This is a genomic window from Rhizobium sp. SRDI943, assembly GCF_057653695.1.
Genome location: NZ_CM172787.1, coordinates 1,340,271 through 1,396,916 on the forward strand (window position 1 = coordinate 1,340,271; position 56,646 = coordinate 1,396,916).

Annotated in this window: 51 protein-coding genes, 3 tRNA genes and 1 riboswitch (2 of these 55 running past the window's edge); of the genes, 36 read left to right on the top strand and 18 right to left on the bottom strand. The window is 61.1% G+C overall.

What is annotated here, in order from left to right:
* The 4 genes from lon to AC245Y_RS06800 all read left to right on the top strand — a co-directional run.
* On the top strand, window positions 1-1,599 hold the 3' portion of the coding sequence (lon, locus tag AC245Y_RS06785; RefSeq protein WP_012756950.1) for an endopeptidase La. The gene continues 819 nt to the left of window position 1, outside the view; 1,599 of the gene's 2,418 nt are visible here — the last part of the coding sequence; its start codon lies beyond the left edge, outside the window; the stop codon is at window positions 1,597-1,599.
* Window positions 1,600-1,805: 206 nt separating this feature from the next.
* Complete coding sequence (gene hupB, locus AC245Y_RS06790) at window positions 1,806-2,081, top strand: DNA-binding protein HupB (protein ID WP_003547346.1); 276 nt, start codon at window positions 1,806-1,808, stop codon at window positions 2,079-2,081.
* A gap of 122 nt (window positions 2,082-2,203) precedes the next feature.
* Window positions 2,204-2,358: riboswitch (FMN riboswitch) on the top strand.
* An 82-nt stretch (window positions 2,359-2,440) separates the two neighbouring features.
* Window positions 2,441-3,361 (top strand): riboflavin transporter RibN, encoded by a 921-nt coding sequence (gene ribN, locus AC245Y_RS06795; protein WP_032996302.1) that lies wholly within the window; start codon window positions 2,441-2,443, stop codon window positions 3,359-3,361.
* Window positions 3,362-3,434: 73 nt separating this feature from the next.
* Window positions 3,435-5,645 carry an esterase-like activity of phytase family protein gene (locus AC245Y_RS06800; RefSeq protein WP_017993616.1) on the top strand — a complete coding sequence of 737 codons (2,211 nt, stop codon included), beginning with the start codon at window positions 3,435-3,437 and terminating at the stop codon, window positions 5,643-5,645.
* A 74-nt stretch (window positions 5,646-5,719) separates the two neighbouring features.
* Here the strand turns inward: AC245Y_RS06800 and AC245Y_RS06805 are convergent, their stop codons facing one another.
* Window positions 5,720-6,706, bottom strand: coding sequence for an aldo/keto reductase (locus tag AC245Y_RS06805; protein ID WP_017993617.1), 987 nt, complete (start codon window positions 6,704-6,706; stop codon window positions 5,720-5,722).
* 237 nt (window positions 6,707-6,943) lie between these two features.
* Here AC245Y_RS06805 and AC245Y_RS06810 point away from each other — a divergent pair, with 237 nt between their 5' ends.
* The gene (locus AC245Y_RS06810; RefSeq protein ID WP_012756954.1) at window positions 6,944-7,345 is read left to right on the top strand and encodes a (R)-mandelonitrile lyase; all 402 of its coding nucleotides are present in this window, start codon (window positions 6,944-6,946) and stop codon (window positions 7,343-7,345) included.
* Window positions 7,346-7,350: 5 nt separating this feature from the next.
* Here AC245Y_RS06810 and AC245Y_RS06815 read toward each other — a convergent pair whose 3' ends face one another.
* Window positions 7,351-7,956 carry a class I SAM-dependent methyltransferase gene (locus AC245Y_RS06815; protein WP_017993618.1) on the bottom strand — a complete coding sequence of 202 codons (606 nt, stop codon included), beginning with the start codon at window positions 7,954-7,956 and terminating at the stop codon, window positions 7,351-7,353.
* Between the two features lie 168 nt (window positions 7,957-8,124).
* Here AC245Y_RS06815 and AC245Y_RS06820 point away from each other — a divergent pair, with 168 nt between their 5' ends.
* Complete coding sequence (locus AC245Y_RS06820; RefSeq protein ID WP_017993619.1) at window positions 8,125-8,478, top strand: hypothetical protein; 354 nt, start codon at window positions 8,125-8,127, stop codon at window positions 8,476-8,478.
* Between the two features lie 130 nt (window positions 8,479-8,608).
* Entirely contained in the window at window positions 8,609-9,157 is a 549-nt protein-coding gene (locus tag AC245Y_RS06825) for a glutathione peroxidase (RefSeq protein WP_012756956.1), read from the top strand.
* A gap of 111 nt (window positions 9,158-9,268) precedes the next feature.
* Here AC245Y_RS06825 and AC245Y_RS06830 read toward each other — a convergent pair whose 3' ends face one another.
* From AC245Y_RS06830 to AC245Y_RS06840, 3 genes are all read right to left on the bottom strand, one after another.
* Window positions 9,269-9,481: a hypothetical protein gene (locus tag AC245Y_RS06830; RefSeq protein WP_012756957.1), complete on the bottom strand. Its 213-nt coding sequence runs from the start codon at window positions 9,479-9,481 to the stop codon at window positions 9,269-9,271.
* Window positions 9,482-9,798: 317 nt separating this feature from the next.
* Window positions 9,799-10,197, bottom strand: a complete 399-nt coding sequence (locus AC245Y_RS06835; RefSeq protein WP_012756958.1) for a hypothetical protein — start codon at window positions 10,195-10,197, stop codon at window positions 9,799-9,801.
* Window positions 10,198-10,298: 101 nt separating this feature from the next.
* A tRNA-Val gene (locus AC245Y_RS06840) sits at window positions 10,299-10,374 on the bottom strand.
* A 402-nt stretch (window positions 10,375-10,776) separates the two neighbouring features.
* Between AC245Y_RS06840 and AC245Y_RS06845 the strand changes: the two genes are divergently transcribed.
* From AC245Y_RS06845 to AC245Y_RS06965, 25 genes are all read left to right on the top strand, one after another.
* Window positions 10,777-10,853 (top strand) — tRNA-Asp (locus AC245Y_RS06845).
* Window positions 10,854-10,937: 84 nt separating this feature from the next.
* Window positions 10,938-11,014, top strand: a tRNA-Asp gene (locus AC245Y_RS06850).
* 246 nt (window positions 11,015-11,260) lie between these two features.
* Complete coding sequence (locus AC245Y_RS06855; protein ID WP_010055493.1) at window positions 11,261-11,626, top strand: NADH-quinone oxidoreductase subunit A; 366 nt, start codon at window positions 11,261-11,263, stop codon at window positions 11,624-11,626.
* Window positions 11,617-12,201, top strand: coding sequence for a NuoB/complex I 20 kDa subunit family protein (locus tag AC245Y_RS06860; protein WP_012756959.1), 585 nt, complete (start codon window positions 11,617-11,619; stop codon window positions 12,199-12,201). Before AC245Y_RS06855 ends, AC245Y_RS06860 begins: the two co-directional genes overlap by 10 nt.
* A gap of 18 nt (window positions 12,202-12,219) precedes the next feature.
* Window positions 12,220-12,822: an NADH-quinone oxidoreductase subunit C gene (locus tag AC245Y_RS06865; RefSeq protein WP_003558447.1), complete on the top strand. Its 603-nt coding sequence runs from the start codon at window positions 12,220-12,222 to the stop codon at window positions 12,820-12,822.
* Between the two features lie 64 nt (window positions 12,823-12,886).
* On the top strand, window positions 12,887-14,077 hold the full coding sequence (locus tag AC245Y_RS06870) for an NADH-quinone oxidoreductase subunit D (protein WP_003547372.1): 1,191 nt from the start codon (window positions 12,887-12,889) through the stop codon (window positions 14,075-14,077).
* On the top strand, window positions 14,077-14,349 hold the full coding sequence (locus tag AC245Y_RS06875; RefSeq protein WP_012756961.1) for a hypothetical protein: 273 nt from the start codon (window positions 14,077-14,079) through the stop codon (window positions 14,347-14,349). The genes AC245Y_RS06870 and AC245Y_RS06875 overlap by 1 nt, the downstream gene beginning before the upstream one ends.
* Before the next feature lie 16 nt (window positions 14,350-14,365).
* Window positions 14,366-15,532, top strand: a complete 1,167-nt coding sequence (locus AC245Y_RS06880; RefSeq protein ID WP_017993620.1) for an NADH-quinone oxidoreductase subunit E — start codon at window positions 14,366-14,368, stop codon at window positions 15,530-15,532.
* Window positions 15,533-15,542: 10 nt separating this feature from the next.
* The gene (nuoF, locus tag AC245Y_RS06885; protein ID WP_003547378.1) at window positions 15,543-16,847 is read left to right on the top strand and encodes an NADH-quinone oxidoreductase subunit NuoF; all 1,305 of its coding nucleotides are present in this window, start codon (window positions 15,543-15,545) and stop codon (window positions 16,845-16,847) included.
* A 2-nt stretch (window positions 16,848-16,849) separates the two neighbouring features.
* The gene (locus tag AC245Y_RS06890) at window positions 16,850-17,530 is read left to right on the top strand and encodes a 5' DNA nuclease (RefSeq protein WP_017993621.1); all 681 of its coding nucleotides are present in this window, start codon (window positions 16,850-16,852) and stop codon (window positions 17,528-17,530) included.
* 218 nt (window positions 17,531-17,748) lie between these two features.
* Window positions 17,749-19,830 (top strand): NADH-quinone oxidoreductase subunit NuoG, encoded by a 2,082-nt coding sequence (gene nuoG / locus AC245Y_RS06895; RefSeq protein ID WP_017993622.1) that lies wholly within the window; start codon window positions 17,749-17,751, stop codon window positions 19,828-19,830.
* Between the two features lie 12 nt (window positions 19,831-19,842).
* Complete coding sequence (gene nuoH, locus AC245Y_RS06900) at window positions 19,843-20,886, top strand: NADH-quinone oxidoreductase subunit NuoH (protein ID WP_012756965.1); 1,044 nt, start codon at window positions 19,843-19,845, stop codon at window positions 20,884-20,886.
* A 40-nt stretch (window positions 20,887-20,926) separates the two neighbouring features.
* Entirely contained in the window at window positions 20,927-21,418 is a 492-nt protein-coding gene (gene nuoI / locus AC245Y_RS06905; RefSeq protein WP_003547385.1) for an NADH-quinone oxidoreductase subunit NuoI, read from the top strand.
* A 144-nt stretch (window positions 21,419-21,562) separates the two neighbouring features.
* On the top strand, window positions 21,563-22,177 hold the full coding sequence (locus AC245Y_RS06910) for an NADH-quinone oxidoreductase subunit J (protein WP_003547387.1): 615 nt from the start codon (window positions 21,563-21,565) through the stop codon (window positions 22,175-22,177).
* Window positions 22,178-22,200: 23 nt separating this feature from the next.
* Window positions 22,201-22,509 carry an NADH-quinone oxidoreductase subunit NuoK gene (nuoK, locus tag AC245Y_RS06915; protein ID WP_003547388.1) on the top strand — a complete coding sequence of 103 codons (309 nt, stop codon included), beginning with the start codon at window positions 22,201-22,203 and terminating at the stop codon, window positions 22,507-22,509.
* Window positions 22,510-22,516: 7 nt separating this feature from the next.
* The gene (gene nuoL, locus AC245Y_RS06920; RefSeq protein ID WP_012756967.1) at window positions 22,517-24,517 is read left to right on the top strand and encodes an NADH-quinone oxidoreductase subunit L; all 2,001 of its coding nucleotides are present in this window, start codon (window positions 22,517-22,519) and stop codon (window positions 24,515-24,517) included.
* Complete coding sequence (locus AC245Y_RS06925) at window positions 24,517-26,028, top strand: NADH-quinone oxidoreductase subunit M (RefSeq protein ID WP_017993623.1); 1,512 nt, start codon at window positions 24,517-24,519, stop codon at window positions 26,026-26,028. The genes nuoL and AC245Y_RS06925 overlap by 1 nt, the downstream gene beginning before the upstream one ends.
* 18 nt (window positions 26,029-26,046) lie before the next feature.
* A complete protein-coding gene (gene nuoN, locus AC245Y_RS06930; RefSeq protein ID WP_012756969.1) occupies window positions 26,047-27,492 on the top strand; it encodes an NADH-quinone oxidoreductase subunit NuoN in 1,446 nt (481 codons plus the stop codon).
* Window positions 27,492-28,256 (top strand): biotin--[acetyl-CoA-carboxylase] ligase, encoded by a 765-nt coding sequence (locus AC245Y_RS06935; RefSeq protein ID WP_012756970.1) that lies wholly within the window; start codon window positions 27,492-27,494, stop codon window positions 28,254-28,256. Before nuoN ends, AC245Y_RS06935 begins: the two co-directional genes overlap by 1 nt.
* Before the next feature lie 17 nt (window positions 28,257-28,273).
* Entirely contained in the window at window positions 28,274-29,944 is a 1,671-nt protein-coding gene (locus tag AC245Y_RS06940) for a ribonuclease J (protein WP_012756971.1), read from the top strand.
* Between the two features lie 2 nt (window positions 29,945-29,946).
* A complete protein-coding gene (gene mce / locus AC245Y_RS06945) occupies window positions 29,947-30,351 on the top strand; it encodes a methylmalonyl-CoA epimerase (RefSeq protein WP_012756972.1) in 405 nt (134 codons plus the stop codon).
* 113 nt (window positions 30,352-30,464) lie between these two features.
* Complete coding sequence (locus AC245Y_RS06950; protein ID WP_012756973.1) at window positions 30,465-30,740, top strand: DUF1467 family protein; 276 nt, start codon at window positions 30,465-30,467, stop codon at window positions 30,738-30,740.
* Between the two features lie 590 nt (window positions 30,741-31,330).
* Window positions 31,331-32,653, top strand: coding sequence for a proline--tRNA ligase (gene proS, locus AC245Y_RS06955; protein ID WP_017993624.1), 1,323 nt, complete (start codon window positions 31,331-31,333; stop codon window positions 32,651-32,653).
* Window positions 32,654-32,668: 15 nt separating this feature from the next.
* On the top strand, window positions 32,669-33,973 hold the full coding sequence (locus AC245Y_RS06960) for a lipoprotein-releasing ABC transporter permease subunit (protein WP_012756975.1): 1,305 nt from the start codon (window positions 32,669-32,671) through the stop codon (window positions 33,971-33,973).
* Window positions 33,974-33,987: 14 nt separating this feature from the next.
* Window positions 33,988-34,671, top strand: coding sequence for an ABC transporter ATP-binding protein (locus AC245Y_RS06965; protein WP_012756976.1), 684 nt, complete (start codon window positions 33,988-33,990; stop codon window positions 34,669-34,671).
* A 273-nt stretch (window positions 34,672-34,944) separates the two neighbouring features.
* Here AC245Y_RS06965 and AC245Y_RS06970 read toward each other — a convergent pair whose 3' ends face one another.
* A complete protein-coding gene (locus tag AC245Y_RS06970) occupies window positions 34,945-35,409 on the bottom strand; it encodes a DUF5680 domain-containing protein (protein ID WP_012756977.1) in 465 nt (154 codons plus the stop codon).
* A gap of 504 nt (window positions 35,410-35,913) precedes the next feature.
* Between AC245Y_RS06970 and dnaE the strand changes: the two genes are divergently transcribed.
* Window positions 35,914-39,411, top strand: a complete 3,498-nt coding sequence (gene dnaE / locus AC245Y_RS06975) for a DNA polymerase III subunit alpha (RefSeq protein WP_017993625.1) — start codon at window positions 35,914-35,916, stop codon at window positions 39,409-39,411.
* Window positions 39,412-39,422: 11 nt separating this feature from the next.
* On the opposite strand, the gene AC245Y_RS06980 is transcribed toward dnaE, so the two are convergent.
* Window positions 39,423-40,682: a L,D-transpeptidase family protein gene (locus tag AC245Y_RS06980; protein WP_017993626.1), complete on the bottom strand. Its 1,260-nt coding sequence runs from the start codon at window positions 40,680-40,682 to the stop codon at window positions 39,423-39,425.
* A 92-nt stretch (window positions 40,683-40,774) separates the two neighbouring features.
* On the bottom strand, window positions 40,775-42,067 hold the full coding sequence (locus AC245Y_RS06985) for a DNA polymerase IV (protein ID WP_026157318.1): 1,293 nt from the start codon (window positions 42,065-42,067) through the stop codon (window positions 40,775-40,777).
* A gap of 76 nt (window positions 42,068-42,143) precedes the next feature.
* On the opposite strand from AC245Y_RS06985, the gene AC245Y_RS06990 reads away from it, so the two are divergent.
* Complete coding sequence (locus AC245Y_RS06990) at window positions 42,144-42,731, top strand: GNAT family N-acetyltransferase (RefSeq protein WP_032996306.1); 588 nt, start codon at window positions 42,144-42,146, stop codon at window positions 42,729-42,731.
* Here AC245Y_RS06990 and AC245Y_RS06995 read toward each other — a convergent pair.
* Both AC245Y_RS06995 and AC245Y_RS07000 read right to left on the bottom strand, forming a co-directional pair.
* Window positions 42,706-43,380: a hypothetical protein gene (locus AC245Y_RS06995; protein ID WP_017993629.1), complete on the bottom strand. Its 675-nt coding sequence runs from the start codon at window positions 43,378-43,380 to the stop codon at window positions 42,706-42,708. The two genes, AC245Y_RS06990 and AC245Y_RS06995, sit on opposite strands and share 26 nt — an antisense overlap.
* Window positions 43,381-43,382: 2 nt before the next feature.
* Window positions 43,383-43,691, bottom strand: coding sequence for a DUF3572 domain-containing protein (locus tag AC245Y_RS07000; protein WP_012756983.1), 309 nt, complete (start codon window positions 43,689-43,691; stop codon window positions 43,383-43,385).
* A 132-nt stretch (window positions 43,692-43,823) separates the two neighbouring features.
* Between AC245Y_RS07000 and AC245Y_RS07005 the strand changes: the two genes are divergently transcribed.
* Both AC245Y_RS07005 and AC245Y_RS07010 read left to right on the top strand, forming a co-directional pair.
* Window positions 43,824-44,195, top strand: coding sequence for a response regulator (locus tag AC245Y_RS07005; protein ID WP_003547430.1), 372 nt, complete (start codon window positions 43,824-43,826; stop codon window positions 44,193-44,195).
* An 18-nt stretch (window positions 44,196-44,213) separates the two neighbouring features.
* A complete protein-coding gene (locus AC245Y_RS07010) occupies window positions 44,214-45,587 on the top strand; it encodes a PleD family two-component system response regulator (protein ID WP_012756984.1) in 1,374 nt (457 codons plus the stop codon).
* A gap of 747 nt (window positions 45,588-46,334) precedes the next feature.
* On the opposite strand, the gene rpmG is transcribed toward AC245Y_RS07010, so the two are convergent.
* The 8 genes from rpmG to AC245Y_RS07050 all read right to left on the bottom strand — a co-directional run.
* Entirely contained in the window at window positions 46,335-46,502 is a 168-nt protein-coding gene (gene rpmG, locus AC245Y_RS07015; RefSeq protein ID WP_003547442.1) for a 50S ribosomal protein L33, read from the bottom strand.
* Window positions 46,503-46,594: 92 nt separating this feature from the next.
* Complete coding sequence (locus AC245Y_RS07020) at window positions 46,595-47,779, bottom strand: MFS transporter (protein WP_017993630.1); 1,185 nt, start codon at window positions 47,777-47,779, stop codon at window positions 46,595-46,597.
* 254 nt (window positions 47,780-48,033) lie between these two features.
* Window positions 48,034-48,486, bottom strand: a complete 453-nt coding sequence (locus AC245Y_RS07025; protein ID WP_017993631.1) for a DUF983 domain-containing protein — start codon at window positions 48,484-48,486, stop codon at window positions 48,034-48,036.
* 123 nt (window positions 48,487-48,609) lie between these two features.
* Window positions 48,610-50,982 (bottom strand): ribonuclease R, encoded by a 2,373-nt coding sequence (rnr, locus tag AC245Y_RS07030; RefSeq protein WP_017993632.1) that lies wholly within the window; start codon window positions 50,980-50,982, stop codon window positions 48,610-48,612.
* 1 nt (window position 50,983) lies between these two features.
* Entirely contained in the window at window positions 50,984-53,638 is a 2,655-nt protein-coding gene (gene topA, locus AC245Y_RS07035) for a type I DNA topoisomerase (protein WP_012756988.1), read from the bottom strand.
* A 248-nt stretch (window positions 53,639-53,886) separates the two neighbouring features.
* Entirely contained in the window at window positions 53,887-55,029 is a 1,143-nt protein-coding gene (gene dprA, locus AC245Y_RS07040) for a DNA-processing protein DprA (RefSeq protein WP_017993633.1), read from the bottom strand.
* Window positions 55,029-55,649 carry a glycerol-3-phosphate 1-O-acyltransferase PlsY gene (gene plsY, locus AC245Y_RS07045; protein ID WP_012756990.1) on the bottom strand — a complete coding sequence of 207 codons (621 nt, stop codon included), beginning with the start codon at window positions 55,647-55,649 and terminating at the stop codon, window positions 55,029-55,031. The genes dprA and plsY overlap by 1 nt, the downstream gene beginning before the upstream one ends.
* 78 nt (window positions 55,650-55,727) lie before the next feature.
* On the bottom strand, window positions 55,728-56,646 hold the 3' portion of the coding sequence (locus AC245Y_RS07050; protein WP_012756991.1) for a dihydroorotase. It continues 371 nt past the right edge of the window; the window shows 919 of its 1,290 coding nt (coding positions 372-1,290); its start codon lies beyond the right edge, outside the window; the stop codon is at window positions 55,728-55,730.

The window sequence follows — 56,646 nt, forward strand, 5'->3', positions numbered from 1 at the left end:
GATGCGGAGCTGAAGAAGCTGCGCCAGATGAGCCCGATGTCGGCGGAAGCCACCGTGGTGCGCAATTATCTGGACTGGCTGCTCGGCATTCCCTGGGGCAAGAAGTCGAAGATCAAGGCCGATCTCAACAATGCCGAGAAGATCCTCGAAGCCGATCACTTCGGTCTCGACAAGGTCAAGGAGCGCATCGTCGAATATCTGGCCGTGCAGGCCCGCGCCACCAAAATCAAGGGCCCGATCCTCTGCCTCGTCGGCCCTCCGGGCGTCGGCAAGACCTCGCTCGCCCAGTCGATCGCCAAGGCGACCGGCCGTGAGTATGTGCGTATGGCGCTTGGCGGCGTTCGTGACGAAGCCGAAATCCGCGGTCACCGCCGCACCTATATCGGCTCTATGCCCGGCAAGGTCATCCAGTCGATGAAGAAGGCTAAGAAGTCCAACCCGCTATTCTTGCTCGACGAAATCGACAAGCTCGGCCAGGACTATCGCGGCGATCCGTCTTCGGCTCTGCTCGAAGTGCTCGATCCGGCGCAGAACATGACCTTCATGGATCACTATCTGGAAGTCGAATACGACCTGTCGGATGTGATGTTCATCACGACGGCGAATACGCTGAACATTCCAGCGCCTCTGATGGACCGCATGGAGATCATCCGTATCGCCGGCTACACAGAGGATGAAAAGCGCGAAATCGCCAAGCGGCACCTGTTGCCGAAGGCCATCAAGGAACATGCGTTGCAGCCGGAAGAATTCTCGGTCAGTGACGACGCCCTGATGTCGATCAGCCAGCATTACACCCGCGAAGCCGGCGTCCGCAACTTCGAGCGCGAGCTGATGAAACTCGCCCGCAAGGCGGTCACCGAGATCATCAAGGGCAAGACGAAGGCCGTTCACGTGACGGCTGCCAACATCTCCGACTATCTGGGCGTCCCGCGCTTCCGCCATGGCGAAGCAGAGGGCGAGGATCAGGTTGGCGTCGTGACCGGTCTTGCCTGGACGGAAGTCGGCGGCGAGCTGCTGACCATCGAAGGTGTGATGATGCCGGGCAAGGGCCGCATGACGGTCACCGGCAATCTGAAGGAAGTCATGAAGGAATCGATCTCGGCAGCGGCCTCCTATGTCCGCTCGCGCGCTGTCGATTTCGGCATCGAGCCGCCGCGCTTCGACAAGAGCGACATCCACGTGCACGTGCCGGAAGGCGCAACCCCGAAGGATGGTCCCTCGGCTGGTGTCGCCATGGCAACCGCGATCGTCTCGATCATGACCGGCATCCCCGTGGACAGGCATGTGGCCATGACCGGTGAAATCACGCTTCGTGGCCGTGTGCTGCCGATCGGCGGTCTCAAGGAAAAGCTGCTCGCAGCGCTTCGCGGCGGCATCAAGAAGGTGCTGATTCCGGAGGAAAACGCCAAGGACCTGGCGGAGATTCCTGACAACGTGAAGAACAACATGGAGATCATCCCGGTATCCCGCATGGGCGAGGTGATCAAGCACGCGCTGATCCGGCGGCCGGAGCCAATCGAATGGGATGGCACGGTGGAAACGCCGGTCATCACATCGGTCGAAGGCCTCGATGAGACAGGCGCAACCATAGCGCATTGAGTGGCCTTTGCCACATTTATGCCCAATTGGCCCAAAACACGGAAAAAGGCTGGCGGAAACGCCAGCCTTTTTTGTGAAAACGTCATGTAGACGCTTGCTTTTCCTTGATTTGCAGGGCTTTTGGGTTTTCGGCGGGCCTGATGAAACCTATTCTGCGCCTAGCTTACTTTTGAGTCGTTTCATACCATTTAGAAAGGGGTGGAAACATGAACAAGAATGAACTCGTGTCCGCAGTAGCCGAAAAGGCAGGACTGACGAAGTCTGACGCGGCTTCCGCTGTTGACGCGGTTTTCGACGTTGTCCAGGCTGAACTCAAGAACAAGGGCGACATTCGCCTCGCGGGTTTCGGCAGCTTCACCGTTTCTCATCGTGCCGCATCGAAGGGCCGTAACCCGTCGACGGGCGCTGAAGTCGACATTCCGGCTCGCAACGTGCCGAAATTCACGCCCGGCAAGGGCCTGAAGGACGCCGTCAACGGCTGATCTGAGATTATCCGCCAGCCGGAAACGAGACCGGTTGTGTAGGATTTGAGAGGGGTTCGGCTTTGCCGGACCCCTTTTGTTTGGGCGGATCTTGCCGTCGCGGGGGCTTTGATCTACGACAGTTCTGTTCTCAGGGCGGGGTGAAACTCCCCACCGGCGGTAAGGGTTTCGGCCTGAGCCCGCGAGCGCCTTCTTTCGCGCCCATGCGGAGGAGGGGTCAGCAGATCCGGTGTGATTCCGGAGCCGACGGTTAAAGTCCGGATGGAAGAGAATGAGTGTCGGCCACGCGGAGGGCAGGGTTGCCCTGTGTCGCTTGGTCGGGGCTCATGCGTCCTGATTTATGTTGTTCCCTGTTTTGGATGAAAGACATGAATCAGACTTCTGTTGCCGTCGAGCCGTCCCGCGCCGTTGTCGGTGCCATCTGGATGGTCCTTGCCGGCATTGCCTTTTCGCTTCTCAACGTCGTCACCCAATGGCTGACGATGAAGCTTGCCTTTCCCTCGGCGTCCGCAGCCTTCTGGCAATATGGCTTCGCCTTCCTGTTTTCGCTGCCGTTCCTGAAGAGGCTCGGCCTTGCGGCGATGCGCACGCACTATCCTTGGCGTCACCTCGCGCGCGTCGCGCTTGCCGCGCTCGGCGTCGAGGCCTGGGTCGCCGGCCTTGCCACGGTGCCGATCTGGCAGGCGATCGCACTGGTGATGACCTCGCCCTTCTTCATCATTCTGGGCGCCCGGCTTTTCCTCGGGGAGCGCGTCGGCCCGGCCCGCTGGGCCGCGACGGCAGCGGGTTTCACCGGAGCGATGATCATTCTGCAGCCATGGTCTGATGGTTTTGGCTGGGCGGCTCTCTTGCCTGTGCTTTCGGCGCTGCTGTGCGGCGCCTCGTCGCTGATCACCAAGAGCCTGACAGGCATCGAACGGCCAGAGACGATCACCGTCTGGCTGCTCGTTCTGCTGACGCCGATAAATGGCGGGCTGGCGCTTGCGGCAGGCTTTGCAGTGCCGACGGGCGCAACCCTTGCCCTGTTCCTGCTGGCGGGGCTGCTGACCGCGGTAGCGCAGTATTTCCTGACGCTCGCCTATGCCGCAGCGGATGCCGCCTATGTCCAGCCGTTCGACGATCTGAAGCTGCCGTTGAACGTGCTGGCCGGTTGGCTGTTCTTCGGTTATGCGCCGGCGGGTTATCTCTGGCTGGGAGCGGCTCTCATCTTGTCTGCTTCGCTGTTCATCATGCGAAACGAGATGCGCCGGGAGCGCAAACCAGAGCCTGACATGATCTGACGCAAAATGCCGCATCTGTCATGCCTCTGTCATGCCGCTCGCGCAGAAAACTCATGTTTCGAATGTTCGACACATGGGGGATTTCATGACAATTTCATCGCGCAAGGCAGCGCTCGCTGCCGTGCTTCTCGCATCCGTCGCCTTTCCGGCCGCGGCCGAGCCGGTTTTCAACCGCATCGCTTCCTTCCCGGTCGCAGAGAACCTGCCTGTTGATAAGGACAAGCTTTCGGTGAGCTCCGCCGAGATCATCACCGCGACCGAAGACGGCAACACGCTGATCTATAGCGACAGCCCGCTCGGCGCGATCGGCTTTATCGACATTACCGATGCCAAGGCCCCGAAGGCCGGCGGCGCGCTGATGATGGACGGCGAGCCGACATCGGTCACCTGGAGCGCCGGCAAGGCACTGGTTGCCGTCAACACCTCCGAAAGCAAGACCAAGCCCTCGGGCCGTCTCGCGATCGTCGACGTGGCGACCAAGAAGATCGAAAACACCTGCGATCTCGGTGGTCAGCCGGATTCGATCGCCCTCAACAAGGACAAGACGCTAGGCACCATCGCAATCGAAAATGAACGCGACGAAGACATCAATGACGGCAAGATCCCGCAGATGCCGGCCGGCGATCTCGTCGTCTTCCAGGTCAAGAACGGCACCGTCGATTGCGGCACTATCAAGCACGTGACGCTGGCCGGGCTTACCGGCGTCGCCCCTGAAGATCCGGAGCCGGAATTCGTCGCCTTCAACAGCCTGAACGAGATTGCCCTGACGCTGCAGGAAAACAACGAGATCGTCATCATCGACGCCAACACGGCTGAGGTGAAGACGCATTTCTCCGCCGGCAGCGTCGATCTCACCGGCATCGACACCAAGCGTGACGGCGCCCTGAAATTCTCGGGCGAAGCCAAGGGCGTGCCGCGCGAGCCCGATGCCGTGAAGTGGCTTGACGACAACCGCCTCGTCGTCGCCAATGAAGGCGACTACCAGGGCGGCTCGCGCGGCTTCACCATTTTCGACAGGACGGGCAAGCTTCTCTACGAATCGGGCGCATCCTTCGAACGCGCCGTCGCCCATATCGGCCACTATCCGGAAAGCCGTTCGGGATCGAAGGGCGTCGAGCCGGAAGGCCTCGAAGCCGCCAAGTTCGGCGACGACAAGTATTTCTTCCTGCTCGCCGAACGTGCCTCGGTCGTCGGCGTCTATAAGGATACCGGCGCCGATCCCGAACTCGTCCAGCTGCTGCCATCAGGCATTTCGCCGGAAGGCGCGATCGCCATTCCCGCCCGCAATCTTCTTGCGACCGCCAACGAGCTCGATCTCGGCAGGGACGGCGGCACGCGCTCGCATGTGATGATCTACGAGCGTTCGGAAGGCGAGAAGGCCTATCCGCAGATCGTCTCCGCCGAGAAGGATGGCAATCCGATCGGCTTTGCTGCCCTTTCGGGTCTCGCCGCCGTTCCGGGCAAGCCAGGCATGCTCTACGCCGTCAGCGACAGCGTTCTGGGCTCGCAGCCGACGATCTACACGATCGACGCCAGCAAGAAGCCGGCCGTCATCACCGACGCCCTCGTCGTCAAGCGTGACGGTGCCCCGGCTCAGAAGCTCGACATCGAAGGCATCGCGGCTGCCGCCGATGGCTCCTTCTGGCTCGCCTCGGAAGGCTACAGCGAGCGTCTCGTCCCGCACGCCCTCTACAACGTCAATGCCAAGGGCGACATCAAGGCCGAGATCGCGCTGCCGAAGGAGCTCGTCGCCAACGAAATCCGCTACGGCTTCGAAGGCGTGGCCATTGTCGGCACCGGCGACGACACCACGCTTTGGATGGCGGTCCAGCGCGAGTGGAGCGACGACGAGAAGGGCTTCGTCAAGCTCGTCTCCTACAATCCGAAGAAGAAGGAATGGGGTGCCGTTCGCTATCCGCTCGACAAGACGGAAAGCGGCTGGGTCGGTCTGTCGGAAATTTCGGCCGAGGGCGACAGCGTCTACATCATCGAGCGCGACAACCTCGTCGGCGATGCCGCCAGGCTGAAGAAGCTCTACAAGGTCGCGATATCAGAGCTGAAGCCCGCCAAGCTCGGCGGTGAGCTGCCGGTCGTCAAGAAGACCGAAGCCCACGACTTCCTCGGCGAGCTGAAGTCTGCCACCAACGGCTATGTGTTGGACAAGCTCGAAGGCTTCACCTTCGACGCATCGGGCAAGCCCTACGCGGTCACCGACAATGACGGCGTCAGCGACTCCTCCGGCGAGACCCTGTTCTTCCCGGTCGACCTGGTCGGCACGAACTGAGCTTCTGACGGTTCCACCACATGAAAATGGCCGGGTAAAACCCGGCCATTTTTTCGTTTCGGAGTATTGGATTCCTACCAGCGCTGATGCACATGCGGCGCGATCAGCCGCTCGTAGATCTCGCGCGTTGCGGCCATGACATCGGCCGAAAGCGGCGCAAGGTCGGCGGCGGCCGCGTTGGCCTTGGCCTGCTCGGCATTGCGGGCGCCGGGGATGACGACGGTGACGGCGTCGCTCATCAGGATCCAGCGGAGCGCGAAGGCAGCCATGGTCGCGCCCTCGGGCACCAGCTTGCGCACCTCTTCCACCGCCTGCAGGCCGACCTCGAAGGGAACGCCGGCAAAGGTCTCGCCGACATCGAAGGCTTCGCCGTTGCGGTTGAAATTGCGGTGGTCGTCGCTGGCAAAATGTGTGTCCCGGGTGATCTTGCCGGAGAGAAGACCGCTTGCGAGCGGCACACGGGCGATGATCGCCACATTCCTGCGGCGTGCTTCCTGGAAGAACAGATGGTCGGGGCGCTGGCGGAAGATGTTGTAGATGATCTGGATGCTGACGACGCCGGGATATTCGATTGCCTTCAGCCCGTCTTCGACTTTTTCGACGCTGACGCCGTAACCCTTGATCTTGCCGGCCTTCTGCAGCGCGTTCAGGCCCTCGAAGATCTCCGGCCGGTAAAGCGCGTCGCGCGGCGGGCAGTGGAGCTGCACGAGGTCGAGGCTGTCGACGGCAAGATTCGTCAGGCTGCGGTCGATAAAGCCTTCGAGATTAGCCTTTGTGTAGCCTTCGGCGACATGCGGGTTGAGGCGGCGGCCGGCCTTGGTGGCGACCATCGGCCGTTCACCGCCACGCGTCTTCAGCACGTCGGCGATGATCTTTTCCGAGCGGCCGTCGCCATAGACATCGGCCGTATCGATGAATGTCATGCCGGCATCGAGCGCGGCATTCAACGCCGCGCGTCCGTCCGCCTCGCTGATATCGCCCCAGGAGCCGCCGATCTGCCAGGCCCCGAAGCCGACATTGGTGACGGTGAAAGGCATGCGGCCAAAAGCATGGTGTTTCATGAAAAATCCTCCCTACAGCATGTCGCCCGGAAGTGTGTGGGGACAACGACATGCATAAAAACAAAGAGCCAAAGCGCGTCGGATGATTCAAGCAAGATGCGACGCACTGATGAAAGACAATGGCACTATCAGCCGGGTGACTTTGCGGCAATTGTCGATCCGGCTTTGATTGGTCGCCTCGATGAAATAACGTCGCGATATAAGGCTTCAACCGCAATGGATGGAAAAGGACAGATCATGGAGATCAAACCCGCCGGCTCTCGCCCCTCGACGAAGCCACCGGCCGATTATTTCACCGGCGCCGTTCGCCAGGATCCGCTGATGGAAACGCCGGCGCCGGCACGGGCGAGGGCGGTCTCCGTCACCTTCGAACCCGGCGCCCGCACGGCCTGGCATACGCACCCGCTCGGCCAGACGCTGATCGTGACATCAGGCAAGGGCCTCGCCCAGAGTTGGGGTGGGGACATCCGCGAGATCCGCGCCGGCGATACCGTCTGGTTCGCGCCGGGCGAAAAACACTGGCACGGTGCTGCCCCGGATACGGCGATGACGCATATCGCCATCCATGAAGCGCTGGACGGCAGCCACGTCGACTGGATGGAAAAGGTCAGCGACGAGCAATATTCCGGTAAAATTTGAGCTGATCAGAGTCGCTTCAGGCAATAGGAAAAATGCGCGTGCGATTCGACCGTCAGGAACTCGAATTGCCAGCCGTAATCCTTGCAGAACTTGGTGACCGCCTCGACGACGCCGTAGACGATCGGCTTGACCGTATTGCCGGTGCAGAAATCATGCCCGGCAATGCGCCCCGTCCGCTTCACTTTCTTTTCGCAGAGCAGCAGTTCCTGCCAGGTGAGCTCGAAGGAATGATCGGTATCGATATAGGCCCAGTCGAGGAAATCGTCCTCGAATTCGGCAAGCTTTTCGAGTGAGGTCCCTTGCATCAGGTGCAGCCGGCCGGCCTCGATCTCGGCCGCGAAATTCGTGTGGATCGAGTCGAGCCCGGAGCTGTAGCGATCCATCGACCAGGGATCGATGAGGTAGACTTGCGCCGGGCGGTTCTTTTCCAGGATCTCCGCCGTATATTCGCCGAAGGCTGCTCCCACCTCGACGCCGATGCCGCCGTTCGGAATCCGATAGAGCAGCTCGCCGCGATCCGGCAGCAGACGGGCATTTTCCATGTGGTGGGCGCTGAGCGGGGTGCGCGGCATGCTCGCCCGGAGCGCCTGCCTTTCTTCACGTGTCTTCATCTCTGATCTCGGGATTGCGGGCGACTGACGGCGGCCCTGATGCGGTTTGACGGGAAGGTAGGAGCAGCCGGCACCGATGACAACCGCATGACAGGAATTTGCTTCTTTCGAACAAACCGCTAAGTTCCATCTGTGAACTGACGAAAAAGCCTCGGGAGGAGCGATTTCATGAAACGCATGTGGCCTGAAGAATTCAACGCCATCATCAGCGGAGCTGAGGAGGTGATGTTGGAAACACCAGCCGAGGCCGGCGAAGCGCCGCTGCAGCGCAAGGCGCTGAAGGCGCGAATCACCATGCAGGATTACGAGCGGATCTGGCCGCTCGCCGAAATGCGCTTCCGGCTTGGCGAAAGAGATGGCAAGGCCATCACGCTGATCACCACCAATCCCCATTACCACGCCTGGCACCCGAAGGACGGCGGCAGCGTCGATTCCGTGTCGGACAGCGGCCGCCATTACAAGACGGATTATCTCGTCGTGCACTTCCTGCTCGATGACGTGAAGGAAACATCCCCCGCTTGATGTTGCTCAGATCCGGTGCCGGCCACGGCACCGGTCTTCTGTTGACGCCGAGTTGATCCCGCCGCTGATGACAACGGCGGCGATATCGCTAAGTTTGGCGAACCATATCCTTACGAAATTGGAGGTTCCCGTGACGGGCAATGTGCTGGATATCCCGGTCAAGACTGTGGATGGTCGTGAGACCGCGCTCAACGAATACAAGGGCAGAGTGCTCTTGGTCGTCAATGTCGCCTCGAAATGTGGGCTGACCGTCCAATATGAGGGGTTGGAAAAACTCTATGGGGAAAAGCGCGAGCGCGGCTTTGTCATCGCTGCCTTTCCCGCCAATGACTTCAAGGGCCAGGAGCCCGGCACCGACGCCGAGATCCTCGATTTCTGCACCAGCACCTACGACGTCACCTTCCCGATCTTCTCGAAGATCTCGGTCAAGGGCGAGGCCCAGCACCCGCTTTACCGGCAACTGACCAAGTCGGGCGTGAAGACGACGGGTGACGGACCAATGCGCGAACGCTTGAAATCCCATGGGCTGACCGGCGGAGATGAGGAAGACATCCTCTGGAACTTCGAAAAATTCCTGATCGGCCGCGACGGCAAAGTCGCCGCCCGATTCGCGCCGGATGTGACGGCGGATGATTCGCGGCTGGTTTCCGCTGTGGATAAAGAACTCGCGAAGGCATGAATGGAGGGCGATGAGCACCCACCGGACAGCGGGATGCTCATCGCCCCGATCACGCTCTCACATCTCAGTCGGAGAAAACGAGAAAGCGCATCCGGCGCCGTTCCAAGATCCTCAGATCCCAAGCACGGTCACAAGCGGGGGCGTAAAGTCCTTGAAGCCCACTCTCGGCCAGTCACACCTCTTGTCGAATTTCGTCTTTGGTTCGTGGCGCTGACATTGCGGATTCGTCTTGAATGCATATCCGGGCAGGGTGACGTATGTGGCGCTTGGCGCGCCAAGGGCAATCGCGATGCACAGCATCAATGCGGAGCGCAGGGTCCTCATGGCACACCTCCAGGCGTGATGAACCTTCAAGCGCGGAGACTTTCCGGGCCGCGAATATTCCCACTTTTGCCGGCCCCTATCCATTCGCCCAATAGGAGGTGGCGCGGCGGCCGGGAGTAGTCCGTTTTGGTAGAGCGCTGGCTTTTCAGGCGGCGGGCCGCATCTGAACTTGCCGGCGTGACGCCTTGCTGCGCTGGAACGTGTTGCCGAACGCTGCCTCGCATTCGTGGTCGACAGTCTCTGCAGATGTAGGTGAACGTGTGGGAGCCAACCCTGTCGCGAGGCCTCGTAGGAGGCGACGCATAGCGATCACGATGTCACATCTGCGTCAGAGAAAATGAGAAGGCGCATCGGGCGCCGCTCATAAATGAAACGCGGTTTTGGAAAAACGAAAACGTATATTCATCGCCGCTTTGACCGCTGTCTTTGAAAGACGCGGGGAATCGGCTGATTGTGCTTAAGACGCCGCGCTGGCTGGTTTTCTTGATTTCCAGGCTGCAGGCTGAATTGTCGGCATCGACCGAAAAATTAATCGGCAGATCTGACGGCATTCTCAGGAGATAGGTCCTGGCTTCACGCGCCGGGGTTTCTCCCGAGGTCGTGATCGTCTGGTTTGCGGCAGACAGGAAAACCTCTAGCGCCGGCTCTCTGGCAATGCACGGTGGCGCAGCCACGCTGGCGAGAAGCAGCGCAGAGATGATCGCAACGGTTTTCATGAGGTGTCTCCTGACGAAACACCTTGCGCAGATCGTGACCGGATTAGCGAGCTAATTCGGGAGCCTAAGTCTGATGAACAAGCAGCAGGAAGGTTTGGAAATGGTGGGCGATGACGGACTCGAACCGCCGACATCCTCGGTGTAAACGAGGCGCTCTACCAACTGAGCTAATCGCCCATCGCAAACGAAGCCGGATCGGCCTGCCGCGTTGGTGGCCGTGATCTATGCGGATCGCGGCAAAACCGCAAGAGTGTTTGTGAAGATTTTTTGATTTTTTTGGTGGTGTCCCGCGTCTTGCAATGCCGCTCAGGTTCGGCTCGGCTGTGGAAAAGTGAGGGGAGGGTGGCGAGCATCTTCGTTTCGAAGGCGCTGCGTCTGCGCCTGAGCATCGCTGCAGAAGACGGAAGTGCCGGCTTTTGTTCGTCTGGCACCCAACCCGCCGAAACAATTCGCGAACTGTCATGGTTTTGTCTCCAAACCTGCTTGACACTAAAAGGCGAACCCCGTAGTTAGCCGCTCATCGAAACGGGCAGCCGTTTTGGAGGGGTGCGAAGGCATCCGGACTGCTTGAAATGAATTGCGGGTGTAGCTCAGTTGGTTAGAGTGCCGGCCTGTCACGCCGGAGGTCGCGGGTTCGAGCCCCGTCACTCGCGCCATTTCAAGTCTTGTAAAACGCAAATGCGATTTGTCGTTTGTCCGGTTGTCTTTATCCTCGCGGCCGCAAAATGGCCGATCAATGCGCGGGTGTAGCTCAGTCGGTTAGAGTGCCGGCCTGTCACGCCGGAGGTCGCGGGTTCGAGCCCCGTCACTCGCGCCATTTCTTCCGAAAGCCATGCAGTTTCCAATGGTCAGGCATGCAGGTTCAAACGGCTTGCACGGATTTGTCGCGACATCGTTGCATCTGCTTGATAATGTCCGCGCGACACGCGTCGAATTGCCTCTGTAAAAGTCTTGCGCCGGGGCCTCGGCTGCGCTAACCACGGCTTGTTGCAACGCACGTTCGCTTGCCGGGCATTTGCCCAAATGCGCCGCCTGGCGTCACCGGCAAGCAGGGATGAACATGATGACTGAACTGCTCAGTTCTTATATTCCGATCGCTATCTTCATTGCTATTGCGCTCGTCATCGGCCTGGCGCTGCTCATCGCGCCGTTCGCCGTGGCTTTCAAAGCGCCTGATTCGGAAAAGCTCTCGGCTTACGAATGCGGCTTCAACGCTTTCGATGACGCCCGCATGAAGTTCGACATCCGCTTTTACCTCGTGTCGATTCTCTTCATCATCTTCGATCTCGAAGTCGCCTTCCTCTTTCCCTGGGCCGTGTCTTTCGGTGCCATCGGCTGGTTCGGCTTCTGGTCCATGATGGTCTTCCTTCTCGTGCTGACCATCGGCTTTATCTATGAATGGAAGAAGGGAGCCCTGGAATGGGAGTAGCCCCTGTGAGCAATCAGCCGCTCGTCGCCCAGCAGCCGAAGGGGATCATCGATCCCTCGACCGGCAAGCCGGTCGGCAGCAACGACCCATTTTTCGGTGAGATCAACAACGAGCTCGCCGACAAGGGTTTTCTCGTCACCTCGACCGACGAACTGATCAACTGGGCCCGCACCGGCTCGCTGATGTGGATGACCTTCGGGCTTGCCTGCTGCGCCGTCGAAATGATGCAGCTGTCCATGCCGCGTTATGACGTCGAGCGCTTCGGTTTTGCGCCGCGCGCCTCGCCGCGCCAGTCCGACGTGATGATCGTCGCCGGCACGCTGACCAACAAGATGGCGCCGGCGCTGCGCAAGGTCTACGACCAGATGCCCGAGCCGCGTTATGTCATCTCGATGGGCTCCTGCGCCAATGGCGGCGGCTATTATCACTATTCCTATTCGGTGGTGCGCGGCTGTGACCGCATCGTGCCGATCGACATCTACGTGCCGGGCTGTCCCCCCACGGCAGAGGCGCTGCTTTACGGCGTGCTTCTGCTGCAGAAGAAGATCCGTCGTACCGGCACGATCGAACGCTAAGGGTTAAGGACAAGGCATATGAGTGAAGCCCTGACTGAGCTTGCGTCCTACCTTGGCGAAGCGCGCGGCAACCTGATCGCCGCATCGCAGATGAAGTATGGCGAACTGACGCTGACGACGACGGGTGAAAACCTGGTCGCACTTCTGACCTTCCTGCGCGACGACGCCAAATGCGGTTTCGTCAACCTGATCGATATTTGCGGCGTCGACTGGCCGCAGCGCGAGCTGCGTTTCGATGTCGTCTACCACCTGCTGTCGCCGAAGAAGAACCTGCGTATCCGCGTCAAGGTCGCAACGGATGAAGATACGCCGGTCCCGTCGGCCTGCCCCGTCTATCCGGGCGCCGACTGGTTCGAGCGCGAGACCTGGGACATGTACGGCGTGCTCTTCACCGGCCATCCGGACCTGCGTCGCATCCTGACCGACTACGGCTTCGAAGGTCATCCGCTGCGCAAGGATTTCCCGACCACCGGCTTCGTTGAAGTGCGCTACGACGACGCGGCAAAGCGCGTCGTCTACGAGCCGGTCGAGCTGAAGCAGGAATTCCGCAACTTCGACTTTATGTCGCCATGGGAAGGCACGGAGTATGTGCTGCCGGGCGACGAAAAAGCGAAGCAATAATTCAAGGTGGTTGGTGGGCTTAGCCCGCCATTCACTAGTTATCTGAGAACGCGAGCCCATCGCCATGACAGAACATAACGTCCGCAACTTCAATATCAATTTCGGACCGCAGCATCCGGCGGCGCACGGCGTTCTTCGTCTTGTCCTGGAGCTTGACGGCGAAATTGTGGAGCGTGTCGATCCGCATATCGGCCTTTTGCATCGCGGCACCGAGAAGCTGATCGAGACCAAGACCTATCTTCAGGCCGTGCCCTATTTCGATCGCCTCGACTACGTCGCACCGATGAACCAGGAACATGCCTATGCGATGGCCGTCGAAAAGCTGCTCGGCATCGAGATCCCGATTCGCGGCCAGCTGATCCGCGTTCTCTATTCGGAAATCGGCCGCATCCTGTCGCACCTTCTGAACGTCACGACGCAGGCCATGGACGTCGGCGCGCTGACGCCGCCGCTCTGGGGCTTCGAAGAGCGTGAAAAGCTGATGGTGTTCTACGAGCGCGCCAGCGGCTCGCGCATGCATGCCGCTTATATCCGTCCGGGCGGCGTCCACCAGGATCTGCCCGAACAGCTCGTGCAGGATATCGGCGCCTGGTGCGATCCGTTCCTGAAGGCGCTCGATGACATCGACAACCTGTTGACCGGCAACCGCATCTTCAAGCAGCGCAACGTCGATATCGGCGTCGTCTCGCTGGAGGAATGCTGGGCTTGGGGCTTCTCCGGCGTCATGGTGCGCGGTTCGGGTGCGGCCTGGGATCTGCGTCGCGCCCAGCCCTATGAATGTTATTCCGATCTCGAATTCGATATCCCGATCGGCAAGAATGGCGACAACTACGACCGTTATCTGATCCGCATGATCGAGATGCGCGAATCGGTCCGCATCATGAAGCAATGCGTCAACCGCCTGCTCTCGGATGCCAAGACCGGTCCTTTCTCGTCGATCGACGGCAAGGTCGTGCCGCCGAAGCGCGGCGAGATGAAGCGCTCGATGGAAGCGCTGATCCACCACTTCAAGCTCTATACCGAAGGCTACCATGTGCCGGCCGGCGAGGTTTACGCCGCCGTCGAGGCGCCGAAGGGCGAATTCGGTGTCTATCTCGTCTCCGACGGCACCAACAAGCCCTATCGCTGCAAGATCCGCGCGCCCGGTTATGCCCATCTGCAGGCGATGGACTTCATGTGCCGCGGCCACCAGCTTGCCGACGTCGCGGCCGTCCTCGGCTCGCTCGACATCGTCTTCGGCGAGGTGGATCGCTGATGCAGCTTCTGCCGCTGGCCGTCGTTATCCTTCTTTCGGCATCCGGGGTTTCGGCTCAGGAATCCGATAGCCTCGGCACGCCGCTCGGCCATAAGGAAGAGACGCCGCCGGCGCAGCAATCGTCCATGGGTGAGCTTTTGTCCAAGGGCTATCAGATCAAGGCTGCCATTCCGAACGGCAGCAAATTCGTAGTGTTTATGCAAAAAGACCAGTCGGCCTATGCCTGCGAAATGCAGTCTTTGACCGCTTCGCGGTGTGGAACCTTAAACTGACAAGGCGTGAGAAAGAATGTCCGTTCGTCGATTAGCCGAAGATCAATTTCAGCCTGCCGCATTCGCCTTCAGCGATGAGAATGCGGTCTGGGCGGACAAGACGATCCAGAAATACCCCGCCGGCCGCCAGCAATCGGCGGTCATTCCGCTGTTGATGCGGGCGCAGGAGCAGGACGGCTGGGTCACGCGCGCGGCGATCGAAAAGATCGCCGACATGCTTGATATGGCCTATATCCGCGTGCTCGAGGTCGCGACCTTCTATACGCAGTTCCAGCTGCATCCGGTTGGTACCCGCGCCCATGTCCAGGTCTGCGGTACGACGCCCTGCATGCTGCGCGGCTCGGAAGCGCTGATGTCGGTCTGCAAGAGCAAGATCCATGCCCATGCCTTCGAGCGCAATGCCGAAGGCACGCTATCCTGGGAAGAGGTCGAATGTCTCGGGGCCTGCGTCAACGCCCCGATGGTGATGATCGGCAAGGACACCTATGAAGACCTGACGCCCGCGCGTCTCGAAGAGATCATCGACGTCTTTGCCGCCGGCAATGGCGCCAGCATCAAGCCCGGCACCCAGATCGACCGGGTGTTTTCGGCGCCCGAAGGCGGCCTGACCTCGCTGACGACGGAAGAGCCGAAGGCAAGGACGCGTGCCAAGAAGGCCGATGCCGAAACCGTATCGGCTCCAGTCGACGCCGCGCCGGTTCCTCCCTCCGAGGCCGCCCGCCCGAAGAGCACCGATGCCGAGACCAATGCTGCCCTGAAGACTCCGGCGACGGCGCCGAAGGCGGCTGCGAAAAACGCAAAGGCAGCCGAGCAGCAGCCGATATCAGGCACGGCGGCTGCCGAACCGGCGCCGAAAGCTGCCGTCAAGGCTGAAGCCGCCTCGGCGGAAAAGCCTGCTCTGACCGACAAGAATCGGCCGGCCGGCATCGAAAAGCCCGCCGCACCTGATGATCTGAAGATGATCTCGGGTGTCGGCCCGAAAATCGAGGCGACGTTGAACGAAATCGGCATCTTCACCTTCGCGCAGGTCGCAGGCTGGAAGAAGGCCGAACGCGAATGGGTCGATGGCTATTTGAATTTCCGCGGCCGCATCGAACGCGATGACTGGGTCAAGCAGGCCAAGGCGCTCGCCAAGGGCGGGGAAGCGGAATATATCAAGGTCTTCGGCAAGAAGCCGCGGTAAGAGGTGAAGCATGTTACAAGATAAAGACCGCATCTTTACCAACATCTACGGCCTCAAGGACAAATCCCTGAAGGGCGCGATGAGTCGCGGCCACTGGGACGGCACCAAGCAGATCCTCGAAAAGGGCCGCGACTGGATCATCAATGAGATGAAGGCGTCAGGCCTTCGCGGTCGTGGTGGCGCCGGTTTCCCGACCGGCCTCAAATGGTCCTTCATGCCGAAGGAAAGCGACGGCCGGCCGCATTACCTCGTCGTCAACGCCGACGAATCCGAGCCCGGCACCTGCAAAGACCGCGACATCATGCGCCACGATCCACATACGCTGATCGAAGGCTGTGTCATTGCGAGCTTCGCGATGGGCGCCAATGCGGCCTACATCTATGTGCGCGGCGAATATATCCGCGAGCGCGAAGCGCTGCAGGCGGCGATCGACGAATGCTATGATTATGGCCTGCTCGGCAAAAACAACAAGCTCGGCTGGGACATGGACATCTTCGTCCATCACGGCGCCGGCGCCTATATCTGCGGCGAAGAAACCGCGCTGCTCGAAAGCCTCGAAGGCAAGAAGGGCCAGCCGCGCCTGAAGCCGCCGTTCCCGGCCAATATGGGCCTCTACGGCTGCCCGACGACGGTCAACAACGTCGAATCGATCGCTGTTGCGCCGACGATCCTGCGCCGCGGCGCCGGCTGGTTCTCGGCCATCGGCCGTCCGAACAATGTCGGCACCAAGCTGTTCATGCTCTCCGGCCACGTCAACAAGCCGTGCACGGTCGAAGAGGAAATGGGCATCACCTTCCGCGAACTGGTCGACCGCCATGCCGGCGGCATCCGCGGCGGCTGGGACAACCTGCTTGCCGTCATTCCGGGCGGGGCATCCTGCCCGATCGTTCCGGCCAAGGACATCATTGATTGCCCGATGGATTTCGACGGCCTGCGCGGCGTCGGCTCTTCCTTCGGTACGGCCGCCGCCATCGTCATGGACAAGTCCACCGACGTCATCAAGGCGATCGCCCGTATCTCCGCCTTCTTCAAGCATGAGAGCTGCGGCCAGTGCACGCCCTGCCGCGAAGGCACGGGCTGGATGTGGCGCGTGATGGAGCGCATGGCCAAGGGCAATGCCCAGAAGCGCGAAATCGACATGCTGTTCCAGGTGACGAAGCAGATCGAAGGCCACACCATCTGTGCGCTCGGCGATGCCGCGGCATGGCCGGTGCAGGGTCTGATCCGTAACTTCCGTCCCGAGATCGAAAAGCGCATCGACCAGTATACGGCGAGCGCGCTTGATCACGGTGCGGTTCTGGAGGCGGCTGAATAATCATGGCGGACAACGCATCCAAGAGTGGGAAGAAGGAAGAAGTCGCCGATTTCGCGGCCGGTTTCGGCCGTCTAGCCGCCGAGATGCTGGAAAATGCACGGGCGATGCCGGTGCATCCGCTGATGGCGCAGCCCGCGGCAGCCTTTGCCGCCGCAACGGCGATCGGCTTTGGTTTCTCGACCCAGATGGCCGGCGCTTTCTTCGGTGCCTGGCAGAGCGCCCTGGAAACGACCGGCAAGGTCGCCGCCGCCCTCGATGACACGCCGCCGGACGAACTGAAGCCCGATGTCGATATCCGGCCGGAGAATATTCGCTCGGAGGTCAAGGCTTTCACCAAGCCGCCGGCCGACAAGAAGGCAAGGCCGACATTGACTGTCGTCAAGCCGGTCAGCGAGTCGATCCCACCCAGCCAAACGAAGGCCAGCCAGCCAAAGCCGGCGGTGAAGGCAAAACCGGTTGCGCGGGGGAAGGCCGACGATCTCAAGCTGATTGCCGGCATCGGCCCGAAGCTGGAGCAGGTGCTGAACGCCAAGGGCGTTCGCAGCTTTGCCGAGATCGCTGCCTGGACCGACGAGGAAATCGCCGGGTTCGACGCTGAACTCGGCTTCAACGGCCGCATCGACCGTGACGACTGGACCGGCCAGGCGAAAGTTCTGGCGGGGCGGAGCCGCAGAAAGAAATGAACTATCCGGCCGTGTCGATCGGCCGGAAAGATGGGCAGGTCGGCGGACGGGCGGGGGCCTGAAGATGCCGGTGCGGGTTCCGGATCTGGAATGCGCGACAGAGAATTTGGGCGACATCAGATGTCGGCAGGACGAAAGATCCGGCTTGGCAATGAGAGTGTTGCAAAAATAGGTTTGTTTGCCGTCATCAGGCAAACGGGAAACAGGACTGAGCGACGATGGCAAAACTGAGGATTGACGGCAACGAGATCGAAGTTCCGGATCATTTCACGCTATTGCAGGCGTGCGAGGATGCCGGTGCCGAGGTTCCGCGCTTCTGCTTCCATGAGCGCCTGTCGGTTGCCGGCAATTGCCGCATGTGCCTTGTCGAGGTGAAGGGCGGCCCGCCGAAGCCGCAGGCTTCCTGCGCCATGAGCGTGCGCGACATCCGCGGCGGCCCGAACGGCGAACTGCCTGAGGTTTTCACCAACACCCCGATGGTCAAGAAGGCCCGCGAAGGTGTGATGGAATTCCTGCTGATCAACCATCCGCTCGATTGCCCGATCTGCGACCAGGGCGGCGAATGCGACCTGCAGGACCAGGCGATGGCCTTCGGCATAGACACCTCGCGCTATCAGGAAGACAAGCGCGCCGTCGAGGACAAGTATATCGGCCCGCTCGTCAAGACGGTGATGAACCGCTGCATCCACTGCACGCGCTGCGTCCGCTTCACCACCGAGGTCGCCGGCATTTCCGAACTCGGCCTGATCGGCCGCGGCGAGGATGCCGAGATCACCACCTATCTCGAACAGGCGATGACCTCCGAGCTGCAGGGCAACGTCGTCGACCTTTGCCCGGTTGGCGCACTCACCTCGAAGCCCTTCGCCTTCACCGCGCGCCCGTGGGAATTGAACAAGACCGAATCGATCGACGTCATGGACGCCGTCGGTTCGGCAATCCGCGTCGACACTCGCGGCCGTGAGGTCATGCGCATCCTGCCGCGCGTCAATGAAGCGATCAACGAGGAGTGGATCTCCGATAAGAGCCGCTTCATCTGGGACGGCCTTAAGACCCAGCGCCTCGACCGGCCCTATGTTCGCCGCGACGGCCGCCTGCAGCCCGCCACCTGGGCCGAAGCCTTCGGCGCAATCAAGGCCGCCGTCGGCGCCACCTCGGGCGACAAGATCGGCGCGATATCAGGCGACCTCGCTTCCGTCGAGGAAATGTATGCGCTCTCCGAACTGGTGAAGTCGCTGGGGTCGGTCAATCTCGACTGTCGCCAGGATGGGGCGGCACTCGATCCGTCGCTCGGCCGTTCTAGCTACCTGTTCAACCCGACGATCTCGGGCATCGACCAGGCCGACGCGCTGTTGATCATCGGCGCCAATCCGCGCTTCGAGGCAGCCATCCTCAACGCCCGCATCCGCAAGCGCTGGCGCCGCGGCAAGTTCCCGATCGGCGTCATCGGCGAGCGTGCTGAACTGCGCTACAGCTATGATTACCTCGGCGGCGGTCCCGACACGCTGAAGGATCTGGTCGACGGTACCCACGCCTTCGCGGACGTGCTGAAGAATGCCGCCAAGCCGATGATCATCATCGGCCAGGGTGCGCTGGCGCGCACCGACGGCGCCGGCGTTCTCGCCAGTGCTGCCAAGCTCGCCGGCTCGGTCGGCGTGGTCGCCGAAGGCTGGAACGGCTTTGCCGTCCTCCATACCGCTGCCTCGCGCGTCGGCGGTCTCGACCTCGGCTTCGTGCCGGGCGCCAAGGGCGTCAATGCCGCCGAGATGCTGACGGCGATGGACGTGCTCTTCCTGCTCGGTGCCGACGAACTCGACTTCACCGCCAAGAAGGCCAAGCTCACCGTCTATATCGGCTCGCATGGCGATAACGGCGCGCACCATGCCGACGTCATCCTGCCGGCGGCAGCCTATACCGAAAAGTCCGGCACCTGGGTCAACACCGAAGGCCGCGTCCAGATGGGCAACCGCGCAGGTTTTGCGCCGGGTGATGCCCGCGAGGACTGGGCGATCATCCGCGCCCTTTCCGACGTGCTCGGCAAGAAGCTTCCCTTCGATTCGCTCAGCGAATTGCGTGTCCGGCTCTATGCCGCTTTCCCGCATTTCGCTGCCATCGACGAGATCGCCGAAACCGATAGCGCCCAAATTGCCGCAGTTGCGAAAAAAGCCGGCAAGATGAACAAATCCGGGTTTGCGTCGCCGGTGAAAGACTTCTATTTGACGAACCCGATAGCGCGTGCCTCGGCTGTCATGGCGGAGTGCTCGGCATTGGCCCGCAACAACTTCAAAGTCGCGGCAGAGTAAGGGCAGGGGACTATGGATTCTTTCTTTTCGACCTATGTCTGGCCGGCGATCATCATGATCGGTCAGTCGCTGCTGCTTCTCGTCTGCCTGCTCGTCTTCATCGCCTATGTACTGCTCGCCGACCGCAAGATCTGGGCGGCCGTGCAACTGCGCCGCGGCCCGAACGTCGTCGGTCCCTTCGGCCTGTTCCAGTCCTTCGCCGACCTTTTGAAGTTCGTCTTCAAGGAACCGGTCATTCCGGCCGGCGCCAACAAGGCGGTGTTCCTGCTTGCCCCGCTGGTGACGGTGCTTCTGGCGCTGTCCACCTGGGCGGTGGTGCCGCTGGCCGACGGATGGGTGATCGCCAACATCAATGTCGGCATCCTCTATATTTTCGCGATCTCCTCGCTCGAGGTTTACGGCATCATCATGGGCGGCTGGGCTTCGAACTCGAAGTATCCGTTCCTCGGCGCGCTGCGCTCGGCGGCGCAAATGGTGTCCTATGAAGTCTCGATCGGCTTCGTCATCGTCACCGTGCTTCTCTGCGTCGGCTCGCTGAACCTGACCGATATCGTCAATGCGCAGCATACCGGCCTCGGCACCATGCTCGGCCTGCCGGCGTCGTTCCTCGACTGGCACTGGCTGTCGCTCTTCCCGATGTTCATCATCTTCTTCATTTCGGCGCTCGCCGAAACGAACCGCCCGCCCTTCGACCTCCCGGAAGCCGAATCGGAACTCGTCGCCGGCTTCATGGTCGAATACGGCTCCTCGCCATACATGATGTTCATGCTCGGCGAATATGCGGCCGTCTGCCTGATGTGCGCGCTGACGACGATCCTCTTCCTCGGCGGCTGGCTGCCCCCGGTCGATATCTGGATCCTCAACTGGGTCCCAGGCATCATCTGGTTCACGCTGAAGGCCTGCCTGGTGTTCTTCATGTTCGCGATGGTCAAGGCCTTCGTTCCGCGCTACCGCTACGACCAGCTCATGCGCCTCGGCTGGAAGGTCTTCCTGCCGCTGTCGCTCGCCATGGTCGTTATCGTTGCATTCGTGCTGAAACTGATGGGTTGGGCATGATCATGCCCACTCTCGTTTCCGGCAAAATTGGAGGTTGAAGATGGCAAGCTTGTCCGGCTCCATCAGCTCGCTGTTTCTCAAGGAATTCGTCGGCGCGTTCTTTCTGTCGATGCGCTATTTCTTCCGCCAGAAGGCGACGATCAACTATCCCTTCGAAAAGGGTCCGGTTTCCCCGCGTTTCCGCGGCGAGCATGCGTTGCGCCGTTATCCGAACGGCGAGGAACGCTGCATCGCCTGCAAGCTCTGCGAGGCGATCTGTCCTGCCCAGGCGATCACCATCGAGGCCGGTCCGCGCCGCAATGATGGCACGCGCCGCACGGTGCGCTACGACATCGACATGGTGAAGTGCATCTATTGCGGCTTCTGCCAGGAAGCCTGCCCGGTCGACGCGATCGTCGAAGGCCCGAATTTCGAATTTGCGACGGAAACCCGCGAAGAGCTCTACTTCGACAAGGCGCGGCTTCTGGACAACGGAGACCGGTGGGAGCGTGAAATCGCTCGCAACATCGCGATCGACTCGCCGTACCGCTGATTGAGATTTTGAAATGCCGCGGTGGGGCGCAGTTGCTCCTGTCGCGGTCAATATGCACAGGAGCTTTGCCGGTTAGCGCCAGCGAAAGCTCCATCGGGCAGGGAAACTCCCGGCTGCCCGGGGGAAGATGAAAAAGGCACCAACATGGGTCTGCAGGCTCTATTTTTCTATCTTTTCGCCTTTGTCGCGGTGGCGTCGGCGTTCATGGTTATCTGGGCGAAGAACCCGGTTCACTCGGTTCTGTTCCTGATCCTGGTGTTCTTCAATGCGGCTGGCCTCTTCCTGCTGCTCGGTGCCGAATTCCTGGCGATGATCCTGCTTGTCGTCTATGTCGGCGCCGTCGCCGTCCTCTTCCTCTTCGTGGTGATGATGCTCGATATCGACTTCACCGAACTGAGGGCCGGCGTTCTCGAATATGCGCCGATCGGCGGGCTGATCGGGGTGATCCTCGCAGCCGAGCTGATCGTCGTCATCGGCGGCAGCGTCATCTCGCCTGAGATCGCCAAATCAGTCGCCATGCCGATCCCGGCGCTAAGCGAGCGCACCAATACGGCCGCCCTCGGCGACGTGCTCTACACTAACTACGTCTATTTCTTCCAGATCGCCGGTCTGGTGCTTCTGGTCGCCATGATCGGTGCGATCGTGCTGACGTTGAGACACCGCACCAACATCAAGCGGCAAAATATTCCGAGGCAGGTTGCCCGCACGCCCGCCACCGCCGTCGAGGTGGTTTCGGTCAAGCCCGGGCAGGGCGTCTAAAGGCAGGTCAAGGAACAAAGAACATGGTCATCGGACTTTCCCACTACCTGACGGTCAGCGCCATCCTCTTCACGCTCGGCGTCTTCGGCATCTTCCTGAACCGGAAGAACGTCATCGTCATCCTGATGTCGATCGAACTGATCCTGCTCGCCGTCAACATCAACATGGTCGCCTTCTCCTCCTTCCTGAACGACATCGTCGGCCAGGTCTTCGCGCTGTTCATCCTGACGGTCGCGGCTGCCGAAGCGGCGATCGGTCTTGCAATTCTCGTTGTCTTCTACCGCAACCGCGGCTCGATCGCGGTCGAAGACGTCAATATGATGAAGGGCTGAGTGGCTCATGTTCCTCTATAAGGCTATCGTCTTTCTTCCCTTGATCGGTGCGATCGTCGCCGGCCTTTTCGGCCGCGCCATCGGCGCCAAGGCTTCGGAATATGTCACCAGCGGCCTGATGATCATCGCCGCCATCCTGTCTTGGGTCGTCTTCTTCACCGTCGGCATGGGTCATGCCGAAGGCGGCCCGATCAAGGTCGAGGTGCTGCGCTGGATCCAGTCCGGCGGCATCGACGTGTCCTGGTCGCTGCGTGTGGATACGCTGACCTCCGTCATGCTGATCGTCGTCAACACGGTCTCGACGCTGGTGCACGTCTATTCGATCGGCTACATGCATACCGATCCGCATCGCCCGCGCTTCTTCGCCTATCTCTCGCTCTTCACCTTCGCCATGCTGATGCTGGTGACCGCTGACAACCTTGCCCAGATGTTCTTCGGCTGGGAAGGCGTCGGTCTCGCCTCCTATCTGCTGATCGGCTTCTGGTTCAAGAAGCCGTCGGCGACGGCCGCGGCGATGAAGGCCTTCATCGTCAACCGCGTCGGCGACTTCGGCTTCGTGCTCGGCATTGCCGGCGTCTTCGTGCTGTTCGGCTCGATCAACCTCGACACGATCTTCGCCAATGCCTCGAACTTCGCCCCGCATGAAGGCGGCGGCGAAGCGGGCGAGGTGATCCTCAATCTCTTCGGCATGCAGCTCGACAAGGCGCATGCGCTGACCGGCATCTGCCTGCTGCTCTTCATGGGCGCGATGGGCAAGTCGGCGCAGTTCCTGCTGCACACCTGGCTGCCTGACGCCATGGAAGGCCCGACCCCGGTCTCGGCCCTCATCCATGCCGCCACCATGGTCACCGCCGGCGTCTTCCTCGTCGCCCGCATGTCGCCGCTCTTCGAATTGTCGCCGGATGCGCTGGTTGTCGTCACCGTGATCGGCGCGATCACCGCCTTCTTCGCGGCAACCGTCGGCCTGGTGCAGAACGACATCAAGCGCGTCATCGCCTATTCCACCTGCTCGCAGCTCGGCTACATGTTCGTAGCGCTCGGGGTAGGGGCCTATGGCGCGGCGATCTTCCATCTTTTCACGCACGCCTTCTTCAAGGCGCTGCTCTTCCTCTGCGCCGGCTCGGTCATCCATGCCGTCGATGGTGAGCAGGACATGCGCTACATGGGCGGCCTGCGGCCGCACATCAAGGTGACGTTCTGGATGATGATCATCGGCACGCTGGCGATCACCGGCGTCGGCATTCCCTTCACGCCGATCGGCTTCGCTGGCTTCTTCTCCAAGGACGTGATCATCGAGGCGACTTATGCATCGCATTCGCCGGTCTCGGGCTTTGCCTTCTCACTGCTGGTCATCGCGGCTCTGTTCACCAGCTTCTATTCCTGGCGCCTGATCTTCATGACCTTCTTCGGCAAGCCACGCGCCTCGCACGAGGTGATGCACCACGTGCATGAGTCGCCGCAGGTCATGCTTGTGCCGCTCTATCTGCTGGCGATCGGCGCAGTGCTTGCTGGCGTGATCTTTGAAGGCCGGTTCTACGGCGAGGAATATGCCGAGTTCTGGAAGGGGGCGCTCTTTACCGGCGCCGAGAACGAACTGGTCGAAGAGTTCCACCATGTTCCGGCGCTCGTGGCTTTGAGCCCGTTCATCGCCATGGTGCTCGGTTTCGTCACCGCCTGGTACATGTATATCCGCTCGCCGCAGACGCCGCGCATCCTGGCGCAGCAGCACCGCGTGCTCTACCAGTTCCTGTTGAACAAGTGGTATTTCGACGAACTCTACGACTTCCTCTTCGTCCGCTCCGCCAAGGCGCTCGGCCGCTTCCTGTGGAAGAAAGGTGATGTCGGAGTCATCGATACCTATGGCCCGAACGGCGTCGCCGCTCGCGTCGTCGCCGTCACTGATCGCGTGGTCCGCCTGCAGACCGGTTACCTCTATCACTACGCCTTCGCCATGCTGATCGGCATTGCGGCGCTCGTTACCTGGATGATGCTCGGGAGTTCCTTCTGATGACCGATTGGCCTATTCTTTCAACGGTCACCTTCCTGCCGCTCGTCGGCGTGGTGCTCCTGCTATTGATGAACGGCGAGAGCGAAACCGGCCGGAAGAACGTGCTGTGGATCTCGCTGATCACTACCGTCTTCACCTTCGTCGTCTCGCTCTTCATCTGGATCGGCTTCGACAATGCTAATCCGGGCTTCCAGATGCTCGAGAAGCATGACTGGCTCGGCACCGGCATTGGCTACCACCTCGGCGTCGACGGCATCTCGATGCTGTTCGTCATCCTGTCGACCTTCCTCATGCCCTTCTGTGTGCTGGCGAGCTGGCTCTCGATCGAGAAGCGCCTGAAGGAATACATGATCGCCTTCCTCATCCTCGAAACGATGATGATCGGCGTCTTCGTTTCGCTCGATATCGTGCTCTTCTACGTCTTCTTCGAGGCGGGCCTCATTCCGATGTTCCTGATCATCGGCGTCTGGGGCGGCAAGGACCGCGTCTATGCGAGCTACAAGTTCTTCCTCTATACGCTGCTCGGCTCGGTGCTGATGCTGCTCGCCATCATGGCGATGTACTGGCAGGCCGGCACGACCGATATCACCGCGCTGCTCGCCTACAAGTTCCCGCCGGCGCTGCAGACCTGGTTATGGCTTGCCTTCTTCGCCTCCTTCGCGGTGAAGATGCCGATGTGGCCGGTCCATACCTGGCTTCCCGATGCCCACGTTCAGGCGCCGACGGCTGGCTCGGTAATCCTGGCCGGTGTGCTGCTGAAGCTCGGCGGCTACGGTCTCATCCGCTTCTCGCTCGGAATGTTCCCGGTGGCGTCCGATTATTTCGCGCCACTGGTTTTCGCACTGTCTGTGATCGCCATCATCTACACCTCTCTGGTGGCGATGATGCAGGACGATATCAAAAAGCTGATCGCCTATTCCTCGGTGGCGCACATGGGCTATGTGACCATGGGCATCTTTGCCGCCAACATGCAGGGTGTTCAGGGGTCGATCTTCCAGATGCTCTCGCACGGCATCGTCTCCGGCGCGCTCTTCCTCTGCGTCGGCGTCGTCTACGATCGCACCCATACCCGCGAGATCAACGCCTATGGCGGCCTCGTCAACAACATGCCGAAATATGCCGTGGCGATGATGGTCTTCACCATGGCCAATGTCGGGCTTCCCGGCACGTCGGGCTTCGTCGGCGAATTCCTGACGCTGATCGGTGTCTTCCGCGTCAACACCTGGGTAGCGCTCTTTGCCGCCACCGGCGTCATCCTCTCGGCTGCCTACGCGCTCTGGCTTTATCGCCGGGTGATCTTCGGCGCGCTGGAGAAGGAAAAGCTGAAGGCGCTGCTCGATCTTTCTCCACGCGAGCAGCTGATCCTTTACCCTCTGGTCGCGCTGACCATCTTCTTCGGCGTTTATCCGGCTCCGGTCTTCGATGCGACGGCCGCCTCGGTGGATCTGCTGGTCAACAACTACACGGCCGCCGTGCACGCAGCGCAGAATGTTGCGCTGTCTATGAAATGATGACGGGACTTATTGGACATGACCGCTGAAACAATTCTCCTCAGTCTGCATCTTTCCGTGCCGGAGCTCATCCTCGCGGTCGGCGCCCTTGTCCTGTTGATGGTCGGCGTCTTCTCAGGCGAGCGGTCGGGCCTTGTCGTCACCGGCTTGGCGATCGTCCTGCTCCTGGCCTCCGGCCTGTGGCTGCTCTTCGTGCCCGCAGAAGGCCTTGCCTATGGCGGCGTCTACATGGCCGACGGCTTCTCGCGCTTCATGAAGCTGGTGGCGCTGATCGGTTCGCTGGTCGCCATATTCATGTCGATCGGCCACGCCCGTGAAAATCAGCTCGACAAGTTCGAGTTCCCGGTTCTCCTGGTGCTCGCGACCCTTGGCATCCTGCTGATGATCTCGGCCAACGACCTGATCTCGCTCTATCTCGCGCTGGAACTGCAATCGCTGGCGCTCTATGTCGTCGCAGCGATCAACCGTGACAGCCTGAAGTCGACCGAAGCCGGTCTGAAATATTTCGTCCTCGGCGCGCTTTCCTCCGGCATGCTGCTCTATGGCATGTCGCTGGTCTACGGCTTCACCGGCCACACCCACTTCTCCGAAATCGCCCAGGCGCTGTCCGTCGAGGGCGCGCGTTCGCTCGGCCTGATCTTCGGCTTGGTCTTCATCCTCGCCGGCATCGCCTTCAAGATCTCGGCCGTTCCCTTCCATATGTGGACGCCGGATGTTTACGAAGGCGCGCCGACACCGGTCACCGCATTCCTTGCCGCAGCACCCAAGGTTGCTGCCATGGCGATGATGACCCGTATCGTCATCACCGCCTTCCAGCCGGTTCTGGCGGACTGGCAGCAGGTCGTCGTCTTCATCTCGATCGCCTCGATGCTGCTCGGCTCGTTTGCTGCGATCGGCCAGAAGAATATCAAGCGACTGATGGCCTATTCCTCGATCGGCCACATGGGTTATGCGCTGGTCGGTCTTGCCGCCGGCAACCAGACCGGCGTCACCGGCGTCATGCTTTACATGGTCATCTACATGGTCATGACGCTCGGCACCTTCGCGATCATCATGTCGATGCGCCGCAAGGACGGCACCGTTGTCGAAAATGTCGACGATCTCGCCGGCCTCTCCACAACCAACCCGTTCATGGCCGTGGTGCTGACGGCGTTGATGTTCTCGCTCGCCGGCATCCCGCCGCTCGCCGGATTCTTCGCGAAGTACTTCGTCTTCGTTGCCGCTATCGAAGCCAAGCTCTATGCGCTCGCCATCATCGGCGTTCTCGCCTCGGTCGTCGGCGCCTACTACTATCTGCGCGTCATCAAACTGATGTGGTTCGATGAGGCGACCGGCGAATTCGCCCGTGTCTCCGGAGCGCTGCGTCTGGTCTTCGGTCTCTCCGGTTTCTTCGTCACCGCCTATGTCCTCATCGGCGGCCCGATCGGCGGCGCGGCAGAGCTTGCCGCTGCGACGCTCTTTTGATGGCTTCCGACGGACGGCGCCGGATATCGCTCGGCGATTTCAGGCACGAGGCTCTGTCGGAAACATCGTCTACCAACAGCGAATGCCTCGCCCGGGCTCGGGCGGGCGATGGCGGTAATCTCTGGGTGACCGCCGAGAGGCAGACGGGCGGTCGCGGCCGCCGCGGCAGGCTCTGGGTTTCCGAGCGCGGCAATCTCTACGCTTCTCTTCTCCTGATCGACCCGGCGCCTATGGAGCGACTGGGCTCGCTGCCGCTGGCGATCGCCGTTGCCGTGCACCAGGCGATCCGCAGGGTGTTGCCACTGGGCGCCGAACCGCTCGAGGTCAAATGGCCGAACGATATCCTCATCGGCCGAAAGAAGACCTGCGGCATTCTCGTTGAAGGCGAGGGGCTCCCGGATGGCCGTTACGCGCTGATCGTCGGCATCGGCATCAATATCTCGGTAATGCCCGACAATCCGCTCTACCCCGTTACCTGTCTGCGTCAGCAGGGAAGTGCGGCTTCGCCGGAAGAACTCTTCGCGCATCTCTTCGCCGCCGCGGCGGAAGTGCTTGAAATATGGGATCAGGGCCGTGGCGTCGGCGAGATCACGACGCTCTGGCGCGCCATCGCCTGCGGCATCGGCGAAAAGATTACGGTCAATTTGCCGGACCGATCGATTTCCGGACAATTCGCCGGAATTGATGATAATGGCTTGTTGATGCTCGATACCGGCGCTGGCAGGATAATGCCCATTGCTGCCGGTGATGTGTTTTTTGGTTAGCGGAAAAAACGAAAATTATGGCGAAACAGGACGAACTGGTATTCCTGCCTCTGGGCGGTGTCGGTGAGATTGGCATGAATCTCGCTCTCTACGGCTACGGCCCGCCCGAGCATCGCCAGTGGATCATGGTCGATTGTGGCGTCACTTTTCCGGGGCCTGACCTGCCGGGCGTCGACCTCGTATTGCCCGATATCCGCTTCCTCGCCAGCGAACGAAAGAACCTCAAGGCGATCATTATCACCCATGCGCATGAAGACCACTATGGTGCGCTCGCCGACCTCTGGCCCGGCCTCAACGTGCCGGTCTATGCCTCTGGTTTTACATCAGGTCTGCTTGAAGCCAAGCGTAATTTCGAGAAGTCTAAGATCGGCGAAGTGCCGGTGACGCCGTTCAAGGCCGGCGATACGATCAATGTCGGCCCCTTCAGCATCGAAGGTGTGGCCGTCAACCATTCGATCCCCGAGCCGATGTCGTTGATGATCCGCACGCCGGTCGGCAATGTCATCCATACCGGCGACTGGAAGATCGACCACGAGCCTTCGCTCGGGCCGCTGACCGACGAGACACGTTTCCGCCAGCTCGGCGATGAGGGCGTGCTAGCGCTGATGTGCGATTCCACCAATGCGCTGCGCGACGGTGTTTCGCCCTCCGAGAAGGATGTGTCGGAAAGCCTGCGCAAGATCATCGAGAATGCCGAGGGCCGGGTGGCGATCACCACCTTCTCGTCGAATGTCGGGCGTATCCGCACCGTTGCCGAAGCTGCCGAGGCGGCAGGCCGCGAAGTGCTGCTGCTCGGTAGTTCGCTGAAGCGCGTCGTCAACGTCGCCCAGGATATCGGCCTGATGGAAGGCGTGAAGCCCTTCATCTCCGAGGACGAATACGGCTACATCCCGCGCGACAAGGTCGTCGTCATCCTGACCGGCAGCCAGGGCGAGGCGCGGGCTGCCCTTGCCAAGCTCTCGCGCGACGAGATGCGCAATGTGGCGTTTGCGGCAGGCGATATCGTCGTCTTTTCCTCGCGCGCCATTCCCGGCAACGAGAAGGCGATCCAGGACATCAAGAACGGCCTCGTCGAGCAGGGTGTGCACATCATCACGGATACCGAGGCGCTGGTCCACGTTTCCGGTCATCCGCGCCGCAACGAGTTGCAGCGGATGTATGAGTGGACGCGGCCGAAGATCGTCGTGCCGGTGCATGGCGAGGCAACACATCTGACGGCGCATAAGGAACTTGCCGAGCAATCCGGCATCGCACTGGTGCCGCGAGTGCGCAACGGCGATATCCTACGGTTGGCGCCGGGTCCCGTCGAGGTGATCGGCGAGGCGCCGCATGGCCGGATTTATAAGGACGGCACGCTGATCGGCGATTTCGACGAGATGGGCATCGGCGAGCGCAAGAAGCTCTCCTATGTCGGCCATGTCGCGGTCAACGTCGTGCTCGACGCCCGCTATGACATCGTCGGCGAACCCGACCTCATTTCGATCGGCCTGCCGACCTACGATGACGAGGGCGAGGATATGGAGGATACGCTCTTCGACGCGGCGGTCAGCGCCATCGAGAGCATTCCGCGCGCCCGCCGCAAGGATATCGACATGCTGCAGGAGGCCGTGCGCCGCGCCATCCGCTCGGCCGCGAACAACACCTGGGGCAAGAAACCTCTTGTCACCGCCTTCGTCACCAAGGTCTGACCATGCTCGGCCGGGTCAACCATATCGCCATCGCCGTGCCCGATCTGGCCGCGGCGACGGCCGCCTATCGCGATACGCTGGGCGCTGCCGTATCGCAGCCGCAGACTCTGCCGGAACACGGCGTCACCGTCGTCTTCGTCGAATTGCCGAACACCAAGGTCGAATTGCTGCAACCGTTCGGCGATACTTCGCCGATCGCAGCCTTCCTCGAAAAGAACCCATCCGGTGGCATGCACCACATCTGCTACGAGGTGGACGATATCCTTCTTGCCCGTGACCGGCTGGTCGCGGCGGGCGCAAGGGTGCTTGGCGATGGCCAGCCGAAGATCGGCGCGCATGGCAAGCCGGTACTCTTTCTGCACCCCAAGGATTTCTTCGGCACGCTGATCGAACTCGAACAGGCCTGAGCCCTGCTGCGGCAGAGTGACCCGAGGGCGGCTAAACGTTTCGCCGGCTTTGAATTGGTCGCCATTCCGCCGTATAAGGACGCGATATCAGCGCGGCATCAACGGGAACCATAATGCTCCAGATCGTTCTTCAGGGATTTGCCGTCTACTTCATCATCTGGTGGATGACGCTTTTTGCCGTCCTGCCGATCGGCCTGCGCACCCAGGCGGACGACAACGACGTCGTGCTCGGCACGGTTCCGAGCGCGCCAACCCGGTTTCGCGCCGCTTTCGTGTTTTCGCTGACAACGTTGATTTCGGCCGTGGTCTACGGCCTCTGGTACGTCTGCGACACCTATTTCGGCTGGGGCTTCGATGCGCTGCCGCAACTCGGCCCGAGCTTCTATTAAGCGTGGCTTTTGCTCAAACTTTGAGCAGATGTAAACTTATTGAAAGCGAAATTTCGTCATACCAGTGTCATACTGTTGCGGCAAAGAGCTCTCGTAACGGAATGATGGCCATCCCCTTACGGAAGTCGGCTGGATTTCTGGATGGGATGGGGCCGAAAAGCCAAAAAAAAACAAGGCTAAAAGCCTTGTTTTAAGTATCGCGTGATCTGTAACCGTTGCCGGGGCTGCGACGAGCGCGCCTAAGATCTGATCCTCCCAAGACTTGACCGCGAATTCGGCAAGAATTTAACTTCCTGCCTGTTTTGTGAGCTAAAACTAGCTCAAACATTGGGCTTTGTCATCAGCTTTTTTTGCATTTTTGCTACACTCTAGCAAAATTTTTCTGTTGACAAGATTTTGGTTCAAGTCCTTATAAACACGCGCTTTTTTATGCCCTTTCATTTTGCGGGTGCGAACATGCGCTTCCGGGAGGTTGCCGGCATCCGTTGCGGGTTTCCTTCCTGCCGCGAAGCGGCTATGAACGCTCCCGACATTAACAATGGTCTTTCGATTCCGCCTGCTGCGGGATCTCAACCGCTCCGGAATCCGCCATGCGTCTGTCCCGCTATTTCATGCCCATCCTCAAGGAAAACCCCAAGGAAGCGGAAATCGTCTCCCACCGGCTGATGCTGCGCGCCGGCATGATCCGCCAGCAGTCGCAGGGCATCTATTCCTGGCTGCCGCTCGGCAAGCGCGTGCTCGACAAGGTCAACGCCATTATCCGCGACGAGCAGAACCGCGCCGGCGCCATCGAGCTGTCGATGCCGACCCTGCAATCGGCCGAACTCTGGCAGGAAAGCGGCCGCTACGACGCCTACGGCAAGGAGATGCTGCGCATCAAGGACCGCCAGGATCGGCCGATGCTCTATGGTCCCACCAATGAAGAGATGGTGACGGATATTTTCCGCTCTTCCGTCAAATCCTATAAGGACCTGCCGCTCAATCTCTATCACATCCAGCTGAAGTTCCGCGACGAGATCCGCCCGCGCTTCGGCACCATGCGCTCGCGCGAATTCATGATGAAGGATGCCTATTCCTTCGACCTGACGCGCGAAGGGGCGGAGCATTCCTATAACAAGATGTTCGCCGCCTACCTGCGCACGTTCGACCGGCTCGGCCTGCGCGCCATTCCGATGCGCGCCGACACCGGCCCGATCGGCGGCAAGCTCAGCCATGAGTTCATCATCCTCGCTGACACCGGCGAATCCGAAGTCTTCTGCCACAAGGATTTCGTCGATTTCGATATTCCTGGTGCACACACGGATTTCGACAGTGTCGAGGGCCTGCAGGCGATCTTCGACAAATGGACCTCGCTCTATGCTGCGACCTCGGAAATGCACGACGAGGCGGCCTTCAACGCCGTTCCGGAAGGCGACCGCCTGTCGGCGCGTGGCATCGAGGTCGGCCATATCTTCTATTTCGGCACGAAATATTCCGAGCCGATGGGTGCGAAAGTGCAGGGACCTGATGGCAAGGAACACTTCGTTCACATGGGTTCCTACGGTATCGGCCCGACACGCCTTGTTCCCGCCATCATCGAAGCATCGCATGACGACAACGGAATCACCTGGCCGGCATCGGTCGCTCCCTTCGATATCGTTGTGATCAACATGAAGGCGGGCGATCAGGCCTGTGACGATACTTGCGAGCTGATCTATGCCGCGCTGACCAAGGCCGGCAAGGATGTGCTCTACGACGATACCGATGATCGGGCCGGTACGAAATTCGCGACCGCCGACCTGATCGGTGTGCCCGTCCAGATCATCGCCGGCCCGCGCGCGGTCGCCAACGGCGAAGTTGAAGTGAAGGACCGCAAGACCGGCGCCCGCGAAACGATGACCATCGAAGCGGCGATCAACCGGTTCGTGGCTTAAGGAAACGGAGGCGAAATGGCAGACGCAGCAGTGGACCGGAGTTCAAAATCCGGCTTGGGTCCGGCTGGCAAGCCATTTTCCACCTTCGAACGCCTCGTGGCGTGGCGTTATCTGCGCGCCCGTCGCAAGGAGGCCTTCATCTCGGTGATCGCCGGCTTCTCCTTCGTCGGCATCATGCTGGGCGTTGCGACACTGATCATCGTCATGGCCGTCATGAACGGCTTCCGAACCGAGCTCGTCTCGCGCATCCTCGGCATTAACGGCCACATGATCGTCCAGCCGGTCGACGGCCCCTTCACCGATTATCCTGTCCTCAGCAGCAAGCTCGCCGCGGTGCCGGGCGTCAAGATGGCGCTCCCCTTGGTGGAAGGTCAGGTGCTCGCTTCGGCCCAGGCCGGCGGCAGCACCGGCGCTCTGGTGCGCGGCGCCCGCGCCGAGGACCTGACCAAGCTTAAGACGATCTCTGACAACATCAAATCAGGCGACATGGTGGGTTATGCCTCCGGCCAGGGTGTGCTGATCGGCACCCGCATGGCCGATCAGCTCGGTCTGCGCGTCGGCGACCTCATTACGCTGACGTCGCCAGATGGCGACATTACGCCGATGGGCGTCAGCCCTCGCATCAAATCCTACAAGATCTCCGGCCTCTTCGAGATCGGCATGTCGGAATATGACTCCTCGATCATCTTCATGCCGCTCGAGGAAGCGCAGCTCTATTTCAATGCCGAGGGACTGGTGCAGTCGATCGAGCTGTTCGTCGATCACCCTGACGATATCGACAATCTGCGGCCCAAGGTGGAGGAGGCGGCCGGCCGCCAGATCGCCATCACCGACTGGCGCCAGCGCAACCAGACCTTCTTCTCGGCGCTGCAGGTCGAGCGCAACGTCATGTTCATGATCCTGACGCTGATCGTGCTCGTCGCGGCGCTGAACATCATCTCCGGCCTCATCATGCTGGTGAAGGACAAGGGCAGCGATATCGCCATCCTGCGCACCATGGGTGCCAGCGCCGGCGCAATCATGCGCATCTTCTTCATGACCGGCGCGGCGATCGGCATCGTCGGCACCGTTGCCGGTGTGCTGCTCGGCGTTCTCGTCTGCGTCAACATCGAATCCGTCCGCCAGTTCTTCTCCTGGATTTCAGGCACCGTGCTCTTCAATCCGCAGGTCTATTTCCTCAGCCAGCTGCCCGCCGAGATGGATCTCAGCGAAACGATCTCGATCGTTGCCATGGCGCTGACGCTCTCCTTCATCGCGACCATCTTCCCGGCCTGGCGTGCCTCCAGGCTCGATCCGGTGCAGGCCCTGCGCTACGAATAAGGAATGCCGCCTTCATGAAACGCAACGTCGTTCTCAAGCTTACCGGCGTCGAGCGCCATTACGGGCAGGGCGATACGCTGCTCTCGATCCTGAAGGGCGCAGATTTTTCGATATCGAAAGGGGAGACTGTCGCTCTCGTCGCCCCTTCCGGCACCGGCAAGTCGACACTGCTGCATATCGCCGGCCTGCTGGAGCATCCGGACGGCGGTGAAGTCAACATCAACGGCCATGCCTGCGACGGCTTGAGCGATGAGAAACGCACCGCCATCCGCCGCAGCGAAATCGGCTTCGTCTACCAGTTCCACCACCTGCTGCCGGAATTTTCGGCACTCGAAAATATCATGATGCCGCAGCTGATCGCCGGGCTTTCCTGGAAGGAAGCCGGAGAGCGGGCCGGCCAGCTTCTCGACTACATGCGCATCGGCCATCGTGGCTCGCATCGCCCCGGCGAGCTTTCCGGCGGCGAGCAGCAGCGCGTTGCGATTGCCCGTGCCGTCGCCAATGCGCCGACCCTGCTTCTTGCCGACGAGCCGACCGGCAATCTCGACCCGGAAACGGCAAGCTACGTGTTCGAGGCGCTGGAAGCGCTGGTGCGCCAGTCGGGCCTTGCTGCCCTTATCGCTACCCATAACCACGAGCTCGCCCGCCGCATGGATCGGCGTGTGACGATCTCTGACGGCAAGATCGTCGATTTCTGAGACTGCGGTCCATGGCTGTCAGGTTGACGCCGATGATTGCCCCTCAGAACTAACCTACCGGGGTCGAGCCACTGGCCTCGCCCCGTCTTTCGGACCCCGTAAATGGGGCGAGGGGACGTGCCATGCGAGAGATTGGCGAGGAACTGAAGGGTCGCGGCATATCCTCTTCGCCCCGTTTACGGGGAGAAAGGTGGCGGCAGCCGGACGAGTGGCTGATCTCGCCGACCTCCTGGCGGGACATTATGCACTTAACAGGACAGCAGTGGGCCACGATCAGGGGATAACCAGTCCGCCGCGGTAGTCGAGCATATAGGCCTTCTGGCCATCGACCATGATGCATTCACTGCCGCTGAACCGCTCGCAGCTGCCTTCGCTGCGGTCGATATAGCGGCCGAGCGGATGGTCGAATTCCATTCCGCCAAGAAACCGCCCCTCTCGATACATCGCCGAAAGTGCTGTCTTGATCACCGTCCCGGCTGCTGCGCCGTCGATGAGATCAGGCGCAATGACGCAGCCAAAATAATTCATCGCCCAGACGGGCTCGTCGGCAAGCCACACCACTTCCTGTCCGGCGAAATCCGTGCCGCCGAAATAGCTGTCGAGATAGCGCCAGTCGCCGCGTTCGTAACCGATATCGTGGGAGCTCGGCCGGCAGGGCGCGCGCGCCGCGCCGCCGCCCACATAGGTCGTAGCCTTCGCCTCCACGATGAATTCGTTCAGCATCGCAATATCGAGCATGTCATTCTCCTCTCGGCCCGATGTTGGCAAATAATCCCTGGCATGTAAAGAACAGAAAGTGAACATAGGCCGGGAGTAGTGGAGTCGCTCTGAGGAGGGCTGCCGCCTGAGCACCATGACCGATCAGCGGCGGATCGGGAAAGGGCAAGGCTGCTGCCGATCACCTCGATCGCCGGCCCTCTAGCCGATTCGTCGCCTATTTCCTGGGATCTTCAAACACAAGAAAGGAGGAAAAGATTCCTGTTGACAATAGAACATACATGGAACAAATTGAAAACATAACGAGTAAAGGAGAGCCCGATGACTGACATGATCCGTGATATCGCAGCATTCACCTCCATCGCAATGTTCGTTGCCAGCTTCTCGCTCATCGTCATGGCGCTCTAAAGTTTTCAGGGGACCGCATGGCAATCATGCGGTCCGGACGCGGGACTTCTTCTGGACATCATCGCCCTCTATGCCGACAATGCGTCCGATTCATTCGGGTGATTGGGAAGGCATGTCATGGCGGATACGGCAAAGGGTTCAACGGGTGAGGCGATCGGCGGTACGCCGGGTTTCATCCACCTGAGGGTCCATTCCGCCTATTCGCTTCTCGAGGGCGCTCTGCCGCTGAAGAAGATCCTCTATAAGGCGACCGGCGACAGCCAGCCGGCGATTGCAATTACCGACACCAACAATCTGTTCGTCGCCCTCGAATTCTCCCAGAAGGCGATGGAGGAAGGCCTGCAGCCGATTATCGGCTGCCAGGTCTCGATCGACATGGGAGACGGGTTGGAAACGGAAAAGCGCGGCGGCCAGCAGGCCCTGGTCAAGCTGCCGGCGATCGTTCTTCTCGCTGCGACGGATGCCGGTTACGAACGGCTGGTCGATCTCGTCAGTCGGGCCTATCTCGGCGGCGAAAGCAACCAGGCCGTTCATATCAGTGCCTCCTGGCTGGAGGAGGCAGGCACGGAAGGGCTGATCGCATTGACCGGCGCGCTGACCGGGCCGGTCGACGTGGCCATCAAGGAAGGCCATCCCGCTCAGGCGGAAGCCCGGCTGCTCACGCTGAAGCGTCTCTTCGGCGACAGGCTCTATGTCGAGCTGCAGCGGCACGGCACCTATGACAAGCGGCACGAGCAGAAGATTATCGGGCTCGCCTATGCCCACGACCTGCCGCTGGTTGCGACCAACGAGGCCTTCTTTCCGACCCGCGACGATTACGACGCCCATGATGCGCTAATGGCGGTCGCGCACAACGCCATCGTCTCCGACGACAGCCGCTTTCGCCTGACGCCGGATCACTATCTGAAGAGCCGGGCCGAGATGGTCAAGCTCTTCGCCGACCTGCCGGAAGCGCTGGAAAATACGATCGAGATCGCCACGCGCTGCTCCTTCGTGCTGAAGACCAGAAAGCCGATCCTGCCACGCTTCACCGGTGCGACCGACGATGCCGAGGAGGCCGAACGCGCCGAGGCGAGCGAGCTGCGCCGCCAGGCGGTCGAAGGGCTGGACATGCGGCTTGCAACGCTCGGCATGTCGGCGGGTTACGAGGAAAAGGACTATCGCGAACGGCTGGATTTCGAGCTTAGCGTCATCGAGCGCATGCGGTTTCCCGGTTACTTCCTGATCGTTGCCGACTTCATCAAATGGGCCAAGCAGCATGACATTCCGGTCGGTCCCGGCCGTGGTTCGGGCGCCGGGTCGCTGGTCGCCTATGCCTTGACGATCACCGACGTCGATCCCTTGCGTTTTTCGCTGCTATTCGAGCGCTTCCTCAATCCGGAACGCGTCTCGATGCCGGACTTCGACATCGATTTCTGCCAGGACCGCCGCGAAGAGGTGATCCGCTACGTCCAGGCCAAGTATGGCCGCGAGCAGGTGGCGCAGATCATCACTTTCGGTTCGCTGCAGGCGCGCGCCGCCCTTCGTGACGTCGGCCGTGTGCTGGAAATGCCCTATGGCCAGGTCGACAAGATCTGCAAACTCGTACCGAACAACCCGGCTAATCCGACGCCGCTGTCCAAAGCGATCGAGGAGGAGCCGAAGCTGCAGGAGGAGGCGGCGAAGGAACCTGTTGTCGCGCGCCTGCTCGATATCGCCCAGAAGATCGAGGGGCTTTACCGCCACGCCTCGACTCACGCCGCCGGTATCGTCATTGGCGACCGGCCGCTTTCCAAGCTGGTGCCGATGTATCGCGATCCGCGCTCCGATATGCCGGTCACCCAGTTCAACATGAAATGGGTCGAGCAGGCGGGCTTGGTCAAATTCGACTTCCTCGGCCTGAAGACGCTGACGGTGCTGAAGGTCGCCGTCGATTTCGTCGCCAAGCTCGGCGTCAAGGTTGATCTCGCGGCCATTCCTCTCGACGACAAGAAGACCTACGAGATGCTGTCGCGCGGCGAGACGGTCGGCGTGTTCCAGGTGGAAAGTGCCGGCATGCGCAAGGCGCTGATCGGCATGAAGCCGGACTGCATCGAGGACATCATCGCGCTGGTGGCGCTCTATCGTCCCGGCCCGATGGAGAACATCCCGACCTACAATGCCCGCAAGCACGGCGACGAAGAGCTGGAATCGATCCATCCGATGATCGACCACCTGCTCAAGGAAACCCAGGGCGTCATCGTTTATCAGGAACAGGTGATGCAGATCGCCCAGGTACTATCAGGCTATTCGCTGGGGGAAGCCGACCTTCTGCGTCGCGCCATGGGTAAGAAGATCAAGGCTGAGATGGACCAGCAGCGCGAACGCTTCGTCGTTGGCGCCGTTAGGAATGGCGTATCGAAGCCGCAGGCCGACAATATCTTCGAACTGCTGGCGAAGTTCGCCAATTACGGCTTCAACAAGTCGCATGCCGCCGCCTATGCCATCGTCTCCTACCAGACGGCCTACATGAAGGCGCATTACCCGGTCGAATTCCTCGCCGCTTCGATGACGCTCGACATGTCCAACACCGAAAAAGTCAATGATTTCCGCCAGGATGCCAAGCGCCTCGGCATCGAGGTGATCGCACCCTCGGTGCAGAGCTCCTTCCGCCATTTCGAGACCGGCGACAACCGCATCTATTACGCGCTCGCCGCCCTCAAGGGTGTCGGCGAATCCGCCGTCGACCATATCGTCGAGGTGCGCGGCGACAAGCCCTTTGCCAGCATTGAGGATTTCTGCCTGCGCATCGATCCGCGTCAGGTCAATCGTCGCGTGCTCGAAAGCCTGATCTATGCCGGCGCCTTCGATTGTTTCGACATGGACCGCGCCCAGCTGGCAGCCGGCCTCGACCGTGTTCTCGGTTATGCCCAGCGTGCCCAGGAGAACAAGCTGAGCGGCCAGTCGGACATTTTCGGCAGCACGCTGACGTCGGGGCCTGAGAAGATCTCCCTGCCGCCGTTCTCGCCCTGGCTCCCCTCCGAGCGGCTGCTCAAGGAATTCCAGGTGCTGGGCTTCTATCTGACGGCCCACCCGCTCGATTCCTACAACAACATCCTGCAGAAGATGCGGGTGCAGACCTTTGCCGAATTTTCCGCCGCCATCAAACAGGGCGCGGCCAATGCGCGCCTTGCCGGTACCGTCATCTCGAAGCAGGAGCGCAAAACCCGCACCGGCAACAAGATGGGCATCATCGTCTTCTCCGATTCTTCGGGCCAGTTCGAAGCGGTGCTGTTTTCGGAAATGCTGAACCAGTATCGCGACGTTCTCGAGTCGGGAAAATCCTTCGTGCTGACCGCGACAGGCGAGGAGCGGCCGGAGGGCATCGGCCTGCGCATCCAGACGATCCAGTCGCTGGAGGAAAAGTCGCTGCAGATGCAGAAGGCGCTGCGCGTCTATGTCCGCGATTCCGGACCGCTGCGGATGGTTGCCGGCCATCTGAACGCCAAGGGCGACGGCCTCGTTTCCTTCATCGTCATCAAGGAGGATGGCAAACGCGAGGTGGAAGTGGCGCTGTCGGAGAAATACCGCATCACGCCGGAGATCGCCGCCGCCCTTCGTGCCGCCCCCGGCGTCGTCGACGTCGAACTGGTTTGATCAGCCCCGCGTCACCCGCGGGTGATTGTGATGAAATCCGTGCCTTCGCCGGTTTCCCGGCCGAGGCCTGTATCGGAGATCGTCAGCGTCGAGCCGGGCGCGATGAGGGCGTCGATCCTGCGGCGGGTCTCATCGGGGATGGTAATCCGGCTGAGCGAACGGGCGATCGGCTTGCCTGTAATGATCGAGCTTTCCTGATTGGTGATGCCGAGCCGCTTCATCGTTTCTCGGGAGAGATTGTTCTCGAGCGTGATGCCGAGCCAGTCGGCGGTGCCGGCCTTTTCATCGACTGCATGCAGCGTGAAGAAATGTGTGCCGAGCGCCAGTCCCGGATCGGCGATCGTCACCGGCGCTTCGAAGATCGGCTTGAAGGACTGCCGCACCATGATAACGCCGTTGGGCGGCTCTCCCTTGCCAGCCGCGGCATAGGCTTCTCTGAGGAGCGTGTCGGAAACCAGGCTCCTGTCGGCGGCAAATTCCGCCGGCCGCAGCGTCTTGAAAGCCTTGATCGCCTGCACCGTCGACGGACCGAGCAAGCCGTCCGGACTGCCGGCGGAAAAGCCGAGCTGGTTGAGCAGGGTTTGGATGTCGATCACCGTCTCGCGCAGCGTCCGGCGCGTGACGAGCATGCTGATCGGCTCGGACGGCGGCTCTGGTTCTGTCGCTGCAATCGGCTGCACTGCCGGCATCGGCATCGCAGCGGTATCGTTCATCGCCACCTGCACCGGCTTCTCGGGGCTGTCGAGCATCGAGGGCCGCAGTTCGACATCCGAAAGCAGCGGCATTGCCGTCGGCGTATCTGGACGGAAAAGGGTCGGATGCTCGATTGGCCGCGGCACCAGCTCACCGTCGCTGATGATGACGGGGACACTGAGGTCGGTCATGCCATAGAGCATTTTTGCGAAGGCGCCGGGCATACGCACGCAGCCATGCGAGGCTGGATAACGCGGCACGGAATTGGATTCATGCAGCGCAATGCCGGACCAGGTCAGCCGTTGCATGAACGGCATCGGCGCCGCCGAATAGAGATTGGATTCGTGGTATTTCTGCTTTTCCAGCACCGAGAAGATGCCGCTCGGCGTCGTGTGGCCGTCCTTGCCGGTCGAGACCTTCGAGGTCGCGACGACCTCGGTGCCATCATAGACCGCAAGCGATTGCTTGTCCTTCGAGACGAAGATCTGCAGCGTGCGCGCAGCATCCGCGGCAAGAGCGGGGTGCACGAGTGCGGTGGCCGACAGCAAGCCGAGGCCGAAGACGAGACGCGAGAACATGAGACCCAACCATACGCAATACTTGCCCGGCACATTATGGGACGAAGTTTAAGGAAGATTTTATGGGCCGCCTGGCTGGCAGGCCTCACGCGTTAGTGATCGCGCTTGCTGTTGCCGAACGTATAGCCGGTCTCGACCGTCTTCTTGCCGAACTTGTCGCGCAGCTTATCCATCGCCGCTTCGGCCGCCGCACGCCGGCCCGATTGCTGGTCGATCAGATCCGGCGGATCGGCGCGGGCGGCATCGCCGAGATCGGTGACGCCGATGCCGATCAGACGGAACTTCGTACCATCAGTCTCTTTTTCAAGAAGCTCGAGCCCGGTGCGGAAAATCTTGTCGGCAAGCTGGGTCGGGTCTTCGAGCTTGCGGTTGCGGGTGCGCGATTTGAAATCGGCGCTCTTCATCTTCAGAACCACGGTCTGGCCGGCAATGCCGTTTTTCTTCAGCCGCCAGGAGACCTTTTCGGAGAGGTTGCGCAGGATCGGCACCAGATCGTCATAACGCGAGATGTCATCGAAGAAGGTGGTCTCCGACGAAACGCTCTTGGCGGCATCGTTGAGATGCACTTCGCGGTCGTCGATGCCGCGCGACAACCGTGCGAGCCGTTGGCCGATGCTGCCGTAGCGGCGCATCAGGTCGTTTTCTTCCATCTGCTGCAACTGGCTGATGGTGCGGATGCCGTCCGCCTCCAGCGTCGCCGCAAAGGCCTTGCCGACGCCCCAGATCGTGGTGACGGGACGCGGCGCCAGGAACTCGACCGCTTCCTCGCGGCCGATGACCGAAAAGCCGCGCGGCTTCTGCAGATCGGAGGCGACCTTGGCGAGAAATTTGCAATAGGAAAGCCCGACCGAAACGGTGATGCCGACCTCCCTTTCGATACGGCGGGCGAATTTGGCCAGCGTGCGCGCCGGCGGATCGTGATGCAGCCTCTCGGTGCCGCCGAGCTCTAGGAAGGCCTCGTCGATCGATAGCGGCTGCACCAGCGGCGTCAGATCCTGCATCATGGCGCGCACCTGCCGTCCGACCCGGACATATTTCTCCATGTCGGGGCGGATGACGATCGCTTGAGGGCATGCTTCCAGCGCCTTGAACATCGGCATGGCCGACCGCACGCCATGGATACGGGCGATATAGCAGGCGGTGGAGACGACGCCGCGTTTGCCGCCGCCGATAATGACAGGCTTGTCGGCAAGCTCGGGATTGTCGCGTTTCTCGACGGCTGCGTAGAAGGCGTCGCAGTCGATATGCGCAAGCGTCAATGCGTAGAGTTCGCGATGGCGCACGAGGCGCGGGCTGCCGCAGGAAACGCAACGGCGCGCCTCGCTCTTCTGCTCGGCAAGGCAGTCGCGACAGAAGCCGGGTGTCTTGTCAGGCGTGGGCGTCATCATGGGAACAAAGATTGAACATTCTGAGATTACGCCTTAAGCTTCCGAGTCACAAGAGAGGGTGGAAGCTTTGCCTTTGGATAACGACCTTCGTTTCGAGCCGGTGACAGCAGAACGCTGGGACGATTTCGAAACCCTGTTCGGGCCGCAGGGTGCCTTCTATAACTGCTGGTGCGTCGCATTGCGTCTGCCGCATGCGGTGAGGACGAAGATGGCGGCCGACGAACGCAAGGCGCATATGCGGGAGCGGATCAAGGCGGGTCCGCCGCCTGGCATCCTCTGTTATGCCGAAGGCGCGCCGGTCGCCTGGGTGCAGGTCGGGCCGCGCCACGACGTGTCGCAGTTCAATTCGCCGCGCACCGTCTCGCGGCCGCTGGAGGAGGGCGATGCGCATGATCCATCCATCTGGGCCGTCAGTTGCTTCTTCCTGCTGCCCAAACTGCGCGGCAAGGGAATGAGCCACCGTCTGCTCGCCGGCGCGATCGACCATGCGCGGCGCCAGGGAGCGCGGCTGCTCGAAGCCTGTCCGATCGATCATGTGAAGCAGTCGAAATCCGTGACACTCTGCATCGGTTCGACGGCGATCTTCCATGCCGCCGGTTTCGAGGCGATAGCACGGCGCAAGGACGGTCGGCCGCTCATGCGGCTGGAACTGCGTGCGTGAAGGTGCCGGAAACAAAATGCGCCTTGATCAGCTCGGCCGCATGCGTCCAGTCGGTGGCGCGGGTGATGTCGTCAGCGGCGACCGGTGCGAAACGATGGACGGGCGAGTTCGGCATCAGGTGAATCAGCAGGCAATCGGCGACGTGATCCCTAACGGAATGCAGATTGCGCGCCATATCATCGATGAAGACGACGGGAAGGGAGCGGCTGGCATGCAATGCGTGAACGATCGGCCCCTTGGGTTGTTCGGTGGCAAGCAGCGGAAAGAGCAGGCCCATCCTGTCGAGCAGGCGACGGCGCTGGTTCTGGAACCGCTGCTGCATGGCTGTCAGGAAAAGCACATCGGCCTCTTCCGAAAGCCGGTCGAGCGTTTCGACGACGCGGTCGAGCGGCGTCTGCCACAGCTCTTGTGCCTCGAAGAATTCCTCGATCAGCCGGCTGACCTCTTGATCCTCGATCTCCACGCCGTCGGCTTGCGAGACGATGTTGCCGTGCAGCCGGAACGATCGCGGCAGAAACGCGTGACCCTGGCTCTGAAGGAAAAGCTGGAAGGGACCTATGAACTGCAGCACGACGTCGTCGACGTCGCAGACGATCAACGGCCGTTCGCCGAGGTGGATATGCGAGATGTCGAATTCCCCGGAGGTCACGGTCAGTATTCTCCGGAATCGAGGCCCGGTGACGAGAAATGCCGCCAGGCCGCCGTCACGGTCTCTGGGCTGATTCCGCTCGCCGCGCAGAAGGCCATGGCCGTCGGTTCGTGGTTCATCAGAAAATCCATCAAGCCGGCAAGGAATCCCGGATCGTTGACGGCGTTGCGCACCTGGCCGGGCGCCACCCCCGTCAGGGCGAGGAAACGGCCGAACATGTCGGGGTCGCCGGCAAGCCAGCCGAGCACGGCGATCGCCGTTTCGTGTGGGTCGGCAGCCTGTTGTTTCGAAGTCTTGAAGTTGCTTTGCATTTCGCTGGGTAAGTTACCTTTTCTTCAACCAAATACCGGTAGCGTGCGCTATCGGTTTCACGCAGCTTTTGTCCGCATGTGCCTTTCTCATGGGACGAACCGCTGCGCGAACGGACGTAGGGACAGCTTGTCATGCCCAAACAGGTGATGATTGTAGAAGATAACGAGCTCAACATGAAGCTCTTTCGCGACCTCATCGAGGCGTCCGGCTACACGACGATCCAGACCAGAAACGGTATGGAGGCGCTCGATCTGGCGCGCAAGCATCGCCCCGACCTCATCCTGATGGATATTCAGCTTCCCGAGGTCTCTGGCCTCGAAGTCACGAAATGGCTGAAGGAAGACGACGAGCTGCACGTGATTCCCGTCATCGCCGTTACGGCTTTCGCGATGAAGGGCGACGAGGAGCGGATCCGCCAGGGCGGCTGCGAGGCCTATGTTTCCAAGCCGATCTCGGTTCCGAAATTCATCGAGACGATCAAGACCTATCTGGGCGATGCCTGACGCATCGGAAAGACGCTGATGACTGCGCGAATACTGGTGGTTGACGATATTCCGGCCAACGTGAAGCTGCTCGAAGCGCGGCTGCTTGCGGAGTATTTCGACGTGATGACCGCCGCCGACGGCTATACGGCGCTGGCGATCTGCGAGCGCAACCAGGTCGATCTCATCTTGCTCGACATCATGATGCCCGGCATAGACGGTTTCGAGGTCTGCGAGCGCCTGAAGGCCAGCCAGAAGACCGCCCATATTCCAGTCGTCATGGTCACCGCGCTCGACCAGCCGACCGACCGCGTACGCGGCCTGAAGGCTGGCGCTGACGACTTTCTCACCAAGCCGGTCAACGATCTGCAGTTGATCTCCCGGGTGAAGAGCCTGCTGCGGCTGAAGACGTTGAGCGATGAGCTGCGCATCCGCGCCGACACTGCTCATACGATGGGCATCGATGACCTCACACGGGCAGGCGAGGGCCGCGCCGACGAGACCGCTCAGGTCCTGCTCGTCGACGGTCGCGCCAATTCGCAGGAGCGCATCGTCAAGGCGCTGAAGCCCGTCGCCGACGTGCTTGCCCTCTCCGATCCGCAGGCCGCCCTCTTCGAGGCCGCCGAAAGCGCGTTCGATCTCGTCATCGTCAATGCCAACTTCGACGATTACGATCCGCTTCGCCTCTGCTCGCAGCTGCGCTCGCTGGAGCGCACCCGCTTCCTGCCGATCCTGATCATCACCGAGCAGGGCGCTGACGAAATGGTGGTGCGCGCGCTCGATCTCGGCGTCAACGACTACATCATCCGCCCGGTCGATCCCAACGAACTGGTTGCCCGCAGCCTGACGCAGATCCGCCGCAAGCGCTATAACGACCGCCTGCGCGCCAGCGTCAAGCAGACGATCGAGCTTGCCGTGACCGATCCGCTGACCGGCCTTTATAACCGGCGCTATCTCGACAATCACCTGAACGTGCTCTTCAACCGTTCGATGGCGCGGGGCCGGCCGCTTTCGGTGCTGATCACCGATATCGACCGCTTCAAGCATGTGAATGACACCTACGGTCATGACGGCGGCGACGAGGTGCTGCGCGAATTTTCAAGTCGCGTCCGTTCGACCATCCGCGGTGCCGATCTCGCCTGCCGCTACGGTGGAGAGGAATTCGTCGTCGTGATGCCCGACACCTCGCCGGAAATTGCCGCCGCCGTCGCCGAGCGCCTCCGCGCGGCGATCGAAAGTGCTCCCTTCATGCTGAAACACTCCGGGGAAGCGCTGAGCGTCACTGCTTCCTTCGGCATCGCCTCGCGTATTGCGTCGGTGCTGACCCCGGGCCAGCTGATGAAACAGGCGGATCTGGCTCTTTACGAGGCCAAGAATACCGGCCGCAACCGTGTGGTCGCCGCGGCCGCGTGACGAATCATTTGCCGCCATATGCGCCATTCGCGGGTTTTCCACCGCGGTAAGCCAATTGTTACCGATTTTTAATCTTCGCCTGTGCAAGGCGGAACGAAAAATTTGCAGTTCAATAGCCCAAAAATGGACTCGCTGCGTTGCTGCGGATGTGTTGCCGCGCGACAGTCTTGAGAGCATCTGCCCGTAGCTCAAAATGAAATGGAAAATATAAAAACTGCCTGCCGCCAACAGGGGCAAATAGATTGCGGCGACGTCACCTCACGTAGGGGAGGGGAGGCGTAAGTTATTCAGTTATATTGTCGAATTTCTTCGAAAGGTCAGGCGCTACGCTTCGAGTCCAAGCAGAGCCGACAAATCTTTGTATGTCCCAAATCTGGACTTTTAACCATAGAATCAAGCTGCAAACATTCACCATTAAGAATTTGTTGATTTTCTTTCATTTTTGCGCAAATTATCGGCTCATAAGAGAAGCGCTCCCGTTGAGGAGTTGTCGATACCCCATGATGCTCAGGTCCGCCGCATCTCCTGGGTCGTGGGGTCGGTCGGCTAGTAGGCAAGTTATAGCGGTTCCTCGTGCCGTTTTGCATGCTGGCCGACCCCCTTTCAAGAAAACGCCGCCACTTCCCGAAGATGGAAGGGCGGCGTTTTTCTGTTTGCGCTATCATCTTTTAAAGACGATCAATCCGGGCAATAAAAAACGCGCAACCCGAAGGCGCGCGCTTTTTTGAAATCCGTCAGGCCAAGTGATTACTTGATCTTGGTTTCCTTGAACTCGACATGCTTCTTCGCAACCGGGTCGTACTTCGTCTTCGTCATCTTGTCCGTCATCGTACGGCTGTTCTTCGTGGTGACGTAGAAGAAACCGGTGTCGGCTGTCGACAGCAGCTTGATCTTGATTGTTGTAGCCTTGGCCATGGTCGTCCTGCCTTTAAGAAAATGAAAGCCGTGGAAGCCGGATGGGCTCCACGGCAAATCCTGGCGCGAAACTACGAATCCCGCCCGAAAAGTCAAGCCCGTTTTCGAATGAACATCAGTCTGATGCCGGAAAGTAGGGCGTAAAGACCGAAGAAAGCCGCAATCGCCCAGGCAAAACCGTTATTTCCAGCGACATCGATCGCCGCGCCGATGGCCTGCGGCCCGGCCACGGTTCCCATCGCATAACAGAAGACAAAGGCAGCATTGGCCGCCGCAAGATCGGAGCCGGTCAGCCGCGAGCCGAGATGGCTGAGGCCGACCGTATAAAGGCCTGAGACACAGCCGCCCCAGAAAAGCAGGAGCCCGGCCATCAGAAGCCAGTTGTCGAGCAACAGCGGTAACATCATCGAGCCGATGAAGCCCATCAGCGCCATGCCGGCCAGAAGCGGCCGCTTGTCGGCGATGCGGTCGGAAAGCAGGCCGAGCGGGATCTGAAAGATGACGTTGCCGACACCCATCATGGTGAGCAGCAGTGCGGCCTGCGATTCGGTGAAATGGGCGCGCACGGCAAAGATCGGAAAAAGCGACAGCCCGCCCGCTTCGACGGCGCCGAAGATGAAGACCGCCGCCGTCGCCGTCGGCACCAGGAAAACGTAGCGCATGAAATGCAGCTCCGGTTTTTCCTCGAGCACTGGGCTTTCGTCGCGGGCGATGAAGATCGGGATGGCGGCAAGCAGGATGGCGGCGGCGCCGATCAGGAAGGGGAAGATGCCGTCGCTGCCGAGGATCGAAAACAGCAGCGGTCCGGCCGCGAAGCCAAGGGAAAGCACCGTCGCATAGATGCCGAGCACGAAGCCGCGCTTGGAAGGCGGCGAAGCGGCGTTGATCCAGAATTCGGAGAGGATGAACAGCGTCGTCGTCGCGCCGTGGAAGGCGAAACGCAGCGGAAACCACATCCAGAAATCCTGGGCGTAATAGAAACCAAGCGCGCTCAGCGCCGAAATCAGCACTGCCCAGATCATCGTCGGCGCAACGCCGTATTTATGGGCGAGCTTGGTGGTGATCGGTGCGGCGGCCATCGCCGCGACCCCGGCCATCGCCGTGTTGAGTCCGATCAGGGTGGACGAGATACCGCGTTTTTCGAGGATGATGCTGAGGAGGGGCAGACCGAGGCCGATTGCTATGCCAACGGCTGATATGGACGAGATGGCTGCCACCAGAGAAGGCCAATGGATTTCTTCGACATCGCCCGGTGTGCCGGTTCTCGGCTGAGACATTTATCCATCCTTAGAGAGGTGCGCGAACGAATCGGCCGATCCCGTCAGATAGATAGACACGGACGTGCCAAATCCAGGTGACGGATGCCGCTTCGCAGTATTTCCGATGTGAGTGACCATCTGCGGAATGTAAAGCCCGTTCGGGCAAGAAATGCTAACCATGTCAGGTCTTGAGGATCCTTGGCTCCCGCATTTGGGTGGTGGTCGGTGGAGGGCTGGCACTACACGTTAAATATGTCTGGAAGGTGAAGGGGCTAATTCGGCCGGCCGGGGATGTCATAATCGTCCGGACCATCACTCTCGCCGCCGAAGCCGTGCATGCGCAGTGCCCATTGCAGACCGATGACCCCGCCCTTGATCGGCTGGATCGAGGCAAGCGCGGCGATAACGGTGATCGGCGCCCAGATGGCCAGATGGACCCAGACCGGCAGCACGAAGGTCATGTCGGTCAGCATATAGCCGCCGACCACGACGTGGCCGAGGACGAGGATGACGATATAGGGTGGCAGGTCGTCGGCGCGTTGGTGATGCATCGCCTCGCCGCAGGCCGCGCAATGATCGACCGGCTTCAGGAAGGCACGAAAGAGCTTGCCGTTGCCGCAGGCAGGACAGCGGTTCATCAACCCGCGCATAATGGAGCGCCCAAGCGGACGCTTGACCTGGGGCGTATCCCCGTAGCGGGCAACCGGATCGGTCGGTGTGCTCATCGCATGTTCCTCTTCGGATCTAAAGCATGTCGCGCGAAACTGTGCTGCGGTTTCGCGATAACGACATGCGTAAAAACAAGGACCTACGGCGCGGGGAGCCAATCTGAACGATTGCGACGCGCTTTAGTGCCGTCCGCGCGGCGGCCTCGTTCCGGGCTTCTTGCGGACCTGGCCCCTGTCGCGGCGGCCCGCCTTGTGGAAGGAGCGCACTGCCGCCGGCATCTCGCGACCCTCGCTGACCATTTCGAAACGCAGCGCGCCGGCAAGCGGGATCGCTTCGGCAAGCTTCACGGTGACGCTATCGCCCAGGCGATAGCCGAGCCCCGTCTTTTCACTGGAAAGCGCCTGATGCGCCTCGTCATAGATGAAGTAATCGCTGCCGAGCGTAGATATAGGGACGAAACCGTCGGCGCCATAGTCCGGCAGGGCGATAAAAAGCCCCGATTTCGTCACGCCCGAAACCCGCCCGGGAAATTCCTCGCCGACCCGGCCGCTGAGGTGATGCGCGATCAGCCGGTCGACTGTCTCGCGCTCAGCTGCCATGGCCCGGCGCTCGAATGTCGAGATTTCAGCCGCGATATCGTCAAGTGCTGCCTCTTCGTCAGGAGTGATGCCGCCTTCGCCGAAGCCGAGCGAGCCGACGAGGGCGCGATGCACGACGAGGTCGGCGTAGCGGCGGATCGGCGAGGTGAAGTGGGCGTATTTCATCAGGTTGAGGCCGAAATGCCCGATATTCTCCGGGCTATAGATCGCCTGGCTCTGCGAACGCAGCACCATCTCGCTCACCATGGTCTGATGCGGCGTGCCGTCCGCCTTCGCCAGAATGCCGTTGAAGTTGTTGGCTCGCATGTTGCCGCCCTTGGCAAGCGAGATGCCGAGCGTGGCCAGGAACTCGCGCAGGATCTCCTGCTTGGCAAGCGTCGGACCATCATGGATGCGGTAGATCAGCGGCTGACGTTTCTTTTCCAAGGTCTCGGCGGCGCAGACGTTCGCCTGGATCATCATCTCTTCGATCAGCTTATGCGCATCGAGCCGTGGCGGCACGACGACCCGGTCGACCGTGCCGTCGGGCTTCAGGAGGATCTTGCGCTCCGGCATGTCGAGTTCCAGCGGCTGGCGCCGGTCGCGTCCACGCTTCATCACCTCATAGGCGTGCCAGAGCGGCTTCAGGATCGGCTCGAGCATCGGCCCGGTCTGATCGTCCGGCTTTCCGTCGATCGCCGCCTGCGCCTGCTGGTAGGAGAGCTTGGCTGCACTCTTCATCATGATGCGATGAAAGATATGGCCGATCTTGCGGCCTTCCCCGGAAAAGCTCATGCGCACGGCGAGTGCCGGGCGGTCGACGCCTTGCTTCAGCGAGCAGAGATCGTTGGAGATGCGCTCCGGCAGCATCGGCACGACACGATCGGGGAAATAAACGGAGTTGCCACGCTTCAGTGCTTCACGGTCGAGCGGTGAATTGGGGCGGACATACCAGGAGACGTCGGCAATCGCGACGGTGACGATGACGCCGCCGGGATTGTCGGGCGAGGGATCGAGCTCGGCATAGACAGCGTCGTCATGGTCCTTGGCATCGGCCGGGTCAATGGTGATCAGCGGTACGTCGCGCCAATCCTCGCGATGCGACATGGTGGCGGGCCTTGCAGCTTCCGCTTCGGCGATGACGGCCGGCGGGAAGACATGCGGAATGCCGTGGGCATGGATTGCGATCATCGAGAGCGCTTTTTCCGAACCGACGGAACCGACGACGGAAAGCACCTTGGCGCGCGGTAGGCCGAAACGGCCGAGACGGGCGATTTCGACTTCGACCAGATCGCCATCCGTGGCGCCGCCGGTGAAGTCGGGATCGATCACCATCTCCTCGCCGCGCCGTTCGATCGGCAGCAGCCGGCCGCCACCATCAGGTGCAGTGCGGAAAACGCCCATCGAGGCGCCGCGGCGCCTGTCGATCACCTTGATGATCCGCGCCGTATAGGCCGGCCCGCCGCGATCGACGGCCGGGAAGATTTTTGCCAGGATACGGTCGCCGAGCCCGGCGACGGGCGCCTTCCCCTTGCCCTGGCGGCCTGCGGGCGATTGCTGGCGGATGGCGACAGCCGGTGCTACGCCCTGGTCCTCCGGCCATTCCGCCGGCCGGCCGATCAGATCGCCGTCCTTGTCACGCGTGGTGATATCGAGAACGGTGACAGGCGGCAGCGCACCGGGCCGGATTAGCGACTTGCGGTTTTTCTGCAGCATGCCTTCCTGCTCAAGCTCCTGCAGCATCTGCTTGAGTTCGACGCGGCTATCGCCTTTCAGACCGAAAGCCTTGGCCAGTTCACGCTTGGACGCTTTCTGCGGATGATCGGCGATGAAGCGCAGAACCACCTCGCGCGAAGGCAGCGCGCCATGGACGATGTTGAGCGGCTCGACGGTGGGAGCATCCTTGCCGGCGTGTCCGGTCTTGCCCGGGCGCTTGCCCGCAGGGTTCGTTCTCTGGCGCGGTATCCTGCTCACGTCAGCTCTTTTTCGATTTCGCAGGCGCCTTCGCCTTCGTTGCCTTCGGTTTGGCGGCCGTCTTGGTGCTCTTGGCTTCGGCGGCCGCTGCCTTCGGCTTGGCTTTCGTCTTGGCCGCTTTGCCCACAGGTGTCTTTCCGGCCTTCTCGGCGATCAAGGCGAGCGCCTCCTCGACGGTGATCGCCTGGGGATCCTTGCCCTTCGGCAGTGTGGCGTTGACCTTGCCCCAGTTGACATAGGGGCCGTATTTGCCGTCGCGAACGGTAATGGCGCCGCCATCAGGATGATCGCCGAGCGTCTTTAGTGCCGCCGGTGTGCCGCGCGCGCCCCGGCCGGGTGCCTGGTTCGCCTTTTCGGCGATAACAGTCACGGCGCGGTTGAGGCCGACCGAGAACACGTCCTCGACGGTTTCCAGATTGGCATAGGAACCGTCATGCAGGAGGAACGGCCCATAGCGGCCGATGCCTGACGAGATCATCTTGCCCGATTCGGGATGTTTGCCGATATCGCGCGGCAGCGAGATCAGCGCCATCGCCTTTTCATAATCGATGTCCTCGGGTTTCCAGCCCTTCGGCAGCGAGGCCCGTTTGGCTTCCTTGCCGTCGCCGCGCTGGATATAGGGGCCGAAGCGGCCGGAACGCAGCGTCAGTTCCTCGCCGGTGGTCGGATCGGTGCCGAGGTTCTTCGGCTCGTTGAGCGCAGCACCATCCGCATCTCCGCCGTTTTCGGAGGAGAGCTGGCGGGTGTAGTTGCAGTCCGGATAGTTCGAGCAGCCGACGAAGGCGCCGTATTTGCCGAGCTTCAGCGACAGGTTGCCGGTGCCGCAGACCTGACAGATTCTGGGGTCGCTGCCGTCCTCCCGTTTCGGGAAGACGAGCGGTGCCAGCGCCTCGTTCAGCGAATCCAGCACGTTGGTGACGCGCAGTTCCTTGGTGTCCTCGATCTGGGCGAAGAAATCCTTCCAGAAATCGCGCAGCACCTGCTTCCAGTTCAACTCGCCGGCGGAAATCCGGTCAAGCTTCTCTTCGAGATCGGCGGTGAAGTCGTATTCGACATATTTGGTGAAGAAGCTCTCGAGGAAAGCCGTCACCAGCCGGCCCTTGGCCTGCGGGATCAGCTTGCGCTTGTCGATCGTCACATAGTCGCGGTCGCGCAGCGTTGCCAGCGTCGCGGCATAGGTGGAGGGGCGGCCGATGCCGAGCTCTTCCATCTTCTTGATCAGCGTCGCTTCCGAATAGCGCGGCGGCGGTTCGGTGAAATGCTGCGTCGAATTGATCTTCTGCTTGGCGAGCGCCTCGCGCGCAATGATCTCCGGCAGACGGCCATCCTCGTCGCCATCGTCGCTCTGCTCGCCATCTTCCTTCTGGTCGGTATATGCGGCGATGAAACCATCGAATCGGATGACCGAACCGACGGCACGAAGCCCGGCCTTCTCGCCCTTGTTGTCGGCGGTGATTTCAGCCGTCGTGCGCTCGATCTCGGCCGACGCCATCTGGCTGGCGATGCCGCGCTTCCAGATCAGCTCGTAGAGCCGGATCTGGTCGGCATCGAGGAATTTGCGGACACGGTCGGGCGAGCGGTCGAAATCGGTCGGACGGATCGCCTCGTGCGCCTCCTGGGCGTTCTTCGCCTTGGTCGAATAGAAGCGCGGCTTCTCCGGCATGTAGCGTTCGCCGAACTGGTCGACGATGGCACTGCGCGCCGCGTCGATCGCCTCGGGCGCCATCTGCACGCCGTCGGTTCGCATATAGGTGATCAGACCGACCGTCTCGCCGCCGATATCGACGCCCTCATAGAGCTTTTGGGCAACCTGCATGGTGCGCGAGGCCGAGAAGCCGAGGTTGGAGGAGGCGGCCTGTTGCAGCGTCGAGGTCGTGAAGGGCGGTCCGGGATTACGTTTGACCGGTTTCGCCTCGACAGAGTCGACGACGTAGCTCGCGCCTTCGAGCAAGGCCTTGAGCCGGCCGGCATCCTCGCCGTTACCGATTGCGCGCGGCTGCAGTCGTTTGCCATTCGCCGAAACCAGTCTTGCCTCGAACTCGTCGCCGCGCGGCGTCTTCAGGAGCGCTGAGATGTTCCAGTACTCTTCGGAAATGAAGCGCTCGATCTCGGATTCGCGGTCGCAGACGAGACGCAGCGCCACAGACTGGACGCGGCCGGCCGAACGTGCGCCGGGCAGCTTGCGCCACAGCACCGGCGAAAGATTGAAGCCGACGAGATAGTCGAGCGCGCGGCGCGCGAGATAGGCATCGACCAGCGGCACGTCGATGTCGCGCGGATCGGCCATCGCGTCGAGCACCGCTTTCTTGGTGATCGCATTGAAGACGACGCGCTTGACCGGTTTGCCGTTCAGCACGCGCTTCTTGTTCAGCATGTCGAGAACGTGCCAGGAAATCGCTTCGCCTTCGCGATCCGGGTCGGTCGCGAGAAACAGGCCATCGGCGGACTTCACCGCGTCGGCAATGTCCTTCATCCGCTTGGCGGAGGCGCTATCGACCTCCCAAAGCATTTCGAAATCCTGATCAGGAAGAACGGAGCCGTCCTTGGCAGGCAGATCGCGCACATGGCCGAAGGAGGCGAGCACTTTGTATCCCGGACCCAGATACTTATTGATCGTCTTGGCCTTGGCAGGCGATTCCACCACTACAACATTCATGATGATTCTCTAAAAAGGAAACGACGCCAGCGTTGAAGCCAGCGCGACACACACCGCAACATGGATATCGGCCCTCCGACATGGACAGGGAAATCGCTGCGGTCAAGGGGTTTGCTACAATTTTACCTCTTGTGTCCGCTGCAGCCAAAGGAAGATTATCGGCAAAATACAATTTTAGATATGCTATCGAAGGTTTTCGACTCAGAGTTCGGCAATTCGAAAGCCGCCGCCCGATGTCGTGCCCAGGTTCAATCGGAAAGCGAGACGAGGCCGCCCTGATGCCGGTGCAGCCTGCCTGATATATCGAGTTCCAGAAGGATGAGATAGACCGCGGATGCCGATAGGCCGGTATGGCGGATGACGTCGTCGATCTCGACCGGCGTCGGCCCGAGCGCATCGATGATGCGGTTTCGATCGGAATCCCCGGGCGGCACCGACATCGGCTTGCCATCAGGGGCGGGTTCCTCCGCCATCGATGACGGGAACAGGTCGAATTGCGCAAGCGGCGCCAAGGCCTCGACGACATCGGCGGGAGCGGTGACGATCGAAGCGCCGTCCTTCAGCAGGCCGTTGGTGCCATGGCAGCGCGGATCGAGCGGTGAGCCGGGCACGGCAAACACCAGGCGGCCGAACTCGCCGGCAAGCCGCGCCGTGATCAGGGAGCCTGAACGCGCCGCCGCTTCGATGACGACGAGGCCAAGCCCGATGCCGGCGATCAGCCGGTTGCGGCGCGGGAAGTCGCGGGCGCGCGGCTCCCAGCCGAAGGGCATTTCGCTCACCGCCAAGCCATTGCCGCCTGTTATCTCTTCGAGAAGGCCGATATTCTCCGGCGGGTAGGGCTGGTCGAGGCCGCCGGCGAGCGCTGCGATCGTGCCTGTGTCGAGGCTTGCCCGGTGGGCAGCGGTGTCTATGCCGCGCGCCAGGCCGGAGACCACTGTGTAACCCGCCCGGCCGCAGTCGCGCGCTACCATCGCCGCGAATTTCGCGCCTGCGATCGAGGCGTTGCGCGAGCCGACGATGCCGACGGCCGGCCGATTGGCGGCGGCAAGCGCGCCCTTGACGGCCAGAAGCGGCGGCGCGCCGTCGATCTGCTTCAGCGCTTGCGGGTAGTCCGGTTCGCCAATACCGACGAAGCGGGCGCCGAAGCGACGCGCCGCCTCGAGTTCCCGATGCGCCTCGGCCTCACTGGCTATGCGGATTGCCCGCGTGGCGCCGCCGCGCGCCGAAAGCTCCGGCAGTGCGGCTAGCGCTGCCTCGGCCGAGCCGAAATGATTGATGAGGTCGCGAAAGGTGGCAGGGCCGATATTGTCGGAACGGATAAGGCGCAGCCAGGCAATTCTTTGCCGTTCGGTCAGCGCGACGCCTTTTTGTCCGGCGCTCAGCGCATCCATTATCCCTTTGCCCCGATCTTGCTTTCCGTCCCGCTCATCAGGCGGGAAATATTCGCCTTGTGCTTCCAGTAGGAGATGAGGGTCATGATCGCCATGACAGCCGCAACCTTTTCGTTACCCAGTATCCATAGCGCAATCGGAATGACAAGCATGGCGACCAGCGCCGACAGCGAGGAGTAACGGGTGGTGAAAGCGACCGCCAGCCAGACGGCAGCGAAGAGCACGACCATGATCGGCGCGACGCCGAGCAGGGTGCCGATATAGGTGGCGACACCTTTGCCGCCCTTGAAGCCGATCCACACCGGGAAGAGATGGCCGATAAAGGCGAAGAAGCCGGCGATGATCGCGGCCTCCTCGCCGAGGAAATAGCCGACGACCCAGGCCGCGGCCGATGCCTTCAGCGCATCGAGCAGCAGCGTCGCTGCGGCGAGCGTCCGGTTTCCTGTTCTCAGCACATTGGTCGCGCCGATATTGCCGGAGCCGATGCTGCGCACGTCGCCAAGGCCGGCGGCGCGCGTGAGGATCAGGCCGAAAGGGATCGAGCCGAAGAGATAGCCGATAATGGCGGCGGCAAGCGCGATCGGCAGCGTGATCTGCCATGACATGAGATTGGATAACATTTGCCCCCTCAGCCTCTACGTGGCCTATCCTCGAGTCAGCCTTCTCCCGCTGGGGGATGGACGGCGATAGTGTCGGTTCTAAATTGCGTGGACAAGCTTTCCCGAGACGTATGTCGCAACCGCCCGCCCACTGAAGCGCGCATCCTCGAACGGAGTGTTCTTCGAGCGGGAGAGAAGCATGTCTTTGGCGACAAGCCAAGGCTCATCGAGATCGATCAACGCGATATCAGCCGCAGCGCCCGGCTTCAGCGTGCCGGCATTCAGGCCGAAAATCTGAGCGGGACGGGTCGACATGGCGTCGATCAGACGCATCAGGCTCACCTGGCCGCCATGATGAAGCCTGAGGGCTGCCGCTAGCATGGTTTCGAGGCCGATCGCGCCGTCCTCCGCCTCGCCGAAGGGCAGGCGCTTCGTATCGACATCCTGCGGGTCGTGCGAGGAGACGATGATATCGATCGCGCCGCTCGCAAGGGCGTCGGCCATCGCCACCCGGTCGTCTTCCGGGCGCAGCGGCGGATAGAGCTTGAAGAAGGTGCGGTATTCGCCGATGTCGTTTTCGTTGAGCGCCAGATTGTTGATCGAGATGCCGCAGGTCACCTTGGCGCCGCGGCTGCGGGCGCGCTCGATCGCCTCGACCGATTCCGGCACCGAGATCATCGCGGCGTGATAACGGCCGCGCGTCAGCTGCGCGATCCTCAGATCGCGTTCGAGCGGGATGAGCTCGGCTTCCTTTGGAATGCCGGAAAGCCCGAGCCAGCTGGCGAAAAGCCCCTCATGCATGACGCCGTTGGCGCCGAGATATTTGTCGCGTGTTTCGCAGCAGATGACGGCGCCGAATTCGCGCGCATAGGTCATGATCCGGCGCAGCACCTGTGTGTCGTGGACGCTGGAATGGGCATCGGTAAAGGCGACGGCGCCTGCCTGCATCAACAGGCCGATCTCCGTCATCTCCTCGCCGGCAAGGCCCTTGGTGATGGCGGCTGCCGGATAGACGTTG

What these genes read in the sequence shown, in the direction of transcription:
- AC245Y_RS06935 (WP_012756970.1), top strand. Translation starts at nt 27,492, where the DNA reads ATGGCTTCCGACGGACGGCGCCGGATATCGCTCGGCGATTTCAGGCAC.
- AC245Y_RS06970 (WP_012756977.1), bottom strand. Translation starts at nt 35,409, where the DNA reads ATGCTCGATATTGCGATGCTGAACGAATTCATCGTGGAGGCGAAGGCT.
- AC245Y_RS06860 (WP_012756959.1), top strand. Translation starts at nt 11,617, where the DNA reads ATGGGAGTAGCCCCTGTGAGCAATCAGCCGCTCGTCGCCCAGCAGCCG.
- rpmG (WP_003547442.1), bottom strand. Translation starts at nt 46,502, where the DNA reads ATGGCCAAGGCTACAACAATCAAGATCAAGCTGCTGTCGACAGCCGAC.
- nuoN (WP_012756969.1), top strand. Translation starts at nt 26,047, where the DNA reads ATGACCGCTGAAACAATTCTCCTCAGTCTGCATCTTTCCGTGCCGGAG.
- AC245Y_RS07020 (WP_017993630.1), bottom strand. Translation starts at nt 47,779, where the DNA reads ATGTCTCAGCCGAGAACCGGCACACCGGGCGATGTCGAAGAAATCCAT.
- dprA (WP_017993633.1), bottom strand. Translation starts at nt 55,029, where the DNA reads ATGGATGCGCTGAGCGCCGGACAAAAAGGCGTCGCGCTGACCGAACGG.
- nuoK (WP_003547388.1), top strand. Translation starts at nt 22,201, where the DNA reads ATGGTCATCGGACTTTCCCACTACCTGACGGTCAGCGCCATCCTCTTC.
- topA (WP_012756988.1), bottom strand. Translation starts at nt 53,638, where the DNA reads ATGAATGTTGTAGTGGTGGAATCGCCTGCCAAGGCCAAGACGATCAAT.
- AC245Y_RS06960 (WP_012756975.1), top strand. Translation starts at nt 32,669, where the DNA reads ATGGCAGACGCAGCAGTGGACCGGAGTTCAAAATCCGGCTTGGGTCCG.
- proS (WP_017993624.1), top strand. Translation starts at nt 31,331, where the DNA reads ATGCGTCTGTCCCGCTATTTCATGCCCATCCTCAAGGAAAACCCCAAG.
- hupB (WP_003547346.1), top strand. Translation starts at nt 1,806, where the DNA reads ATGAACAAGAATGAACTCGTGTCCGCAGTAGCCGAAAAGGCAGGACTG.
- AC245Y_RS06865 (WP_003558447.1), top strand. Translation starts at nt 12,220, where the DNA reads ATGAGTGAAGCCCTGACTGAGCTTGCGTCCTACCTTGGCGAAGCGCGC.
- AC245Y_RS06830 (WP_012756957.1), bottom strand. Translation starts at nt 9,481, where the DNA reads ATGAGGACCCTGCGCTCCGCATTGATGCTGTGCATCGCGATTGCCCTT.
- AC245Y_RS06890 (WP_017993621.1), top strand. Translation starts at nt 16,850, where the DNA reads ATGGCGGACAACGCATCCAAGAGTGGGAAGAAGGAAGAAGTCGCCGAT.
- AC245Y_RS06880 (WP_017993620.1), top strand. Translation starts at nt 14,366, where the DNA reads ATGTCCGTTCGTCGATTAGCCGAAGATCAATTTCAGCCTGCCGCATTC.
- AC245Y_RS06815 (WP_017993618.1), bottom strand. Translation starts at nt 7,956, where the DNA reads ATGAAGACACGTGAAGAAAGGCAGGCGCTCCGGGCGAGCATGCCGCGC.
- dnaE (WP_017993625.1), top strand. Translation starts at nt 35,914, where the DNA reads ATGGCGGATACGGCAAAGGGTTCAACGGGTGAGGCGATCGGCGGTACG.
- AC245Y_RS06810 (WP_012756954.1), top strand. Translation starts at nt 6,944, where the DNA reads ATGGAGATCAAACCCGCCGGCTCTCGCCCCTCGACGAAGCCACCGGCC.
- nuoH (WP_012756965.1), top strand. Translation starts at nt 19,843, where the DNA reads ATGGATTCTTTCTTTTCGACCTATGTCTGGCCGGCGATCATCATGATC.
- AC245Y_RS06965 (WP_012756976.1), top strand. Translation starts at nt 33,988, where the DNA reads ATGAAACGCAACGTCGTTCTCAAGCTTACCGGCGTCGAGCGCCATTAC.
- nuoL (WP_012756967.1), top strand. Translation starts at nt 22,517, where the DNA reads ATGTTCCTCTATAAGGCTATCGTCTTTCTTCCCTTGATCGGTGCGATC.
- AC245Y_RS06870 (WP_003547372.1), top strand. Translation starts at nt 12,887, where the DNA reads ATGACAGAACATAACGTCCGCAACTTCAATATCAATTTCGGACCGCAG.
- AC245Y_RS06940 (WP_012756971.1), top strand. Translation starts at nt 28,274, where the DNA reads ATGGCGAAACAGGACGAACTGGTATTCCTGCCTCTGGGCGGTGTCGGT.
- mce (WP_012756972.1), top strand. Translation starts at nt 29,947, where the DNA reads ATGCTCGGCCGGGTCAACCATATCGCCATCGCCGTGCCCGATCTGGCC.
- AC245Y_RS07000 (WP_012756983.1), bottom strand. Translation starts at nt 43,691, where the DNA reads ATGCAAAGCAACTTCAAGACTTCGAAACAACAGGCTGCCGACCCACAC.
- AC245Y_RS06980 (WP_017993626.1), bottom strand. Translation starts at nt 40,682, where the DNA reads ATGTTCTCGCGTCTCGTCTTCGGCCTCGGCTTGCTGTCGGCCACCGCA.
- nuoF (WP_003547378.1), top strand. Translation starts at nt 15,543, where the DNA reads ATGTTACAAGATAAAGACCGCATCTTTACCAACATCTACGGCCTCAAG.
- AC245Y_RS06855 (WP_010055493.1), top strand. Translation starts at nt 11,261, where the DNA reads ATGACTGAACTGCTCAGTTCTTATATTCCGATCGCTATCTTCATTGCT.
- AC245Y_RS06805 (WP_017993617.1), bottom strand. Translation starts at nt 6,706, where the DNA reads ATGAAACACCATGCTTTTGGCCGCATGCCTTTCACCGTCACCAATGTC.
- AC245Y_RS06820 (WP_017993619.1), top strand. Translation starts at nt 8,125, where the DNA reads ATGAAACGCATGTGGCCTGAAGAATTCAACGCCATCATCAGCGGAGCT.
- AC245Y_RS06910 (WP_003547387.1), top strand. Translation starts at nt 21,563, where the DNA reads ATGGGTCTGCAGGCTCTATTTTTCTATCTTTTCGCCTTTGTCGCGGTG.
- AC245Y_RS06800 (WP_017993616.1), top strand. Translation starts at nt 3,435, where the DNA reads ATGGGGGATTTCATGACAATTTCATCGCGCAAGGCAGCGCTCGCTGCC.
- ribN (WP_032996302.1), top strand. Translation starts at nt 2,441, where the DNA reads ATGAAAGACATGAATCAGACTTCTGTTGCCGTCGAGCCGTCCCGCGCC.
- AC245Y_RS06875 (WP_012756961.1), top strand. Translation starts at nt 14,077, where the DNA reads ATGCAGCTTCTGCCGCTGGCCGTCGTTATCCTTCTTTCGGCATCCGGG.
- plsY (WP_012756990.1), bottom strand. Translation starts at nt 55,649, where the DNA reads ATGTTATCCAATCTCATGTCATGGCAGATCACGCTGCCGATCGCGCTT.
- nuoG (WP_017993622.1), top strand. Translation starts at nt 17,749, where the DNA reads ATGGCAAAACTGAGGATTGACGGCAACGAGATCGAAGTTCCGGATCAT.
- AC245Y_RS06985 (WP_026157318.1), bottom strand. Translation starts at nt 42,067, where the DNA reads ATGACGCCCACGCCTGACAAGACACCCGGCTTCTGTCGCGACTGCCTT.
- nuoI (WP_003547385.1), top strand. Translation starts at nt 20,927, where the DNA reads ATGGCAAGCTTGTCCGGCTCCATCAGCTCGCTGTTTCTCAAGGAATTC.
- AC245Y_RS07010 (WP_012756984.1), top strand. Translation starts at nt 44,214, where the DNA reads ATGACTGCGCGAATACTGGTGGTTGACGATATTCCGGCCAACGTGAAG.
- AC245Y_RS06835 (WP_012756958.1), bottom strand. Translation starts at nt 10,197, where the DNA reads ATGAAAACCGTTGCGATCATCTCTGCGCTGCTTCTCGCCAGCGTGGCT.
- AC245Y_RS06950 (WP_012756973.1), top strand. Translation starts at nt 30,465, where the DNA reads ATGCTCCAGATCGTTCTTCAGGGATTTGCCGTCTACTTCATCATCTGG.
- AC245Y_RS06925 (WP_017993623.1), top strand. Translation starts at nt 24,517, where the DNA reads ATGACCGATTGGCCTATTCTTTCAACGGTCACCTTCCTGCCGCTCGTC.
- AC245Y_RS07005 (WP_003547430.1), top strand. Translation starts at nt 43,824, where the DNA reads ATGCCCAAACAGGTGATGATTGTAGAAGATAACGAGCTCAACATGAAG.
- AC245Y_RS07025 (WP_017993631.1), bottom strand. Translation starts at nt 48,486, where the DNA reads ATGAGCACACCGACCGATCCGGTTGCCCGCTACGGGGATACGCCCCAG.